The 57,262-nt window shown below is 65.0% G+C and carries 49 protein-coding genes and 3 pseudogenes (1 of these 52 cut by a window edge); 20 read left to right on the top strand and 32 right to left on the bottom strand.

Annotated features, from left to right (window positions below; genetic code table 11):
* Positions 1 to 1,124: the 3' portion of a histidinol dehydrogenase gene (hisD, locus tag BACI349Y_RS11600; RefSeq protein ID WP_159632229.1), read on the top strand. The gene continues 250 nt to the left of window position 1, outside the view; 1,124 of the gene's 1,374 nt are visible here — the last part of the coding sequence; the start codon falls outside the window, past its left edge; its stop codon occupies positions 1,122 to 1,124.
* A 137-nt stretch (positions 1,125 to 1,261) separates the two neighbouring features.
* A complete protein-coding gene (gene nrdR, locus BACI349Y_RS11595) occupies positions 1,262 to 1,756 on the top strand; it encodes a transcriptional regulator NrdR (protein ID WP_159632228.1) in 495 nt (164 codons plus the stop codon).
* A gap of 52 nt (positions 1,757 to 1,808) precedes the next feature.
* On the opposite strand, the gene ppgK is transcribed toward nrdR, so the two are convergent.
* Together ppgK and map are read right to left on the bottom strand one after the other, a co-directional pair.
* Positions 1,809 to 2,612, bottom strand: coding sequence for a polyphosphate--glucose phosphotransferase (ppgK, locus tag BACI349Y_RS11590; RefSeq protein WP_159632227.1), 804 nt, complete (start codon positions 2,610 to 2,612; stop codon positions 1,809 to 1,811).
* A gap of 109 nt (positions 2,613 to 2,721) precedes the next feature.
* The gene (map, locus tag BACI349Y_RS11585) at positions 2,722 to 3,600 is read right to left on the bottom strand and encodes a type I methionyl aminopeptidase (protein WP_159632226.1); all 879 of its coding nucleotides are present in this window, start codon (positions 3,598 to 3,600) and stop codon (positions 2,722 to 2,724) included.
* Between the two features lie 120 nt (positions 3,601 to 3,720).
* Between map and BACI349Y_RS11580 the strand changes: the two genes are divergently transcribed.
* Positions 3,721 to 3,885, top strand: a complete 165-nt coding sequence (locus BACI349Y_RS11580) for an SPOR domain-containing protein (RefSeq protein WP_159632225.1) — start codon at positions 3,721 to 3,723, stop codon at positions 3,883 to 3,885.
* Between the two features lie 15 nt (positions 3,886 to 3,900).
* Here BACI349Y_RS11580 and panB read toward each other — a convergent pair whose 3' ends face one another.
* On the bottom strand, positions 3,901 to 4,788 hold the full coding sequence (gene panB, locus BACI349Y_RS11575; RefSeq protein WP_159632224.1) for a 3-methyl-2-oxobutanoate hydroxymethyltransferase: 888 nt from the start codon (positions 4,786 to 4,788) through the stop codon (positions 3,901 to 3,903).
* Positions 4,789 to 5,066: 278 nt separating this feature from the next.
* Here panB and glnA (BACI349Y_RS11570) point away from each other — a divergent pair, with 278 nt between their 5' ends.
* Genes glnA (BACI349Y_RS11570) through BACI349Y_RS11560 form a run of 3 tightly spaced genes read left to right on the top strand, consistent with a single transcriptional unit; the run spans position 5,067 to position 9,954 of the window.
* A complete protein-coding gene (glnA, locus tag BACI349Y_RS11570; RefSeq protein WP_141160830.1) occupies positions 5,067 to 6,407 on the top strand; it encodes a type I glutamate--ammonia ligase in 1,341 nt (446 codons plus the stop codon).
* Between the two features lie 9 nt (positions 6,408 to 6,416).
* Positions 6,417 to 9,428, top strand: coding sequence for a bifunctional [glutamine synthetase] adenylyltransferase/[glutamine synthetase]-adenylyl-L-tyrosine phosphorylase (locus tag BACI349Y_RS11565; protein ID WP_159632223.1), 3,012 nt, complete (start codon positions 6,417 to 6,419; stop codon positions 9,426 to 9,428).
* A complete protein-coding gene (locus tag BACI349Y_RS11560) occupies positions 9,418 to 9,954 on the top strand; it encodes a GNAT family N-acetyltransferase (protein WP_159632222.1) in 537 nt (178 codons plus the stop codon). Before BACI349Y_RS11565 ends, BACI349Y_RS11560 begins: the two co-directional genes overlap by 11 nt.
* A gap of 424 nt (positions 9,955 to 10,378) precedes the next feature.
* Here BACI349Y_RS11560 and BACI349Y_RS20545 read toward each other — a convergent pair whose 3' ends face one another.
* The 6 genes from BACI349Y_RS20545 to BACI349Y_RS11535 form a co-directional block, all read right to left on the bottom strand.
* A complete protein-coding gene (locus BACI349Y_RS20545) occupies positions 10,379 to 10,678 on the bottom strand; it encodes a helix-turn-helix domain-containing protein (protein ID WP_159632221.1) in 300 nt (99 codons plus the stop codon).
* A gap of 9 nt (positions 10,679 to 10,687) precedes the next feature.
* Entirely contained in the window at positions 10,688 to 10,828 is a 141-nt protein-coding gene (locus tag BACI349Y_RS11550) for a hypothetical protein (protein ID WP_159632220.1), read from the bottom strand.
* Between the two features lie 38 nt (positions 10,829 to 10,866).
* Positions 10,867 to 12,129 carry a hypothetical protein gene (locus BACI349Y_RS11545; protein WP_159632219.1) on the bottom strand — a complete coding sequence of 421 codons (1,263 nt, stop codon included), beginning with the start codon at positions 12,127 to 12,129 and terminating at the stop codon, positions 10,867 to 10,869.
* Between the two features lie 148 nt (positions 12,130 to 12,277).
* Positions 12,278 to 15,223, bottom strand: a complete 2,946-nt coding sequence (locus BACI349Y_RS11540) for a phage tail tape measure protein (protein ID WP_159632218.1) — start codon at positions 15,221 to 15,223, stop codon at positions 12,278 to 12,280.
* A gap of 1,015 nt (positions 15,224 to 16,238) precedes the next feature.
* Entirely contained in the window at positions 16,239 to 16,604 is a 366-nt protein-coding gene (locus BACI349Y_RS20540; RefSeq protein ID WP_442858410.1) for a phage terminase small subunit, read from the bottom strand.
* A gap of 173 nt (positions 16,605 to 16,777) precedes the next feature.
* Positions 16,778 to 17,401, bottom strand: coding sequence for a hypothetical protein (locus BACI349Y_RS11535; protein WP_159632217.1), 624 nt, complete (start codon positions 17,399 to 17,401; stop codon positions 16,778 to 16,780).
* 484 nt (positions 17,402 to 17,885) lie between these two features.
* On the opposite strand from BACI349Y_RS11535, the pseudogene BACI349Y_RS20535 reads away from it, so the two are divergent.
* A pseudogene (locus BACI349Y_RS20535) lies at positions 17,886 to 18,074 on the top strand (HNH endonuclease signature motif containing protein); the annotation flags it as partial.
* 33 nt (positions 18,075 to 18,107) lie between these two features.
* Here the strand turns inward: BACI349Y_RS20535 and BACI349Y_RS20270 are convergent.
* Positions 18,108 to 19,223, bottom strand: a complete 1,116-nt coding sequence (locus BACI349Y_RS20270; RefSeq protein WP_236560805.1) for a collagen-like triple helix repeat-containing protein — start codon at positions 19,221 to 19,223, stop codon at positions 18,108 to 18,110.
* Between the two features lie 136 nt (positions 19,224 to 19,359).
* Between BACI349Y_RS20270 and BACI349Y_RS11525 the strand changes: the two genes are divergently transcribed.
* Positions 19,360 to 19,794 carry a hypothetical protein gene (locus BACI349Y_RS11525; protein ID WP_159632215.1) on the top strand — a complete coding sequence of 145 codons (435 nt, stop codon included), beginning with the start codon at positions 19,360 to 19,362 and terminating at the stop codon, positions 19,792 to 19,794.
* Between the two features lie 14 nt (positions 19,795 to 19,808).
* Here the strand turns inward: BACI349Y_RS11525 and BACI349Y_RS11520 are convergent, their stop codons facing one another.
* From BACI349Y_RS11520 to BACI349Y_RS11505, 4 genes are all read right to left on the bottom strand, one after another.
* A complete protein-coding gene (locus BACI349Y_RS11520) occupies positions 19,809 to 20,222 on the bottom strand; it encodes a helix-turn-helix domain-containing protein (protein WP_159632214.1) in 414 nt (137 codons plus the stop codon).
* Entirely contained in the window at positions 20,219 to 20,452 is a 234-nt protein-coding gene (locus BACI349Y_RS11515; RefSeq protein WP_159632213.1) for a hypothetical protein, read from the bottom strand. The genes BACI349Y_RS11520 and BACI349Y_RS11515 overlap by 4 nt, the downstream gene beginning before the upstream one ends.
* Positions 20,449 to 20,652, bottom strand: coding sequence for a hypothetical protein (locus BACI349Y_RS11510; protein ID WP_159632212.1), 204 nt, complete (start codon positions 20,650 to 20,652; stop codon positions 20,449 to 20,451). The genes BACI349Y_RS11515 and BACI349Y_RS11510 overlap by 4 nt, the downstream gene beginning before the upstream one ends.
* A 486-nt stretch (positions 20,653 to 21,138) precedes the next feature.
* Positions 21,139 to 21,372, bottom strand: coding sequence for a hypothetical protein (locus tag BACI349Y_RS11505; RefSeq protein WP_159632211.1), 234 nt, complete (start codon positions 21,370 to 21,372; stop codon positions 21,139 to 21,141).
* Between the two features lie 527 nt (positions 21,373 to 21,899).
* On the opposite strand from BACI349Y_RS11505, the gene BACI349Y_RS11500 reads away from it, so the two are divergent.
* A complete protein-coding gene (locus BACI349Y_RS11500) occupies positions 21,900 to 22,583 on the top strand; it encodes a tyrosine-type recombinase/integrase (protein WP_268891538.1) in 684 nt (227 codons plus the stop codon).
* Positions 22,584 to 22,698: 115 nt separating this feature from the next.
* Here the strand turns inward: BACI349Y_RS11500 and glnA (BACI349Y_RS11495) are convergent, their stop codons facing one another.
* A complete protein-coding gene (glnA, locus tag BACI349Y_RS11495; RefSeq protein ID WP_159632210.1) occupies positions 22,699 to 24,123 on the bottom strand; it encodes a type I glutamate--ammonia ligase in 1,425 nt (474 codons plus the stop codon).
* 284 nt (positions 24,124 to 24,407) lie between these two features.
* On the opposite strand from glnA (BACI349Y_RS11495), the gene BACI349Y_RS11490 reads away from it, so the two are divergent.
* Positions 24,408 to 24,845, top strand: coding sequence for an RDD family protein (locus BACI349Y_RS11490; RefSeq protein ID WP_159632209.1), 438 nt, complete (start codon positions 24,408 to 24,410; stop codon positions 24,843 to 24,845).
* Between the two features lie 81 nt (positions 24,846 to 24,926).
* Here the strand turns inward: BACI349Y_RS11490 and BACI349Y_RS11485 are convergent, their stop codons facing one another.
* From BACI349Y_RS11485 to lipB, 8 genes and pseudogenes are all read right to left on the bottom strand, one after another.
* Positions 24,927 to 25,898, bottom strand: a complete 972-nt coding sequence (locus tag BACI349Y_RS11485) for a DMT family transporter (protein WP_236560803.1) — start codon at positions 25,896 to 25,898, stop codon at positions 24,927 to 24,929.
* Between the two features lie 18 nt (positions 25,899 to 25,916).
* Complete coding sequence (locus BACI349Y_RS11480; RefSeq protein ID WP_159632208.1) at positions 25,917 to 26,267, bottom strand: DUF3817 domain-containing protein; 351 nt, start codon at positions 26,265 to 26,267, stop codon at positions 25,917 to 25,919.
* A 125-nt stretch (positions 26,268 to 26,392) separates the two neighbouring features.
* Positions 26,393 to 27,145, bottom strand: coding sequence for a DUF4191 domain-containing protein (locus BACI349Y_RS11475; RefSeq protein WP_159632207.1), 753 nt, complete (start codon positions 27,143 to 27,145; stop codon positions 26,393 to 26,395).
* An 88-nt stretch (positions 27,146 to 27,233) separates the two neighbouring features.
* A complete protein-coding gene (gene lipA / locus BACI349Y_RS11470) occupies positions 27,234 to 28,253 on the bottom strand; it encodes a lipoyl synthase (RefSeq protein ID WP_159632206.1) in 1,020 nt (339 codons plus the stop codon).
* Between the two features lie 56 nt (positions 28,254 to 28,309).
* Positions 28,310 to 28,504 (bottom strand): annotated as a pseudogene (locus BACI349Y_RS11465) (L-serine ammonia-lyase, iron-sulfur-dependent, subunit alpha); the annotation flags it as partial.
* A pseudogene (gene lipA, locus BACI349Y_RS11460) lies at positions 28,504 to 29,469 on the bottom strand (lipoyl synthase); the annotation flags it as partial. The pseudogenes BACI349Y_RS11465 and lipA (BACI349Y_RS11460), both read right to left, overlap by 1 nt.
* Positions 29,470 to 29,479: 10 nt before the next feature.
* Positions 29,480 to 29,623 carry a hypothetical protein gene (locus BACI349Y_RS11455; protein WP_159632205.1) on the bottom strand — a complete coding sequence of 48 codons (144 nt, stop codon included), beginning with the start codon at positions 29,621 to 29,623 and terminating at the stop codon, positions 29,480 to 29,482.
* The gene (gene lipB / locus BACI349Y_RS11450) at positions 29,620 to 30,297 is read right to left on the bottom strand and encodes a lipoyl(octanoyl) transferase LipB (RefSeq protein WP_263422201.1); all 678 of its coding nucleotides are present in this window, start codon (positions 30,295 to 30,297) and stop codon (positions 29,620 to 29,622) included. Before lipB ends, BACI349Y_RS11455 begins: the two co-directional genes overlap by 4 nt.
* A gap of 128 nt (positions 30,298 to 30,425) precedes the next feature.
* On the opposite strand from lipB, the gene BACI349Y_RS11445 reads away from it, so the two are divergent.
* Entirely contained in the window at positions 30,426 to 32,063 is a 1,638-nt protein-coding gene (locus BACI349Y_RS11445; protein ID WP_159632203.1) for a serine/threonine-protein kinase, read from the top strand.
* Positions 32,064 to 32,095: 32 nt separating this feature from the next.
* Here the strand turns inward: BACI349Y_RS11445 and BACI349Y_RS11440 are convergent, their stop codons facing one another.
* Positions 32,096 to 32,998, bottom strand: a complete 903-nt coding sequence (locus BACI349Y_RS11440; RefSeq protein ID WP_159632202.1) for a TIGR01777 family oxidoreductase — start codon at positions 32,996 to 32,998, stop codon at positions 32,096 to 32,098.
* 73 nt (positions 32,999 to 33,071) lie between these two features.
* Between BACI349Y_RS11440 and BACI349Y_RS11435 the strand changes: the two genes are divergently transcribed.
* Positions 33,072 to 36,593 (top strand): S41 family peptidase, encoded by a 3,522-nt coding sequence (locus BACI349Y_RS11435; protein ID WP_159632201.1) that lies wholly within the window; start codon positions 33,072 to 33,074, stop codon positions 36,591 to 36,593.
* Between the two features lie 81 nt (positions 36,594 to 36,674).
* Here the strand turns inward: BACI349Y_RS11435 and BACI349Y_RS11430 are convergent, their stop codons facing one another.
* The 5 genes from BACI349Y_RS11430 to BACI349Y_RS11410 all read right to left on the bottom strand — a co-directional run bounded on the left by BACI349Y_RS11430 (position 36,675) and on the right by BACI349Y_RS11410 (position 42,641).
* Positions 36,675 to 37,103: an OsmC family protein gene (locus BACI349Y_RS11430; RefSeq protein WP_018761077.1), complete on the bottom strand. Its 429-nt coding sequence runs from the start codon at positions 37,101 to 37,103 to the stop codon at positions 36,675 to 36,677.
* Positions 37,104 to 37,240: 137 nt separating this feature from the next.
* A complete protein-coding gene (locus tag BACI349Y_RS11425; RefSeq protein ID WP_159632200.1) occupies positions 37,241 to 37,594 on the bottom strand; it encodes a hypothetical protein in 354 nt (117 codons plus the stop codon).
* A 147-nt stretch (positions 37,595 to 37,741) separates the two neighbouring features.
* Positions 37,742 to 39,367, bottom strand: a complete 1,626-nt coding sequence (gene sucB, locus BACI349Y_RS11420) for a 2-oxoglutarate dehydrogenase, E2 component, dihydrolipoamide succinyltransferase (RefSeq protein ID WP_159632199.1) — start codon at positions 39,365 to 39,367, stop codon at positions 37,742 to 37,744.
* A gap of 114 nt (positions 39,368 to 39,481) precedes the next feature.
* Entirely contained in the window at positions 39,482 to 40,864 is a 1,383-nt protein-coding gene (lpdA, locus tag BACI349Y_RS11415) for a dihydrolipoyl dehydrogenase (protein ID WP_159632198.1), read from the bottom strand.
* A gap of 253 nt (positions 40,865 to 41,117) precedes the next feature.
* Entirely contained in the window at positions 41,118 to 42,641 is a 1,524-nt protein-coding gene (locus BACI349Y_RS11410) for a leucyl aminopeptidase (RefSeq protein WP_159632197.1), read from the bottom strand.
* 256 nt (positions 42,642 to 42,897) lie between these two features.
* Here BACI349Y_RS11410 and BACI349Y_RS11405 point away from each other — a divergent pair, with 256 nt between their 5' ends.
* From BACI349Y_RS11405 to BACI349Y_RS11390, 4 genes are all read left to right on the top strand, one after another.
* Positions 42,898 to 43,836, top strand: coding sequence for a proteasome assembly chaperone family protein (locus tag BACI349Y_RS11405; RefSeq protein WP_159632196.1), 939 nt, complete (start codon positions 42,898 to 42,900; stop codon positions 43,834 to 43,836).
* A gap of 51 nt (positions 43,837 to 43,887) precedes the next feature.
* Entirely contained in the window at positions 43,888 to 45,234 is a 1,347-nt protein-coding gene (locus tag BACI349Y_RS11400) for an MFS transporter (RefSeq protein ID WP_159632195.1), read from the top strand.
* Between the two features lie 103 nt (positions 45,235 to 45,337).
* Positions 45,338 to 46,681 (top strand): DUF4192 family protein, encoded by a 1,344-nt coding sequence (locus tag BACI349Y_RS11395; protein WP_159632194.1) that lies wholly within the window; start codon positions 45,338 to 45,340, stop codon positions 46,679 to 46,681.
* A gap of 326 nt (positions 46,682 to 47,007) precedes the next feature.
* The gene (locus tag BACI349Y_RS11390) at positions 47,008 to 48,318 is read left to right on the top strand and encodes an RNA polymerase sigma factor (RefSeq protein ID WP_159632193.1); all 1,311 of its coding nucleotides are present in this window, start codon (positions 47,008 to 47,010) and stop codon (positions 48,316 to 48,318) included.
* Positions 48,319 to 48,530: 212 nt separating this feature from the next.
* On the opposite strand, the gene BACI349Y_RS11385 is transcribed toward BACI349Y_RS11390, so the two are convergent.
* On the bottom strand, positions 48,531 to 48,752 hold the full coding sequence (locus BACI349Y_RS11385; RefSeq protein ID WP_013600696.1) for a DUF7455 domain-containing protein: 222 nt from the start codon (positions 48,750 to 48,752) through the stop codon (positions 48,531 to 48,533).
* A gap of 256 nt (positions 48,753 to 49,008) precedes the next feature.
* Here BACI349Y_RS11385 and BACI349Y_RS11380 point away from each other — a divergent pair, with 256 nt between their 5' ends.
* Positions 49,009 to 51,117, top strand: a complete 2,109-nt coding sequence (locus tag BACI349Y_RS11380) for a DNA gyrase/topoisomerase IV subunit B (protein ID WP_159632192.1) — start codon at positions 49,009 to 49,011, stop codon at positions 51,115 to 51,117.
* 47 nt (positions 51,118 to 51,164) lie between these two features.
* Here the strand turns inward: BACI349Y_RS11380 and BACI349Y_RS11375 are convergent, their stop codons facing one another.
* Together BACI349Y_RS11375 and BACI349Y_RS11370 are read right to left on the bottom strand one after the other, a co-directional pair.
* Positions 51,165 to 52,157 carry a M56 family metallopeptidase gene (locus BACI349Y_RS11375; protein ID WP_159632191.1) on the bottom strand — a complete coding sequence of 331 codons (993 nt, stop codon included), beginning with the start codon at positions 52,155 to 52,157 and terminating at the stop codon, positions 51,165 to 51,167.
* Positions 52,158 to 52,163: 6 nt separating this feature from the next.
* Positions 52,164 to 52,547 carry a BlaI/MecI/CopY family transcriptional regulator gene (locus tag BACI349Y_RS11370; RefSeq protein ID WP_018769682.1) on the bottom strand — a complete coding sequence of 128 codons (384 nt, stop codon included), beginning with the start codon at positions 52,545 to 52,547 and terminating at the stop codon, positions 52,164 to 52,166.
* A gap of 261 nt (positions 52,548 to 52,808) precedes the next feature.
* Between BACI349Y_RS11370 and BACI349Y_RS11365 the strand changes: the two genes are divergently transcribed.
* From BACI349Y_RS11365 to cydD, 3 genes are all read left to right on the top strand, one after another.
* Positions 52,809 to 54,413 (top strand): cytochrome ubiquinol oxidase subunit I, encoded by a 1,605-nt coding sequence (locus BACI349Y_RS11365; RefSeq protein WP_159632190.1) that lies wholly within the window; start codon positions 52,809 to 52,811, stop codon positions 54,411 to 54,413.
* Positions 54,414 to 54,452: 39 nt separating this feature from the next.
* A complete protein-coding gene (gene cydB / locus BACI349Y_RS11360) occupies positions 54,453 to 55,502 on the top strand; it encodes a cytochrome d ubiquinol oxidase subunit II (RefSeq protein ID WP_159632189.1) in 1,050 nt (349 codons plus the stop codon).
* A 1-nt stretch (position 55,503) separates the two neighbouring features.
* Positions 55,504 to 57,262, top strand: a 1,759-nt coding sequence (gene cydD, locus BACI349Y_RS11355) for a thiol reductant ABC exporter subunit CydD (RefSeq protein WP_236560799.1), incomplete at its 3' end; no start/stop codon positions are given.

The raw sequence follows: 57,262 nt of genomic DNA, 5'->3' as shown, positions 1-57,262 counted from the left end.
CCGGCGAGGCACTCGCCGCAGCGCTGGACCAGCTGGATCCGGCCGTGCGGGCTGCCTTGGAGGAATCCATCAGCCGGGCCCGGAAGTTCGCGGAGGGGCAGCGCCCGCGCAATGTCGACGTAGAACTGGGCGACGGCGCAGTGGTCAGCCAGAACTGGGTTCCGGTGGCCCGCGTGGGGCTGTACGTTCCCGGCGGCCTTGCCGTGTACCCGTCATCGGTGATCATGAACGTCGTGCCAGCACTGGCGGCGGGTGTGGAGTCCATCGCCCTGGCCTCGCCGCCCCAGAAGGAGTTCGGCGGGCTGCCGCACCCCACCATCCTGGCGGCGGCGGCGCTGCTGGGCATCACTGAGGTCTACGCCATCGGCGGGGCCCAGGCCATTGCCGCCTTCGCTTACGGCGTCGAAGCGACGGAGGCAGGTCCGGCCCTGGAGCCCGTGGACGTGGTCACCGGCCCCGGCAACATCTTCGTTGCCACGGCCAAACGCCTGGTTAAGGGCGTCGTCGGCATTGATTCAGAGGCCGGAACCACGGAGATCGCCATCCTGGCGGACGACTCCGCCCAGCCCGCCCTGGTTGCCGCCGACCTGCTCAGCCAGGCGGAGCACGATCCGAAGGCAGCCTCGGTCCTCATTACCGATTCCGAGGAGCTCGCCGCCGCCGTGCGTGCTGAACTGGCACTGCAGGCCGCCGCCACCAAGCACTCGGCCAGGGTGCAGGAGGCGCTGTCCGGTCCTCAGTCCGGCGTCGTGCTGGTGGACGGCCTCGAGCAGGGAATCGCTGCCTGTGACGCGTACGCAGCGGAGCACCTGGAAATCATGACCCGGGACGCTGCCGCCGTGGCCGCCCGCATCCGGAACGCGGGCGCGATCTTCGTGGGGGACTACAGCCCCGTCAGCCTTGGCGACTACTGCGCCGGCTCCAACCACGTGCTGCCCACCAGCGGTACGGCAGCCTTTTCCTCCGGGTTGAACGTCACCACCTTCCTGCGCGCCATCCAGGTGGTCAACTACAGCCGGGAAGCTCTGGCCGAGGTCAGCGGACACATCGTGAGCCTGTCCCGGGCCGAGGATCTTCCGGCCCACGGGGACGCGGTGACGGCCCGGTTCCCGGGCGATCGGTGATACCACTACATGTAGTAATTACAGGATTGTTATTACCCCACATCTGCCCGTAAACTGGGAACGCCACGGCATCGCCCCCCGGCGGTGCTGGTGGCTTCCAACGCCGTTGCACACCACAACCGAAAAGGGGGAACGCCATGTACTGCCCGTTCTGCCGCAACCCTGATTCCCGCGTGGTGGACAGCCGGATGGCTGATGACGGCTCGGCCATCCGCAGGCGCCGGCAATGCCCGGAATGCGGCCGCCGGTTCACCACGGTGGAAACCACCAGCCTGTCCGTGATCAAACGTTCCGGCGTGGGCGAGCCCTTCAGCCGCAGCAAGGTCATCAACGGCGTGCGCAAGGCGTGCCAGGGGCGCCCCGTGAGCGAGGATGACCTCGCCATGCTGGCCCAGGAAGTCGAAGAGCAGATCCGTGCCTCGGGCGCCGCCGAAATCGATGCGCACGAGGTGGGCCTGGTGATCCTCGGGCCGCTGCAGAAACTCGACGAGGTAGCCTACCTTCGCTTCGCCAGCGTGTACCAGGCCTTTGAGTCCCTCGAGGACTTCGAGACTGCCATTGCCCTGCTCCGCCACGAGGCCGGGGAAGGCGCCAAGGGCGCAGCCAAGAGCTCCGAGAAGACTCCCCTCTAAAACTCCGGTGGCGGCAGCGGAGGGGAAGCCGCAGCCGCCACCGGCACCACTCCTATTTCGCCAGGTTGTGCTGGAGCGCGATTTCCAGCGCCGCACCCACGATGCCTGCCTCGTTGCGGAGGACCGCCGGGACAATCGGGGTGCGGAGTTTGAGGTTGGGAAGGTACTCGTCGGCGCGCTTTGAAATCCCGCCGCCCACGATGAACAGTTCCGGCGAGAACAGGAACTCCACGTGCGAGAAGTAGCGCTGCAGGAGCACGCTGTACTCGTCCCAGGACAGCCCGTCCCGTTCGCGGGCAACGGCGGACGCCTTGGATTCGGCATCGTGGCCGTCAATTTCAAGGTGCCCCAGCTCTGCGTTGGGGACCAGCTTTCCGTCAAAGATGAAGGCTGAACCGATGCCGGTACCGAGCGTGATCACCAGGACAGTGCCGGCGACGCCTTCGCCGGCCCCGTAGCGTGCCTCTGCCAGGCCTGCGGCGTCCGCATCATTGATGACTTCCACCGGCCGGCCGAGCCGGGCCGTGAGGAGGGCGTCGATGTCCGTGTCCAGCCAGCTCTTGTCCACATTGGCTGCGGAGTGGACCACGCCGTGCTGGATGATGCCGGGAAAGGTCACGCCCACGGGGGAGCCGGCTTCCGGGGCTTCGGGGCGTGCCGAGAGTTCGGCCACCACCAGGGCCACGGCCTCGGCTACGGCCTCAGGGGTGGCGGGCTGCGGGGTGGGCACCCGGAAGCGTTCTCCGAGGAGCTTGCCCTTCTTCAGGTCGACAATGCCGCCCTTGATCCCCGTACCACCGATGTCGATGCCGATCAGCGGTGCGTTCTTGTGCGACTTCTCGTCCTTCTTGGCCAATGGGATTCCGTTCTTGACAGGGGCGGGCAGGAAAAGGGGCGGCTTTGGGGGCGGCCCGTAACAGGTGTCCGGTCTGCACCGGCAGCATGCCCAGGGGGCACGGGCAGAGCTACGGCAGGGTAAGGATTTCGGCGCCGGTCTCGGTGACCAGCAGGGTGTGCTCGAATTGGGCGGTTCGCTTGCGGTCCCGTGTGACCACGGTCCAGTCATCGCTCCACATGTCCCACTCCACGGTGCCCAGCGTGAGCATCGGTTCGATGGTGAACACCATTCCCGCTTCGATCACGGTGTTGTAGGCAGGGGCGGCATCGTAGTGCGGGATGATGAGCCCGGTGTGGAAGGCCTCTCCGACGCCATGGCCGGTGAAGTCGCGGACCACGCCGTAGCCAAAGCGCTTGGCATAGGACTGGATGGCCCTGCCAATGACGTTGATTTCACGCCCCGGCGCCACGGCCTTGATGGCCCGGCGCAGCGACTCCTGCGTACGCTCCACGAGGAGCCGGGATTCCTCGTCCACGTCCCCCACCAGGAACGTGTAGTTGGTGTCTCCGTGGACGCCGTTGAGGTAGGCCGTGATGTCGATGTTCAGGATGTCGCCGTCCCGGACCACGGTGCTGTCCGGGATGCCGTGGCAGATGACCTCGTTCAGGGAGGAACACAGCGACTTGGGGAATCCGCGGTAACCGAGCGTGGACGGGTAGGCGTTATGGTCCAGCAGGAATTCGTGGCCCACTTTGTCCAGCTCGTCGGTGGTGACCCCCGGCTGGATGTGTTTGCCCACTTCCACGATGGCCTGCGCCGCGATCTTCCCGGCAATCCGGATCTTCTCGATGGTCTCCGCAGACTTGACTTCGGAGCCGGTGAATTTGGCGGGTGCCGGCTTGCCGACGTATTCCGGACGGGGGATGGACGCCGGGACGGGACGCTGCGGACTCAGGGTACCCGGGGTGAGGGTGCCAATGGGTGCAGTCGAGGCAAGGGAAGGCATAGATTGATCATATAAGGCACCACAGAACGCCTAACAACCGACAAGCTGGGGAGGGGGCGCGTAAGTGTTTGTGTTACGTGGATCACCCCGGTATTCCTGTCGCCGGAACGAGGAGCAACGATGACTGAGTACTGGTTCAACGTCAATACCCACGAAGTGGAAGAGGACCGGCTGTCGGACTGGAGCCAGCTCATTGGGCCCTACAAGACCCGCGAAGAAGCTGAGCACGCCATCGAGAAGGTCCGGGCGCGCAACGAGGCCTGGGAAAAGGGCGACGACGACTGACGGGCTGTTTCCTGCCTAGAACGAGTGTTCCGGGCCGGGGAACGTGCCGGACCGGACGTCGTCCCCGTAGGCGGTGGCGGCGTCGTGCAGTGTGCTGCGCAGGTCCGCGTACTGCTTGACGAATTTGGCCATCCGGCCGCCGCGAAGCCCGGCCATGTCCTGCCAGACAAGGACCTGGCCCGTGGTGGCGTTCCCGGCCCCGATGCCGACAGTGGGCACGCCCACGGCGGCGTCAACCGCTGCGGCAGTCTCGGTCGGCACCATCTCCATCAGCACGCAAAACGCGCCGGCCTCCTCAAGGGCGAGGGCGTCCTCGATCAGCCGTTGGGCGTCGTCGCCGCGGCCCTGCACGCGGTAGCCGCCCAAGGCGTGTTCGCTCTGGGGCGTGAAGCCGATGTGGGCCATCACGGGGATGCCCGCCTGCACCATCGCGCGGACCGTGGGGGCGTAGTACTTCCCGCCCTCGATCTTCACCGCGTGGGCCAGCCCTTCCTTCAGGAACCTGACGCCCGCGCCGACGGCCTGTTCCGCGCTGACCTCGTAGCTGCCGAACGGCAGGTCGGCCACCACCAGGGCACGCTTGGCGGACCTGGCCACCGCCCGGCAGAGGGGGAGCAGTTCGTCAACGGTCACCGGGAGGCTGGTCTCATTGCCAAAGACGTTGTTGGACGCCGAGTCTCCGACCAGGAGCACCTCGATGCCGGCAGCATCGAAGATCTCGGCCGTGTACTGCTCGTACGCCGTGAGCATGGCAAACCTGGTGCCGTCACGCTTGGCCTGCTGCAGGTGGTGGATGCGGACCTTGGCGGGCTTCCGTTCGGCAGGAACCGGCACGCCGGGGCCGTTGCCGTACGGGGCGGGTACTTCTGCGGACGCGCTGGAGTCGGAGCTGTTGGAGGCCATGGGATGAGCGTAGTGCGGTACCGGCCGTCCTAGCTACCGCGGGCATCCCCGCAAAAAGGTGATAAGCGCCATAGCTCCGCGCCGGGACGGGGTGCCGGGTACCGCTGGAAACCGCGCCTGGGGGCATGTTTTGGGGACCGCCAGGTTAATGCTGTGTTACGCACGGCGCAGGCTCAAGCATCGGCGCCGAATGATTAGTACAGTGATGATGAACTGCTGCCGGCTTTCCCCTTTGCGCGGACCCCGGAGCATGGACGTTGACCGGAGAAGAGGCCATCATGGACCGCCAGCAAGAGTTTGTCCTGCGCACAATCGAAGAGCGCGACGTACGTTTCGTGCGCCTGTGGTTCACCGACGTCGTGGGTTCGCTGAAGTCAGTGGCGCTGGCCCCGGCGGAGGTCGAGGGCGCATTCGAGGAAGGCCTGGGGTTCGACGGTTCCTCCATCGAAGGCCTGGCCCGTGTTTTCGAATCCGACATGCTGGCCCAGCCGGATCCCGCCACCTTCCAGATCCTGCCGTGGCGCGGCGAGACCGAGCAGACGTCCAGGATGTTCTGCGACATCCTGACCCCCGACGGCGAGCCCTCCGCCGCCGATCCGCGCAACGTGCTCAAGCGGACCCTCGCCAAGGCCGCGGACATGGGCTTCACCTGCTACACCCACCCCGAGATCGAGTTCTACCTGCTCAAGTCGCACGAGCCGGGTCCGAACGGTGCTCCTGTTCCGGTGGACGAGGGCGGCTACTTTGACCATGTCCCCGGTGGCGTGGCCCAGGACTTCCGGCGCACCGCGGTGACCATGCTGGAATCGGTCGGCATTTCCGTGGAATTCAGCCACCACGAGGCAGGCCCGGGCCAGAACGAGATCGATCTCCGCTACGCCGACGCCCTGCAGACGGCGGACAACATCATGACGTTCCGCACCGTCATCAAGGAAGTGGCGCTCCAGCAGGGCACCTACGCCACGTTCATGCCCAAGCCGTTCACCGACCACCCCGGGTCCGGCATGCACACGCACTTCTCCCTGTTCGAAGGCGACAGCAACGCGTTCTTCGAAGCAGGGGCTGAGTTCCAGCTGTCCAAGACGGCCCGGCAGTTCATCGCCGGCATCCTCAAGCACGCACCGGAATTCACGGCCGTCACCAACCAGTTCGTCAACTCCTACAAGCGCCTGTGGGGCGGCGGCGAAGCACCCAGCTACCTCAGCTGGGGCCACAACAACCGCTCCGCGCTGGTCCGCGTGCCGCTGTATAAGCCCGGCAAGGGCCAGTCCGCCCGGATCGAGTACCGCGGCATCGACTCCGCCGCGAATCCGTACCTTGCCTACGCCGTGCTGCTCGGCGCGGGCCTGAAGGGCATCGAGGAGGGCTACGACCTTCCGGCCGCGGCAGAGGACGATGTCTGGTCGCTGAGCTCCGCGGAACGCCGCGCCATGGGCCATGACCCGCTCCCGGCCAGCCTGCACGATGCCATCCGTTCCATGGAGGATTCGGAGCTGATGCCGCAGATCCTGGGCGAACAGGTTTACGAGCACTTCCTGCGCAACAAGCGCGCCGAATGGCAGGACTACCGGCTTCAGGTGACGCCCTACGAGCTGCAGCGCAACCTCGGCATCCTCTAGGTGCCCGGCGTGAGCCTGGCACGCCGCCTGATCGCGGCCGGATTCAGCGACCTGGAGAAGGGCGAACGGTTCCTTGCCGCGCGCGAACTTGAGGGGCTGGACCAAGACAGGCTCTTTGCCGGGCTGCAGCTGGCCGCGAGCCCGGACACTGCCCTGCAGTCCCTGGTCCGGCTGATTGAAAAGCACCCGCAGCTGCGTGACCTGGCGGCCGCTGACGCGGAGGACAGCGAGCCCATGTACCGGGTCCTGGGCGCTTCCGAGGCCCTGGGGGAGTTCCTCATCAGGCACCCGGAACACCTGGAGGCCTTCCGGGTCCGGGCCAGTCCCGAGCCGCTGCCTGCCGACCCGGGCCGGCTGCGCACCACCCTCCTGCAGGCTGTGGGCGCCGACCCCCGCGCCGCACGTCCCGTGGCCGCCGCCACCGGCGCGGACGCCTACGCTGCCCTGCGCACGGCCTACCGGCGCGGACTGGTGGACCTCGCCGTCAAGGACCTCTGCGCCGCGGACCCGCTGGACTTCCTGCCATCGGTGGGCGGTGAACTGGCGGACCTGGCCGCGGCCGCCATCGAGGCTGCCCTCGCCGTATCCCGCGCTGAAGCGGCGGAGCAGCACAGCGCTGCCGACGTCGCCGACGTCGGCCTGGCAGTCATCGGCATGGGCAAATGCGGTGCCCGGGAACTGAACTACATTTCCGACGTCGACGTCATCTACGTCGTGGACGCCGGCAGCCTGGAGGACGCCCAGGCCAACACCATCGGCACGGCGCTGGCGAGCGGCATCTCCCGGGCGATCTCCTCGGTCGCGAGGGAACCCGGACTGTGGGAGGTGGACGCGAACCTGAGGCCCGAGGGCAAATCGGGGCCGCTGGTCCGCACCCTCGCCTCCCACGAGACGTACTACGCCAGGTGGGCCGAAAGCTGGGAATTCCAGGCGCTGCTCAAGGCCCGTGCCATCGCGGGCGACGCCGCACTGGGCCGGGCGTACGAGGAAGCCGTGGCGCCGCTGATCTGGAGCTCGGCCGGCCGGGAGGGCTTCGTCGAGTCCGTCCAGGCGATGCGGCGCCGGGTCACCGAGAACATTCCGGCCGCCGAGGAGCAGCGCCAGATCAAGCTGGGCCGCGGCGGACTGCGCGACGTTGAATTCACCGTCCAGCTGCTCCAGCTGGTGCATGGCAAGGCGGATGAGACATTACGACGGCGGGACACCACCTCTGCGATCGCTGCCCTGTCAGCGGGCGGTTACATTGGCCGTTCCGACGCGGCGGCCTTTGACAATGCCTACCGCTACCTGCGGCTCCTGGAACACCGGATCCAGCTGTTCCAGCTGCGCCGCACCCACCTCATGCCGGTGGCGGAGCCGGCACTGCGCTCGTTGGCCAAAGCCGTCCTGGGGCCGTTCTCCAACGAACGGCCCAGCCCGGACTCCCTGCTGTCCGCGTGGCAGCGGACCAAGCGCTCGGTCCGTGAACTGCACGAGCGCATCTTCTACCGGCCGCTGCTGAATACGGCAGCCAAACTCAGCAGCGAGGACGCCAGGCTGACCCCCGAGGCGGCGCAGGGACGGCTTGCGGCCCTTGGATACCGGGACCCGCAGGGGGCGATGCGCCACATTGAGGCGCTGACCGCCGGTGTGAGCCGCCGGGCCGCCCTGCAGCGCCAGCTCCTGCCCATCCTGCTCGACTGGCTCGCCGAGGGCGTGGACCCGGACGCAGGCCTTCTGGCCTTCCGCCGCGTCAGCGAAGCCCTGGGCACCACCCACTGGTACCTGGGCCTGCTCCGCGACTCCAACGCCGCCGCTGAACGCCTGTGCCACATGCTGTCCAACTCCCGGCTCATTGCGGACCTGCTCGAGGTCTCGCCGGAATCGGTGGCATGGCTGGGACAGGACAAGGACCTGGTTCCCGTGGGCTTTGAAGCCCAATGGCAGGAGATCACGGCAAAGATGTCGCGGCACGAGGACCCGGAGAGTGCCATGCGCCTGATCCGGCTGATCCGGCGGCGGGAAATCCTGCGCATCGCCATCGCCGATTCGGCCGGCCTCCTCGACCAGGAACAGGTGGGCAGGGCCCTGGCGGACACGGACCGCGCCGCCGTCCTGGGCGCGCTGCGGGTGGCGGAAGGAATAGTCTCTGCCGCCGGCCCGCTCAAAACCACGGTGCTGGTGGTGGCCATGGGCCGGCAGGGCGGCCGGGAGATCGGCTACGGCTCCGACGCCGACGTGATGTACGTCCACAGGGCGCTCCCCGGCTTTACCGAAGCGGAGGCGCAGGAACAGGCGGCCCGCATCGTGGCGAAGGTGTCCAGCCTCCTCACGCAGCCCCTGAAGCCGGCCATCATGGCGGAACGGGTCCTCCAGATGGACGCCGACCTCCGTCCCGAGGGGAAAAACGGGGCCATGGTGCGCTCCCTGGATTCCTTCGCCGAGTACTACCGCCGCTGGTCCCTGATCTGGGAAGCCCAGGCGCTCCTGCGGGCACGGCCCATGGCCGGCGATGATGCCCTGGCCGCTGATTTCCTCTCGCTGATCGACCCCATCCGGTACCCGGAAACCGTGGCGGAGCAGGACGTACGGGAGATCCGGCGCATCAAGGCCAGGGTGGAATCGGAGCGGTTGCCGCGCGGCGCCGACCCAGCACGGCACCTCAAACTCGGCCGCGGCGGCCTCAGCGATGTTGAGTGGCTGGTGCAGCTGCTGCAGCTCCAACATGCCGGGAAACACCCGGAACTCCGGACCACATCCACGCTGGAAGCCCTCACCGCAGCAGCGGAACTTGGACTGCTGGAGGCTGCCGACGCCGGTTTGCTGGCCGAGGCCTGGCGGCTGGCCAGCCGCATCCGGTCCGCCAATGTCATTTGGAACGGTAAGGCTTCCGATCTCCTGCCATCCTCCCGCCGCGACCTTGAAGCCGTGGCGCGCTGGTGCGGCTATGAGCCGGGACACGCAGCCGCGCTGGAGGAAGACTATTTGCGGGTGAGCCGCCGCGCCCGGGCTGTTTTTGAACGTGTCTTCTATGGGCACTGACTGGGTCTGGCTCATCCCGCTCCGGGACCTGGACGCGGATGCCCGCGCCATCCAGTTGGGCGCCATCGCGGACATGTCGCTCCTGGCAGGCCAGGAACGTTTCGTGGGCGACCCCCTGCGCATGGCGCTGGCAGGCCTGGCCGAGGAATCACGGCACCCCTACGTCGTGGAGGCCGGCGGGAACGCATCCGGTGTCCTGACCCTCCAGGCGGGGGCCGCCGGTCTTGCCGGGTGGCCCGACGACAGCTCAGCCTGGCTGCTGCGGGGCTTCCTCATCGACAGCCGGCACCAGGGCAGGGGGCTGGGCACGCTGGCGGCCGCTGCCGCTGTGGAGGCTGCCCGCAAGCTCACCGCCCGGCACCAAAGCGGCGAGTCCGGCGTCGTACTTTCCGTCAATGAGGACAACCATGCGGGCCTCTCCGCGTACCGCCGCGCCGGATTTGTCGACGCAGGGCCGTACCTGGGCGGTTCCGCGGGGCCGCAGCGGACCATGTTCCATAGCTTCGCTGCCGCCGCACCGGCGTAACGCGCCGGACCGGCATTGCGCTTAGCAAGCGTTTGCCCGATTATGTGGTTGGCGGTGTTCTCCAACCTTGTTGGGGGGAAGGCTGGACAGTCTTCGTCTCGGGGGGCATTCGTCAGGGGGTCCGGCTCCCGGTCTCAGCACGTCTGGAGACGGGCCCCCACCTTACGGTCTCCGTCCGCGGCCTTGACGGCCGGGACAACGCAAAAGGCGGCCACCGGATGAACCGGTAGCCGCCTTTGCTGTTTCAGCGCTCCTGCAGGGCAGGCCGCAGACTAGACGCCGTAGTAGAGCTCGAACTAAGCAGGCTTGATTGCGGGGGATTGGGTGAGGTTGAGAACCTTGATTTTCCGCGGTTTAGCATTGGGTGAGATTGGCAGCCGCGGGCATTTTTCGCCTCTCCTGCGGACTTTCTGCGGACTCGGCGCTAGTCCGCTGGAGGCCAAGTAAGACCGTTCCGCCTGTTGAAGTTTTCAGACCGTCGACGGGATTGCTTGGTCCCAATAGTCGTAGGTCGAGCCTTTAGGGATACGTCTAAGCGGTGCATCGCACGGATGGCGTCAACGTCCGACTGCTCAAAGCGGATCCTGGTCCCGTACTTGGAACGCGGCCACCGCTCCTTCACCATGAGCGACCGTATGCTGGCAGCGCTGATTTGAAGCATCTCGGCTAGGTCATCAACGGTGTATAGGCGGTCGCTCGGGGCTGGGGCTTCTTCGGGTTCCACCCCCACATATTAACCGGGCATGTACTCGTAGCCGGGTTCCAGGTCCTCGTACGGCGAGCGCAGCGTGTGCTGTTGCCGTTCCTTCTCCCGTTCTTCCGCTTCTATGCGGGTCATCATCGCCGCGAACCCCTCAGGGTCAAACTTCACCATGCCCAGAACAGTACGGTTCCCCTATGACAGGGCCACTGTCACTTTATGGCCTTCACCAGATCCAGGATGTGCGCGAACGCGGTCACCGGGACTGCTTCATCTTTGGAATCTGACTCACCCGGGGCGTAGCTCTTTCCGAAAGCCCGATCCACTAGCTCAAGTCGAGCACTATCAACAGTTTCCTTATCCTTGACGTTGGCCAGGAACGGTCCAAATGTCTGAAGTTCGAGTGCCATCCGCTTGCTTGCTGTCGCTCCTGTAACAAACCGTGAGCCAAGCCGAATTAACACCGTCGCAGCAGAGGCGCCAAGCACTCCCAGTGAGATACGTATAAGGAAGTGCTGCCAGATACCGTCCCCCTGTTGGCTTACCGGTGGAAAGAACAGCCATAGAACCAAAGGCAGGGCGGCGAGAACTAGAACGCCGAAACCGATCATGTAAAGTCGAAGTCCCAGTTTCTGCGCACTGGAAGCCTCTGTGTTGAATTCTCCAGCTAACTTTGCCCCGCCCGCCGCGGCGCTAATATTCGCATACTCCTTCTCATTCTCCTTAAGCGTTTTCAGCGCACCCGTTGCGCTGTTCAGGGTCTTGTCAATAGCATCCTTTTGGGCATCCGTGTAGTCTTCCAGCTCACCATGGGCCTGCTGTTTCCACTCATCGAAGGCATCAGTGTTCCTAGCTTGCAGATCGGCAACCTTTTCCAATCCTTTTTGCACCACGTCATCAATCCGGCTTTTCTCGTGGTCCACCGCACTCGATACAGCGAGGGCTTCCGTCCGGTACAGCTCGAATTCCCCTTCGACCTGAGCCTTCTTGGCATCAAGGTCGCTAACCAGCTGGGACAGCCTGTCCCGGGTCGCGTCGTATCTGGCTTCGAACTCTGCAATTTGTTGCTCCTGCATTTCCAGCAGGCCCTCGTAAAGGGTGTTGATCTGCTGAATTTGGGCGCCTTTGGCGTACGGGCGCGGCCAATTACCGATTTGAACCAGCAGCGACTCCGCGCTGCCGAGCGCGTTTTCTGTGTAGGGCCGGTAGTTGTAGTTTGCCTGCCGCTGTTGCAAGTAGCTGACGATCTGCGCGGCGATACTCTGGACCGGGCCGAGAAGCTGCTCGTTGAAAAGCGCGCTTGATGTCGCTGCTAGCGACCGGTACGAATCCACATACTTGAGGACGAACTCTATTCTCAGAAGCATTGGAACTTCATCGGCGGGCGGCTGAGTTTCCTGCACCTCTTTCACGCGGTTGAGGGCATCTTCAATCTGAGCCCATATGGCGTGTTGTTCAAATGCTTGCCTGTGCACCCTGTTCTGCTTTCAAGTCCCCTTGCGGGTGACCAGCTCACCCCCAAACAGTCCGTATCATAACGGCGAAATAGGTCCACGGGTGGCCGTGAACTGGAAGAAAGCCCCGGCCCACTTGAATTGAATGGGCCGTGGGCCTTCCGATGTTCTAGCGAATCCTCCCGCTAGCTACCGACGCGACACGGTCCATGCCGGATCCGACGCGGCCATCCACATATGCGGTGAACTCGTGTCCGTGCACTACCAGGCGTAGTGAGGATGGGAACGCCGGCGCCGCGACACTGAACGTCGGCTGCGACCATCCAACCCGGCCGCCCTCCGCGTAACCACGGAACGTACCGGCATTGATAGCAGCTAACACCCCGTCATACTTCCGGGACGACTTCTCGTTGATGATCCACTCACCAGAACGAACCTTCAACGGCTGACCATTCACCATCGCCAACACATTGTCCTGCGTCGGATCAGACGGTGCAGTCCCAGGAACAATGCCACCCTCAGCAAACCCGACCACATCACGCACGCGGCCACCCCTGAAAAGACCAGGCCGGCCACTACCCGAAGCATCACCATTCAAATCAGGCAGCGTCGAACGCTGAATAATCTCGTTGATTCGCTTGTTGTACGTCTCGTTGATTTCGACGTTCTTAGGGATGTTATTGATTGCACCCGTAGTCTGCTCAGCCATCGTCTTAGCCTGAGACGACATCCAAGAATCGACACTCACACCTTCCGGGATATGCAGGATAGAGCGAGTCAGCGTATTAGCCGCCGCATCACTAAGACCGAACCCCTTAGCAGTCGTAACCATCGCATCGTAGGTTTTATTCAGCTTCCTCTGGATTGCGTCCTGAGACTCACCGTTGGCAGCCGTAGCCTTCGCAGCGTTCAAGCCACGGGTCGTCATGTCCGTGAGAACATCATTCGCCGCACGGCCAGCCTCAGACATCAGATCCAAGTCAGTCTTCGTCTCGTTTAGGACACCGCCGTGAGCCTGCTCCGTAGCCATGATCGTGTCGATTTTGCCTTTGAGTGAGTCCAGGCCCTCATCGAACTTCGCCGTAGCATCACGAGCAGACAAAGTCAGCAACCCAGCATTGATCAGAGCGACCGTGAAGTTCGTCAGGTTGGTAACCGTGCCGTCAGCAGACACACCAATGTCTTCGAGGGCTTTAGTAACTTCCTCAGTCAGCGGGACAGCGCCAGATGCCGCAGCACCAAGCCCGCTCACACCGTCTGCTGCCCCCTTACTGGCAGCAGCGGCAGCCTGCATCGAAGCCGGCACCTTGCCCATAGCGAGGTCAAGTAGTTCCTGGCTCGTCAGAGTTACGTTGGCCTTATTAGCAAGGCCCTGCAACGCTTCCTTGTACCCAGGAAGAACGTCAAGAGCTACCTTCGCGCCCTTACCGTTCTTCTCAAACTCCTTAGTAAGCGTCTGGAAAGACTTTGCCGCTACATCAGCAGCGCCGTTCTTAGCGAGACTCCCCATCTGCTCACCAAGCCCAGCGAACTTATCTCGCACCTGACCAAGATCATTCTTAGCAGTGCCGGTCCAGTTAGATATGACATCAAGCGTGTCCTGGAGTCCGGAAGGAATATGGGGGTTCACTACTTCCTTGACGGCTCCCGCAAGGTCCCTAATATCCAGGCCCTTTGACGCCGCGGCATCATTGGATGCCTTAGCAACACCCCGAATTGCCTGCCCGAATTCTCCTGCCGATGTCGTATGGCTTTCGTTGAACACAGCACCAACAGCTTGGAGTGCAAGCAGACCTGCCGTTGCCGTTCCAGCAGCCTTGCCAACACCAGCCAGAGCTCCGCGAGCGCGACTTCCAGAGGGTGCGAGCTTTTTAAACGCCTGCATCGAATCAAGGATCTTCGGCGTCAGCGTAAGGAATGCGCCACCTACGAGAGCCGCTATGCCGGCAACGCCCGTAATGGCCGCGCCGGCATTGAGGATCGGCGTCGGAACGTTACCGATGGCATCAACAAGGTCTTCAGCGCCCTGCACCAGGCCGCGCAAGAAATCATTGGCACCAGAACCGGACTTCAGGAAGACGGTATCCATGGACCCGCCTAGCTTCTCAATGTCGCCGGCAAGGTTGTTCTGCATTCGGGCGGCAGTCTCAGCCGCAAAGCCAGCGTCATCAACAGCGTCTTCCCACTTACTAACGCCGGCAGCGCCCTCTTGGTACAGGATGTTTGCGGCGCGCACAGCATCCGAGCCGAAGAGTGTTTTGAGGGTAGCGTTGCGCTGCTCATCAGTCAGGCCCTTCAAAGCGTTCTGAAGGATCCCCGCGTACTCCGACATGCCCACGAACTTGCCCTGAGCGTCATAAGCGTGGATCCCGAGCTGATCCATCAACTGGGCAGCCTGCTTGGAGTTCGGATTCAGGGACATCAGCATCGTCTTGAACGACGGACCAGCATCCGAACCCGTCAAGCCGGCAGAAGCGAACGAAGCCAGGGCTCCAGTGGTTTCCTCAATGGTCAAGCCCGTAGACGCAGCAACCAGGCCGGACTGGTTCAGCGCAGCACCAAGGTCCTGCAAGGAACCCTGCGCCTTACCCGCGCCGGCAGCCAGAAGGTCAGCGATATGCGGGACCTTATCCCCGGACAACTTAAACTGCGTAAGAGCCGAGCTGGCGATTTCAGCAGCTTGACCAACACCCAGAGCACCCGCAGCAGCCAACGACAACGCCCCAGACAGGCCACCGCTCAGAATGTCCTTGGTAGCGACACCCGCCTTAGCTAGTTCCTCAATGCCCTGCGCTGCTTCCTGGGCAGAGAAAGACGTGTCGGCGCCCGCCTCGACGGCAGCGTTACGCAGCAACTGCATATTGCCGGCCGTCTCATGAGTTGCGGCGTCCACACTGGACATTGACTTGTCGAAATCCGCGTACGTCTTCACAGCTAGGCCCACGGCGGCAACTGCCGCCGCACCAAAGCCAAGCAGTCCCGCGCCGGTCTGCTCCCAAGCGTCTCGGTTCTTCGTCGCTGACTGAACAAGCTTCCCCATATGGGTGTCAGCAGCCTTGCCAGCGTCCTCAGTCGCTTTCTTGGTTTTCTCGGTAGCCGCCGCAGCTTCCGCCATTGAGGCTTTGAAGCCCTGGATTTCGGCTTTAAAAGCGCACGGCGACTGTCCTGGTTTGGGCCATATGCCCACCTCCTGTATTGGGTACAAAAAAGCCCGCCATGGGCGGGCTGCTAGATGTCTTGCTATTTAGTTATGGGCCACTGTGATACGAGTTCGATCCGCAGCGTCTTGCGAAGATTCCCGCAATTTAGACTCAAGCCCCAGTTAGGACGTGCGGAATTTGCTTACACTGGCATCTGCGTCTAGAAATCGCAAAATTGGGGGAAGCATGAAACTAAACAAGGCCGCGCTCGGAAGTTCCGGCATTCTCGCGGTACTCGCACTGTCTGCCTGCGGGTTGCAAACGGCGCCGGCAACGAGTGCAACGCAAACCCCCACTCCGTCTGACAGCTACATCAAACAAACACTCAGATCCTGCGGCGTGGTAAGCAGCAAGTATGCAACCCTGGGGGACAAGGACCGAACGGTGACCCTGCAAGGCCAGCCAAAGAGCAGCACTCGGGGTATGACCATGAAGGAGATTGGCTGCGTGCTTACGGGAGTTGATACCCCGGACAGTGTCATTTCTCGCATGGACGGAACTAGGGCCCTGGACGGCATGCAGAATGCTTCGTGGAAAGGCTACGAGGCCTCTTGGACCTTCCACCCGGACAATGGGGTAAGGATCATACTCACGGAGTCAAAGTAGCTCCGTGAAATCCCCCCAAGCGTACAAAGCAAAATCACCCTCCCGAGCCGTCCGGAGTTGCCGGGGCGGGTAGGGGGATGTGCCCCAGGGCGTTAGCGAGGCCCTCGCGGTCTGAAAGTCCGGTTGAGAACTGATGCCCACACACCGGGCGCGTCCTCCCAGCCGTACATGCGCCCATCCTGAGCCCTAACACGGCGACACACGCCGCCCTTGAACCAGCCGCGGAACTCGCCCCAGGGTGACTCGATGAGCTGCTGCGTCACACGGTTTGGGTCCTCCGAGCCTTTGAATACAGGTGCCACCACCGCACGTCTCGCCTGCCTCCTACTGCTCATGACGGACAACCCAGCCGAGGGGCAGCATGCCAGCTGGCGTAAGCCCTAGCTGCCCGCCTAGGTGCCTCATTTCTTGCGCCTGCCATGCTGATGCTGAACCGTCGTAAACGGCCACAGCGTGGCAGATGTAAGCCGCTACAGCAGGTATAAACGAGTCGTCCCACTCGTTAGCCTGCGGGCTTTTCCACAAATTCCGCCACAATTTCTTCTCTTCCGGGGCCCAATCGCGCGTTTTTGGCAATGAAGGGACGGGAAAAGAACACCCTTCAGCGGGAAGTTCAATCAGCCCGGAACGCACGCCAGGGCTGCGATGCCGGGAATTTGGCTTAACGGGATTTGCCTTCGGACCAGGCATAAATGGTCCTTTCTGTTGGGTCTATCTGCTTGCAAAACATCCTTTTCACCTCACCGGCGGTCTGGGCGGGGGTGAGCCTTTGGTCCCCTCCCCTGGGGTTATGGCAACGCCGTGTCCACCTTCCACTAAACCTCAGGTGGGACACGGCGTGCCGGTCTATGGGCAGAGCAGGGTTATACGTCTGCTGCTGCGATCTGTTCGATCTGGCTGTCATAGCTGAACCGTGTGAGTTCGGTAGGGGTGTCGAGGGCGAAGGCGCCTGCTTCCACGATGATCTCTTTGAGGCCGCTGATGTGGTCGTCTGTGGGTGGCTGCATCTCCCAGAGTTCTTCGAGCTTCTGGTCTTCGTAGGGGTGGGCTTCGATGTATGTGTTGGCGACGTTGACCCAGCCTGCTTCGACTGCGCGGCTGATGAGGGCTTTGACGAGGATCTGGTCGCCTGAGCGTTCGGCCCGGTCAAGGAGTGCGAGGGCTTTGCTTTCGTCGCGTAGGCCGAGGTTGGAGACTCGTTCGTGTGCGTCTCGGTAGGAGATGGCGTGCTGCGGCTCTGTGGCTGTGTTGCCGAAGAGTTGCCGGCGGAGGTCGTTGGTGCGGGTGGTGCGTGCCTGGAGTTCAGCGGCTTTGAGGTCGTTGATCGCCTTCTTGGTGTCCAGGTAGGTTCGGGCGATCTTGGAGAGCTTGCCTTCGGGGGTGAGCTTGCGGTCGTTGCGGACGGCTTCGGTGGTTTCGCGGAGGCGCTGGCGGAGGGTTGCTGCCTGGTTCGCGAGGTCTGTGTTGGCGGCGTTGTATCGTGCCACGGTGGTTCTCCTTTGTCGGGGAAGGTCTATGTGTTGATAGTCCCGCGGCTTTCCGGCATGGGTGCGAGGGTGCTTCCGGTGACGGCAGTCGAGCAGGGAGTGGAACGGGCGTGTCGTCTTCGGTACCGAACCTTGGTTCAGGGGAACACTGGGAACTGACCACATACAGTGGCACTCTTCGAAAGGAACCACGATGAAACAGCACCCGCGGTACAAGCAGGGCGAGACCTTCAAATGCAGCGAATGCGGATCTTTCACGACTGACGAATCACTCCCGGTCGAGACGTTTACCGGCTTGTCGTATACCGACTACGTCCCCAGCCGGTGCAGCAACGAATGGTGCAAGAACATGCGGCCCGAATTTCCAAGGGGCTGGTGGGAGAGCGCCGGGTGAAGGCTCAGTGCCCCTACCGTCGTTGCTGGCCCGGTGGGGGCACTTAAGGCCCCTACATCACCAGTTTTCATCTGCCCGTAAAATGGCGCCATGCCTCAGAATCGCCCAGCTGTTCCACGCCCGCTCGAACGTCGCCTCAAGGAGGAGGCCGGGTACAGGTGCGCCATCCCTCGGTGTGGTGGCACGATCAGGCTGGAGATGGCACACATTGAACCTTGGACCAAGGTGCAGAAACACGAGTTTGAGAACATGATCTGTCTTTGCGGTGAGTGCCATTGGCGCTACGACAAGATGGGTGAAATCCCGAAGCTTTCAATCCAAAACTTCAAGAGGAACCTGAGCCTGTTGTCTCACCGCTACAGCCAAGTCGAGAATCAGATACTCCGTCATTATGCGAAGATCCCCGACGGGGCAATCCTTACGAATTATCGGCTCCCGATCCATCCAGGGATGACAGTTCTCGTGTCGAACTTGGTGGGAGACGGGTTGTTCTCCGTCGAGCACGGGCAGGTGCGTCAGATCGTGATGGGGATCGATATGAACCTTGACTTGGTTCCAACTGAGGCCGGCGCAGCATTCATAGCGCAGATGGTTGAAGCGGGCGATCTTGATGCTGATGCCGAGGATGGTGAATGATCGGCACTGGAGAATTCTGCTCGATGAGGTCCACCCAAACCTTCGAACCACGAACCGCAGGTTAGGTGCGTCCGCTCCACGGGTGCCCTCTGTCCATGAGTCGCCGCACGCGATTACATTGACGCTGTTGTTCTCCAGTGCCGACCGGAACCGCCGTAGCTTGTCGCCCTTCGATTTGGGAGCTGCGTCAAGCTGCGCTGCAGCGGCGGCAGCCGCCGTAGCAGGCGTGGCATAAGTGGCGGTTAGTGAGGTGTCACTGAGCCGTGATGGTAGTGCGGCGTCGGGTACGGTTCCGGTGAGTCCGCCTGCCTGTATGGCGATGGGCCCGAACTTGGATGCGTCGTAACTAGCCCCGCTGGTGTGCGCGGTGGTGACTTTTACGAGGTCGCCGGTCTGGTTGCTGATGACCTGGTTGAGCGGGTAGAACGTGTTGGGCTGCCAAGCTGCGAGGTCGCCCCGGTCACCCTTATCACCCTTCGCCCCGGAGTTGCCGGGGTCGCCTTTAGGGCCGGGCACAGGATCCGTCGTAGTCAGCACGGACGTGAAGCTGGATCCGTTCTGCTTCCACACGACCGAAGTCCTGTTAGCAACCGTTAAGTCCGGGAAGAAGCCGTTCGCGTCGGCGCTCAGGGAGGTAGTGGTGAAGGCGCCGACCACGAGCGTGACGTTAAGCGGCGTGGTGAAAGTGGTGTCACCGATGGCGTAGACACTGCCGGTAGCGGACTTAGCCACCGATGCCGGGGTGGTGTTGAAGTTCAGAGCTGCGACTCTGGAATAGGTGTAATCAACCAAGATGGTTCTCCTTTGTTTTGGGTATGAAAAAACCCGCCAAAAGCGGCTCTAAGGTGTGTTGGCTTGACGCGTAACGGGGGATTTGTGTTTGTGCCTTATTCTGTCGTTCTGTCTTTATTCTCAAATTGGGGGAAACATGCAGTTCAAACCGTCAGCGGGCATCTTCGTCACAGGCCTTCTCTTATCGATCTTTGGCCCCATTGTCGGGGCCATCGGCATTGGTATCGCCAACTCCGCCAGTCGCTCTTACTTCTACGACAGCGGCGCGGCAGCGGGTGGCGGCTTTGTCGCGTTCCTTGGGTTCGCCACCGCCTTGGTCGGCATCATCCTCATCTACATCGGCGCCACTCGTGCCCTGCGCATCATTGACGCTTTACCGCACGTTCTGAACTTTCAGGGCCAGGGGCAGGCACCTCATGTACCCGCCCCTCAGCCTCCCGTCCAGCAACCCCAGCAGAGCTACACGCCGCAGCCACAGCAGCAGCCCCAGCCGCCGACCTACAGCCCGCCCCAGACCCCGCAGCACCTCGTTTACAACGAGACGCGAAACGAGCAGCAGCCGCCCATTTAGTAACTGTTAAGTCCTTATGCGGCTTTCTTCGCCGCGGTGAAGTGGGCTAAGTCTTCGTTGGTGATCCGCCAACGACCATCCACGTTTTCCGCGGGTAGCCGGCGTTCCTGGATCGCGAGGCGCACAGCCCTGTCCGTGATGCCAAGCCGCGTTCCAGCCTGGCTGGTGGTCATCCACTGCCTAGAGGATCCCGTTACTTCCGGCTCTGCTGGCTGCTGACTACCCGTTGCGGCACCACGCCACGCCAGAGCTGCCACCCTGAGGGCAACCAACACAGCGTCAGCTTCCGCATCCAAACCACGGGAACTGACACGGACGCTATTCAGGTCAGCGTGACGCTCCAACCATGCAGCGATACGACCAGGAACAATCACCACAGGCCCAGCCATGCCGTGCACGTAATGGGTGGGCGTGCGTTCGGCCGTCACAGACCACCGTCCTTAGCCGCCTGCAAAGCGTCTGCGATGTCGTTGGCAAGCCTGAGGGCCTGTTCCGTGGTGAGGACCATTCGGCAGCCGTGGCGGTTGAAGATCGCTACACCGGGCCAGAGCTTATCGGTGTGGTCATAACTCGCCTCGGAAATGACCCGCAGTGAGAGCACGTCGGCCTGGTTTTCCTTCCACCGAGTTCCGCTCGCGACAAACGTTCTGTGAGTCATTTTGCGGGCCTCGGTTCGTAAGTGGCGCGGACGCCCGTCTCGTGTTCTTCCACGGCGTCCACGAGTTCATTAGACAGCCGAGGGGCATCCGTCAGGGTCACTACTCCGCGAAGGTAGCGTTGCTGGAAGATGGCGACAGCCGGGACGAGCACACCGTCTGGAGCGCCGGAGATGTAGACGGGCCGGGCATGGTTGCACATCGAGTTGTCTAGGTTCTCGGTACTTGTAGGGGCGGGAGATGAAAGCAGTCTTAGGGGAAACCAATTAGAGGATTTCCTTTCTGATGTCCGCGTAGTTGGTGGCTATAGCTTCGTGGATGATGAGGGCCTTGATCGTGTCGCCGCCGGCTGCTACCCAAGGAGTGACGCCGTGATACGGACCAGGGCCCGGGTGATGTCTATCTGATGCTGTAGCGGATCCTCAGAACCCATCGCCGCGGTCATGAGGGTTATGTCGGTGATCGATTCCCGGTCGCTTATGGCTTGGCGGATCAGGGCAAGGGCTGTTTCTTCAGGAGGCAAGGGGCGCCTGCTTAGGTTCGGCCTTTGCCAGCCTTGCCTCGGCGGTCAGGGCTCTGGCTTGCCAGAACACAGCCCTGCGCTGCTCATGCTCGAATTTCTGGCGGTAGGCCTCGCCTTGGTCGGGCCAGTCCCACTGTTGTAGGACCCTAGGGCTGTAGTCGTATGTCATGGTTGACCTTTCGAATTTCTGCGTTCTTTTTCAACGGCATTCACCGCAGCTGTCCCCGTCGGGTCGCGATGCAGGGTGGTCTTTACGTAGTGCCGTTCCGGCTTGTTCTTCAGCGCCAGGAGCTGCTGCAAGTAGTTGTTTGCAAGATTCCGGTAATGGATGGTCTGGTGCTTCCAGTACTCGGCCAGTTCGGCGTCGGTCCGCGCAGTTGTCTGCTGCTCCTGGCTCATGCGGCTGATTCTGCGTATTCTGCGTATTCTGCGACGGGCAGGACACTTTCAAACATGCTCCGGTGAGGTACATACATCTGTGATGGCGGGCGCCCAGGTCCTCGGGATTCTGGCATCTGGACCCTAAACACCCATTCATGCTCTAGGAGGATGGCAAGCGCTTCTTTGATGGCCGTGGAATCCGGGAACACTGAACGGCTAGCCTTAGTGAGTAGGTCCCGCTCCGTAAAGCTAAAAAGCTTGTTGTCAATGATTATCATTCCCAACTCCTTAGCTTTCTTATGAGGATCAGAGATACTCATAAGGTGAAAAGCAGCTAGAGCAGCTGTGCAAAGTGTTCTGCGATAGCCGCCGCACAATCCGCAGTATCCGCAGAAACCAATTCATCCGTCGTTTTCCCGGACGCCAGGTGAAGTATCGGGCATCGCCCACTGAAGAGAGTCAGGCCGTCAGAAGTAAAGGCCTGGACGGCGAAGCTGAGTGACGAAGGCCTGGCTGACTCCACTGTTTATGCCCTGCATTCGAGGATGGGGCAGCTCTTCAGTGACGCTGTCCATGATGGTTTGCTGCCGAAGTCCCCGCTGAGTCGGCGCACGGCGCCCAAGGCAGGTAAGCAGCGACCATACGTTGCCACCACAGAACAGGTGTGGGCGCTCCATGACGCCATGCCGCCAGGCCAGCAGCCCGTAGTTCTTCTGGCAGCATTCCCAGGCCTCCGAATCGCTGAGGCCGTAGCCCTTCGTGTTTCCGATCTTGATTTCATGCGAGGTCTAATCAAGCCCGCCATCCAATATCCAGGAGTGGAGCTGAAGACGGAAGAGTCAAAGACGCCTATCCCAGTTCCGCAGAACCTTTGCCTTGAACTGTCGGTCAACCACACTAAGTGGGGGAGTGAAACCCTAGTCACCAACGAATGGGGTCGCAGCATTTCACCTCATAGGCTGGAGCACTACTTCCGTGAGGCTCGTGAAGTTGTGGAAGGGCTGCCAGAGGGCTTCCGCTTTCACGACCTTCGGCACTACTTCGCATCGCTCCTAATAGCGCAGGGTCTTGACGTGAAGGTAGTCCAGAAGAGCCTCAGGCATTCGTCGGCGAAGACAACCCTGGACACGTACGGGCACATGTGGCCGGACAAGGAAGAGTCGGCAAGGGCGGCAGTCTCCCGTGTGCTGGATGACAGATTGGACTCGCCGACTGCAAAGCAGGCGTAAGTATCCGGGCAGCAAAAAGGCCGGCCTTCGGGGTGAACCCAAGGGCCGGCCTTTTTTGTTTGAAGATTCTTGCGGACTGCTGGCGGACTATGCCCGCTTCAGTCGCGGGATCTTGCTAGACGCCGTAGTAGAGCTCGAACTCGTAGGGGTTCGGGCGCAGGGACAGCGGACGGATCTCGTTCTCGTACTTGTACTCGATCCAGGTGTCGATCAGGTCCTGGGTGAAGACACCGCCGGCCTGCAGGAACTCGTTGTCCTCGCGCAGGGCCTCCAGGGCTTCCTCGAGGGTGCCCGGAGCCTTGGGGATGTCCTTGGCTTCCTCGGCCGGGAGCTCGTAGAGGTCCTTGTCGATGGGAGCCGGGGGCTCGATGCGGTTGCGGATGCCGTCAATGCCGGCCATCAGCTGGGCAGCGAAGGCCAGGTAAGGGTTGGAGGAGGGGTCCGGAGCGCGGAATTCGATGCGCTTGGCCTTCGGGTTGGAGCCCGTGATGGGGATGCGGATACCGGCGGAGCGGTTGCCCTGCGAGTAGACCATGTTAACCGGAGCCTCGAAGCCCTTGACCAGGCGGCGGTAGGAGTTCACCGTCGGGTTGGTGAAGGCCAGGACGGCGGAGGAGTGCTGGAGCAGGCCGCCGATGTACCAGCGGGCGGTGTCGGACAGGCCGGCGTAGCCCTTCTCGTCGTAGAACAGCGGCTCGCCACCGTTCCACAGCGACTGGTGGCAGTGCATGCCCGAGCCGTTGTCGCCGAAGACAGGCTTCGGCATGAAGGTCACAGACTTGCCCCAGGCGTCAGCGGTGTTCTTGATGACGTACTTGAACTTCTGCAGGTCATCGGCAGCGTGGGTGAGGGTGGTGAACTTGTAGTTGATCTCGGCCTGGCCGGCGGATCCAACTTCGTGGTGGCTGCGCTCGACCTCGAGGCCGGCTTCGTCCAAGGCAACACACATGGCGTCGCGCAGGTCAGCCTGCTTGTCGGTGGGGGAGACCGGGAAGTAACCGCCCTTGACGGGGGTCTTGTAGCCCAGGTTGCCGCCTTCTTCCTCGCGGCCGCTGTTCCAGTGGGCTTCTTCGGAGTCGATCTTGTAGAAGCTGCCCTCGGGGGAGGACTGGTACTGGACGTTGTCGAACACGAAGAACTCGGCTTCGGGAGCGAAGAATGCGGTGTCGGCGATGCCGGTGGAGGCCAGGTAGGCCTCGGCCTTCTCGGCCACGCCGCGGGGGTCGCGGTGGTACGGGTCACCGGTGCGCGGGTTGACGATCGAGAAGTTCAGCGCGAGGGTCTTCTCCATGCGGAAGGTGTCCAGGAACGCGGTGGTGACGTCCGGGATCAGCTGCATGTCAGATTCGGCGATGCCCTGGAATCCGCGGATGGAGGAACCGTCGAAGAGCTGTCCGTTGACGAAGAAATCAGCGTCAACACTCTTCGCGGGGACGTTAAAGTGCTGCTGGACACCCGGAAGGTCGGTGAAGCGGATATCGACGAACTTTACATCTTCGTCCTTGATGAACTTGAGGACTTCGTCCGCAGTCTTGAACATCTATGCTCCTAACGCATATGTAAATATCTGGCATGCACGCCATGTGATCCAGCGCAATCCAAAATCAGGGAGAACGCATGTTGTCCCTGTCGCGTGTACCTGCCGGGGGATTGCTTGAAACTTCTAACAGACTATGGATCCGGCATTTCCCGTCCATGTCCGCATTGTTTCGGGCAGGTTACAGAATGCCCTGCTATGACCACGGTATCGTCCGTCCACAGTGTGGTCGAGTCCCATCCACACTGTGGGCGCGCTGCTGGCCCCGGGGTCGGTAAACTTGGACGGTGGTAAATCGCAAAGACATTGGCTCCTGGCTCACCGGACCTGACACCTCCGGCATCTCAAAGTATCCGGGGGAGCGCCTGGGACTGCCGGAGTCCGGTCCCGGCTCCATTGCCCGGGCAGGGCGCAGGATCGTTGCGATCATGATCGACTGGGGCATCGCACTGCTCATCAGCAACTTTGCCTTTGGCGGCGATTCCTGGGCCACGCTGGCGGTCTTCGCCATCGAACAGACCCTGCTGGTGGGCACCCTCGGGTACAGCATCGGCCACCGCATCATGGGCATCGCGGTGATCAAGCCGGGAGGCGGTACTCCGGGACCGCTGGCCGGCCTGGTCAGGGCAGTGCTCCTCTGCCTGGTTATCCCCGCAGTCATTTTCGACCCGGACCACCGCGGCCTGCACGACAAGGCCATGAACACGCTCCTCATCCGGCGCTGAGGCTCGGGCCTCCCCCGGGCAACGGCACACCAAGGGACAACGGCACACGACGGGCAACGGCGCCCGATGGCCATCGCCGCTCTAAGCGCCCGCCGGGTGCTTCCGCCGGAAGGCCCGCGCATTAGTGACGATCACGCCGCCGACGACGATGGCGCCGCCCACAAACTGCGCGGCTGTGTGGACCTGTCCGGCCAGAATGGTCAGGACTGCGGTGAAGACAGTGATCAGGTTGAGGAACACGCCGGCACCGGCCGCCGGCAGGACCGTCAGAGCGCGGTTCCACAGCACGTAGGACAGTACCGACGGAAAAATCGCTATGAAGAGCAATGACGCCAAGGCACTGCCCGTCCCAGGAAAAGCCAGGCCGCCCGTCGCGAACCGCACCGGGGCCAGCAGGGCCACCGCCACGGCTGCCTGCACTGCCGTAGCTGTGATCGGCGGGATCCTGGGCGCCAGGCGGCCAATGACCGTGTAGGCCGTCCAGACAACCACCGCCCCCACCATCAGCACCTCGCCGGTGCCGAAGCCGGCAGTGGCCAGCCGGCCCACATTCCCTCCGCTGATGACGATGAGGACGCCGGCCAGCGCCATCAGGACGCCGGCCACCGCCATCGGCGTGAGCCGCTCGCGCAGGAACACTGCGGCCGCCAGCGTGATCAGCGCCGGATTGAAGGCGTTGATCAGCGAGGCATTGAACGCATCGGTGTGTTCCAGGGCGAAGTACAGGAGAAGGTTGTAGCCGAGGAGCCCGCACACGCTGAGCGCCAGCAGCCACGGCCACGCAGCTGCAACGGACCGCCAGCAGGGCTTCTCCACAAGCTGGGCTATCAGCAGCAGCGGCACCAGTGCGATCGCCCACCGGAGGAAGACCAGGCTCAGGGGGTCGATGCTGTGGACAGCGCCGGCGCCCACCACGTAGTTGCCGGCCCAGAACAGGGTTGCCCCCAGCAGGGAGAGGAGAGCGGTTACCCGCCTGCGTCCCTGCGCGCGCGTGCCCGGCGTCCCGGCCTCCTGCGGCGGCTGTGACGTCAGTCCCTGCTCAACGGAGTCCACTGCGGCAGGCCTGTCCCGCTAGGCGCGGCTGGACTCGAGGGCCGGGGCGTCCGCTGCGCCGGCAGCGCTGAGGTACCCGCGGCGCCCGGCCCAACGTTCGAACAGGAGGGTGGCGAACGGGAAGATCGCCGAGACACCTGCCAGCACGGCCACCAGGAACGGCCAGCGCTGCACCCGCCACAGCATGAGCGCGGCGACCCCGTAACCGATGAACAGGGCACCGTGGACGGGGCCCGCCACCTGGACGCCGAGCTCCGTGGTGCCGGCAATCCATTTGAAATACATGCCGGCGAGGAGCGCGGCCCAACTGCAGGCTTCGGCCACGGCGAGGATGCGGAAGGCGCGGATCACTGTTGTCCTGAGGGGCATGGTCATGTCCTGTCGTCGGGCGGTGCGCTGGCCGCACATGTGATGGGAGGGCTGGGCGCGGCGGTTCGGGCACAAAGAAAAACGCCCCGGCTGCCGGCAGTGCCGGTACCGGGGCGTTCAACCAGCTAGCGTCCGCGGTTGGGACGGGCCTTGTAGGGGTCGATGCCCTTGGGAATGGGAAGCCTGCTGCCCATGGACGCGATGCGCTTGGATACCGTGCTGACTTCAAGTTTGGTCAGTTCGTTCTTCATCTTGCCCATCTGCTTGGCCACCTGGCTCAGCGGCACCTGGCCTTCGCCGCGGCCGGTCTGGATGGTGTGGACAGGAACGTTGGGCAGGATGCGCGCAAGGCGCTTGCGCTCGGCATCGAGCAGCGGCTTCACCCGGTGGGCGGGGCCCTCGCTGACAAGGACGACGCCGGGACGTCCTACGGCGCGGAACACGGCATCCTGCGTGCGCGGGTTGACGGCCACGGGCTGCTCTTCGGTGATCCAGCCGCGGCGGAGCGTGCCCAGGGCAGCGCCCGAAGCTCCGGGCTGGTTTTCGATCTGCGCGAACGCAGCACGCTCAGCGCGCCGGGACAGAATGAAGGTGGCCGCCAGCAAGCCGAGCGGAATGCCGATGATCAGGCCGGTAATCCAGTTATCCAGCCAGAAACCCACCAGGAAGCTCACGGCCACGACACCGAGGAACACCAGCAGCATGAGCCACGGAACCATGGGGTCGTGGCGGCGGGTCATGGTGAAGACCTCGCCGATCTGCTTGAGCCTGCTGGGCTTCTTGGCCTTAGCTTCCTTGGGCTTGCGCGTGAACAGGCCGCGCTTCACCGCGCTTGAGCCCGCCGGGGTGGAGTTGCTGGAGTCAGGGGATTTCGCCATAGTGCCTCAATTCTACGTGACTTAAACCAAAGGGCCGGACGCTGGAGTCTTCCGGCGTCCGGCCCTCTGCCACTTCACAAAGGAGACGTCACGGGTGTGCAGCGAGGAGGGTGCTGGCTTCCTGGCGGGTGGTGCCGGAGTCCTGGATGCCTTCGGCGATGTGGGCGAGTTCGGCGGGGATGTCGCGGCCTTTTTTGCGCATGGCGGTGGCCCAGAGGCGGCCGGCGCGGTAGGAGGAGCGGACCAGGGGTCCGGACATGACGCCGAGGAAGCCGATTTCTTCGGCTTCGTGCTGGAGGTCCACGAATTCCTGGGGTTTGACCCAGCGGTCCACGGGCAGGTGCCGTTCGGAGGGGCGCAGGTACTGGGTGATGGTGATCAGGTCGCAGCCGGCCTGGTGGAGGTCGCGGAGGGCTTCGCTGATTTCTTCGCGGGTTTCGCCCATGCCCAGGATGAGGTTGGATTTCGTGACCATGCCCAGGTTCCGGCCCTGGGTGATGACGTCCAGGGAGCGTTCGTAGCGGAACGCGGGGCGGATCCTTTTGAAGATCCGGGGCACGGTTTCGACGTTGTGCGCGAAGACTTCGGGGGCGGAGTCGCAGATCGCCTTGATGTGGTCGGGGTTGCCGGAGAAGTCGGGGATGAGCAGTTCCACGCCGGTGCCGGGGTTCAGTTCGTGGATTTTGCGGACGGTTTCGGCGTAGAGCCAGACGCCTTCGTCTTCGAGGTCGTCGCGGGCCACGCCGGTGACGGTGGCGTAGCGCAGCTGCATGGACTGTACGGAGCGGGCCACCTTGGTGGGTTCGAACATGTCCACGGGGGAGGGTTTGCCGGTGTCGATCTGGCAGAAGTCGCAGCGGCGGGTGCATTCGGAGCCGCCGATCAGGAAGGTGGCTTCCTTGTCTTCCCAGCATTCGAAGATGTTGGGGCAGCCGGCCTCTTCGCAGACGGTGTGCAGGCCTTCTTTTTTGACCAGGTTCTTCAGCCCGACGAACTCCGGGCCCATCTGGACCTTGGCCTTGATCCACTCCGGCTTGCGCTCCACCGGGACCGCAGCGTTGCGCTGCTCGATCCGCAGCATCTTCCGGCCTTCAGGTGCCAGGGTCATGATCGTGTTTCCTTTGTCTTCTTGGGGAATCGGAGTGTGCCCGTGTCAGCGGGGTGTCAGCATTCGACGACGTTGACGGCGAGGCCGCCCATGGCGGTTTCCTTGTATTTGTCGCTCATGTCTTTGCCGGTTTCGCGCATGGTGATGATGACTTCGTCGAGGGAGACGCGGTGGGTGCCGTCGCCCCAGAGCGCCATTTTCGCGGCGTTGATGGCTTTCGCGGCGGCGATCGCGTTCCGTTCGATGCAGGGGCTTCCTGGCGGGTGGTGCCGGAGTCCTGGATGCCTTCGGCGATGTGGGCGAGTTCGGCGGGGATGTCGCGGCCTTTTTTGCGCATGGCGGTGGCCCAGAGGCGGCCGGCGCGGTAGGAGGAGCGGACCAGGGGTCCGGACATGACGCCGAGGAAGCCGATTTCTTCGGCTTCGTGCTGGAGGTCCACGAATTCCTGGGGTTTGACCCAGCGGTCCACGGGCAGGTGCCGTTCGGAGGGGCGCAGGTACTGGGTGATGGTGATCAGGTCGCAGCCGGCCTGGTGGAGGTCGCGGAGGGCTTCGCTGATTTCTTCGCGGGTTTCGCCCATGCCCAGGATGAGGTTGGATTTCGTGACCATGCCCAGGTTCCGGCCCTGGGTGATGACGTCCAGGGAGCGTTCGTAGCGGAACGCGGGGCGGATCCTTTTGAAGATCCGGGGCACGGTTTCGACGTTGTGCGCGAAGACTTCGGGGGCGGAGTCGCAGATCGCCTTGATGTGGTCGGGGTTGCCGGAGAAGTCGGGGATGAGCAGTTCCACGCCGGTGCCGGGGTTCAGTTCGTGGATTTTGCGGACGGTTTCGGCGTAGAGCCAGACGCCTTCGTCTTCGAGGTCGTCGCGGGCCACGCCGGTGACGGTGGCGTAGCGCAGCTGCATGGACTGTACGGAGCGGGCCACCTTGGTGGGTTCGAACATGTCCACGGGGGAGGGTTTGCCGGTGTCGATCTGGCAGAAGTCGCAGCGGCGGGTGCATTCGGAGCCGCCGATCAGGAAGGTGGCTTCCTTGTCTTCCCAGCATTCGAAGATGTTGGGGCAGCCGGCCTCTTCGCAGACGGTGTGCAGGCCTTCTTTTTTGACCAGGTTCTTCAGCCCGACGAACTCCGGGCCCATCTGGACCTTGGCCTTGATCCACTCCGGCTTGCGCTCCACCGGGACCGCAGCGTTGCGCTGCTCGATCCGCAGCATCTTCCGGCCTTCAGGTGCCAAGGTTCTTCAGCCCGACGAACTCCGGGCCCATCTGGACCTTGGCCTTGATCCACTCCGGCTTGCGCTCCACCGGGACCGCAGCGTTGCGCTGCTCGATCCGCAGCATCTTCCGGCCTTCAGGTGCCAATGTCACAGTAGAGCTCCTTCAGGGCTCGAAACCAATGCTTCTTCGTGCTTGCGGAATTCCTCCACGAACCGCTCCGCGATGTCCGCGGGATGGATCTCCCTGCCCGTTTCAAGGGACATGGTGGTGACTCCGGCGTCGGTGATGCCGCAGGCGATGATCTGGCCGTAGGGCGCCAGGTCATTGCTGCAGTTGATGGCGACGCCGTGCATGGTGACGCCGTTCAGGACGCGGATGCCGATGGCCGCGATCTTGCGGTCGGGGCCCTTGGAATCGGCCTTGATCCATACGCCTGCGCGGCCTTTGATGCGTTCAGCCTTGATGCCGTAGTCCGCCATGACGGTGATCATGATTTCTTCCAGCCGCTCCACGTAGTCCCTGATCCCGGAGCGGTTCTTCAGCTTCAGGATGGGGTAGGCAACCAGCTGGCCGGGACCGTGCCAGGTCAGTTTGCCGCCGCGGTCCACTGCGACGACCGGCGTACCGTCAAAGGGCCGCTCGTGGTCCTCGGTAAGCTTGCCGGCCGTATATACAGCGGCGTGCTCCAAAAGAAGGACTGTGCTGGGCGCACTTCCGGCGACAACTTTGTCATGGAGTTCGCGCTGGGCATCCCAGCCTTCCATGTAATCAACGAAGTCGGGGGCAAGACCCAGCTGTGAAAACTCAAGAGTCATGGCATCCAGCTTAGACCCCGCAGCCGCACCGGCCCGGTTTAGTGTCCAAGCTCACCGGCCCTGCCCTTTGTGACTGCAACCGCCGGGGGCTGTGGATAACTTCTGCAGGCCGGACGGAACTCGGCTAGACATGGACCATGGACGATGCACAGGCACCCGACGTACCCGGCTACGACGTCGGCAGGCTGCTGGGCCGCGGCGGCAGCGCGGACGTGTGGCTGGCCAGGGAACAACGGACGGGACAGGAATACGCCCTCAAGTGCTTCCGGGCCGCCGGGAGCGGGACGCGCAGCAGCCCGGGCATCACCGAGGAGGAGGTGCGGCGGGAGATCCGCATCCTGTCAGTCCTGGACCACCAGCACCTGATCCGGGCCCACGACGCGGTGCAGGGGACGGAGCCGGGCAGTGGTACGGCTCTGACCATGGATTATGCTGCCGGCGGTTCCCTGGCCCAATTGGTGTCCGCCCGCGGCAGGCTCAGCGTGGGGGAGACGGTCACGGTATTGACGCCGATCGCCCAGGCCCTGGCGTACCTGCACGGCAAAGGCTTCACGCATTCCGACGTCTCGCCCGGAAACGTGCTCTTCACCGGGCAGGGAAAACCGATGCTGTCCGATCTCGGCGTCGCCCGGATGCTCGGGGACCCGGGCGGCGCCGGCACCGCGGGAACGGGCGGATTCCTTGATCCCGCACCGGTGGACGCGGTCCGTGCCGGCCTGCAGCCTGAACGCGATGTGTACTCGGTGGCTGCCCTTGGGTGGTACTGCCTCACAGGTGAAGCGCCGGGACGCACGGCCGACCGTCCGCCGTTGTCCCTGTTGGTTCCCGGGGTTCCCAAAGACCTCGCGGCTGCCCTGGAAGCAGGCCTGAACGATGAGCGGCGCCTGCGCCCGGACGCGCTGGCGCTGGCCACGGCCGTCTACCGCAGCGCCGAACCGCAGCCCGTGGATCTTTCCGACGCGGTCCACCCCACTGTCCTGCCTGAGCTGTTGACGCGACGGCACGTTCCCGCCGGGTCAAAGCGCAGCGCACTGCGAACGAAAGCCCAGGGCCTGCGACGCCGGGCGGCCACATCCCGCTGGTCCGCACGGCCGGGAGCGGCAACAACGACAACCACGCCGGCCAGGGGAAAGCACATGGACGGGCCCGTTGGCGGGCAGGCGCGGCGGGTGCTGCTGCGCTCCGCCATGCCGCTGATTGCCGCGGTGGCGGCAGTGGCGTGGTGGCTGTCGGCGACCGCAGGGGATGGCACGTGGCTTAAAGGTGCCGCACAGGGGCTGCCACCAACATCTGCGCCGTCAGCAAGTGCAGGTGCGGGTGCGGATGCCGATTCAGGCGGCGGTAATGGGCTTCCCTTGCCCGTGGACGCCGCACGGCGGCGGGCCGGAGCAGCTGATCCGGTGGAAGCCGTGCAGGGGCTGGCGGCGCTTCGCGACTATGCCTTCAGCAGCGGGGGCGTGGAACTGCTGGCCGAGGTGAATGCCCCCGGGTCGGCCGCCGCCGCGGCTGACCAGCGCGTCGCCGGCCAGTTTGCCGGATCCGGCCAGCGCCTCACCGGGTTCACCACCACGCTTTCCGAGATCGCCGCCGAAGATGGGGGCACCGAAGCCCATGCCGTGGTGCGGGCTGTGTCCGCTGCCTCCGGGTACCGGATGGTGGACGCCGGAGACACAGTAGTCGCCACGGGGGCACCCACCAGGCCGCAGCTGCTTCGGCTGGTGCTGGTCTCCGTGGAGGGGCGGTGGCTGGTAGCCGACATCCTTCCGGGCCCATGAACGGGCACTCCGGGCCGGAGTCCCCGGCAGGGCTAGTGGGGGCTGGTCTTTCCAGCCACCCAGCGGGCAGCATCTGCCAGGTGCCCGTGCTGCCACGTGAACCCTGCGGCGGTCAAGACCGCCGGCTCCATCCGCTGGCTGGACAGCAGCAGCTCGTCGGCCAGGCCTGGCATCACGGTGCGCAGCACAGGCGCAGGCACGCGCAGCACGGCGGGGCGGTGCAGGGCGTGGGCCAATGCCGCCACGATGGTATTGACATCCGCTTGCCCAGGGGCGGCCAGGTTGACCGGGCCGGAGACCGGGGAGCCCAGAAGGAACAGGAAAGCGGCCGAGACATCGGGCAGTGTCACCCAGGGCCAGAACTGGCGGCCGTTTCCGAAGGGGCCGCCCAGTCCCAGGCGCAGGAGCGGGAGCAGCTTGCCCAATGCGCCGCCTGAGGGGCTGAAGACCACCCCCGTCCGTGGTGTCACCACACGTACGCCTGCCGGCGCCGCAAGGGCTGCCTGCTCCCACTCCATGCAGATCTGCGCCAGGGTGCCAGAGCCGGCCGGTGCGTCCTCCCGAAGTACTGTGTTGCCCGCGTCGCCGTAGTAGTTCGAGCCTGATTGGCTGATGAAGGTGGCCGGTGGCGTATCAGCCCGTGCCATGGCCTGCACCAGGGTCCTGGTTGGTCCCAGGCGGGAACTGAAAAGTTCCTCCACCCGCCTGCGCGTCCATGGCCTGTCGCCGATTCCCGCTCCGGAGAGGTTGACGACGGCGTCAGCGCCCGAGAGTGCGCCCGGATCCAGGACGCCGGCCGCAGGGTCCCAGCGGACTTCGGCGGCGCTGGCAGGGGGCCGGCGGACCAGCGTCACCACCGAATGGCCGGCATTGCGGAATGCCGCGGACATGGAAGTGCCGATGAGCCCCGAGGCGCCGGCCATGACGATGTGCATGGTCCATCTCACCACGGCGGCGCGGGTTGTGTATCTCCCGCGGGGCGGGTGGGGGGTTGACTATGATCGAACGATGACCTCTTCGAGCTACTTCCGTTTCCCGCATTTGCACGGCGATCTGGTCACTTTCGTGGCCGAGGATGACGTGTGGATCGCGCCCCTGGACGGCGGCCGTGCCTGGCGTGTTTCCTCGCTCCAGCTTCCTGCCCGCAACCCGCGTTTCACCCCGGACGGCAAGCGCCTGGTGTGGACCGTGGTCCAGGGAACGGCGCCGGAGGTTGTGTCCGCACAGGTGGACGGCGGCGGGTACCGGCAGCTCACCTACTTTGGCCACAGCACCACCAAGGTCAAGGGATTCACCACCGGTGGTTCCGTGGTGGTCACCAGTGCCTTCCGCCAGGCTGAAAGCCGGCACACCCACGCCTACAGCGTTCCGCTCGAGGGCGGCTGGGCCCAGGAGCTCCCTTACGGGCCGGTGGAGTCCGTTGCCTTCGGTCCCGAGGTAGGCGACGAACGCCCTGTGGTGCTGGCCAGCGTGCTCTCCCGTGAGCCGGCGTGGTGGAAGCGCTACCGCGGCGGAACGGCCGGAAAGTTGTGGATCGACCGCGACGGCAACGGCGAGTTCGAACGCCTGCTGCCGGACCTCGACGGCAACCTCGCTGATCCGCTGTGGGTGGAGGGCCGGATCGCCTTCCTGTCAGACCACGAGGGCTACGGCAACATGTATTCGGTGCTTCCCAGCGGCAAGGACCTGCGCCGGCACACCGACCACCAGGACTTCTATGTCCGGCATGCAGCCACGGACGGCAAGCGGGTGATCTTCGAATCCGCAGGCGAACTCTGGGTCCTCCACGACCTTGCCGCAGACGCGGTCAAGCTCGACATCACCCTCGGCTCCGCCTCACAGACCCGCCGCCCCGCATTGCTCGACGCCGTCAAGCACCTGGGCGCGGTGGCGCCGGACATGGCGGGTGCCGCCAGTGCGGTGGAGTCCCACGGCACCATCCACTGGCTGCGGCACAAGGACGGTCCGTCCCGAATCATCGAGGCCACCCCGGGCGTCCGGGGACGGCTGCCCAGGCCGCTGGGGGACGGCCGCATTGCCTACATCGCCGACCACGACGGTGTGGAAGCACTGCAGATCAAGGACATCGCTGCACCCGTCCCGTACACTGCCGGGAAGGTGGACGCGCAGAACAACACCCCGACTGCTGCGGCCAACGCTTCCGCGGAGGCGGCAGCAACCGGCGGGGAGGACGCGGAAGCGGTCAGCCTTCCCCAGCCTGTTCCGGCGTCCGGCGCCAAGGCGCCGGCGGCCGCCACGGTCCACGTTCCCTCTGACGACGAGCAGCAGGCGGATGTGGCGCCACAGGCCGCAGCACCCGTGGCTGACGCCCAGGCAACCACGGCGGAGCCAGGCATCACCGTCCCGACGCCGTCCCGGGCCAGTTCCCTGGAGGCAAGCCCCAACGGCCACTGGGTTGCCCTCGGGACCTCCTTTGGTGACGTGTTCGTCGTGGACACCCGCAGCGGAGACCTCACACAGGTCGCCAGCATCGGGGAAGGCAGTATCTCGGAACTGGCCTGGTCCGCCGATTCCCGCTGGCTGGCATGGTCGGAGCCTGTCACCTCTTTCGGTTCGCGCAGCCGGCTGCGCCTGGCCACCGTGGACCGGCTCGACGCCGAACCCGTGGATGTCACCGACGGCCGCTTCCGCGACGCCTCCCCGGCCTTCACGCCGGACGGCAAATTCCTTGCCTTCCTGTCCAACCGCAGCTTCGACCCCGTGTACGACGGGCATTCGTTCGACCTTTCCTTCCCCAGCCCCATCAAGCCGTACCTGGTGGCACTGACGGCTGAGACGCCGTCGCCCTTTGGCCCTTCGGTTGATCCCGCGGGCGGGGAACTGGACGCCGGCGCGGACGCAAAATCCACGGACGCAGACGAGGCCGGGGACAATGCCGTGCCTGCCGTCACGGTGGACGCGGAGGGCCTGGCCCACCGCGTGATCGGCGTTCCCGTGCCGCAGGGCAACTACAGCTCGCTGAAGGCCGTTGACGGTGCACTCCTCTGGCTCGACTCCGTCCTGGCGGGCGTCACCGGCGACGGAAAGGCCAGCCAGGAGGACAAGGACGCCCGTCCCAGCCTTGTCCGGTACGACATCGCCCGGCGCAAGCAGGCAACCCTGGTGGACTCCGTGGACAGCTACCGCCTCTCCGGCGACCGCAGCAAAGTGGTGATCGTTGCCGACAAGCAGGTGACCGTGGTTCCGTCGGATGCCAAGGCGGATGAGGAATCCGGCAAGGTGGTCAAGGTGGACCTGGGCCGGATCCGTGTCCTGATGGATCCGCTGAGCGTCTGGGGACAGGCGTTCGACGAGGCCTGGCGCCTGCAGCGCGACTTCTTCTGGACCGAGGACATGGCCGGCCAGGACTGGGAGTCCATCCACACCCGGTACCGGCCCCTGGTGGAACGGCTGGGGTCCCACGACGACCTGGTGGACCTGCTGTGGGAACTGCACGGCGAACTGGGAACCTCCCACGCTTACGTGCGCCCCGCCGCCGTCACCGAACGCGGCAGCCGCGGACAAGGCAGGCTCGGCGCCGACCTCACGCACACCGCCCGCGGCTGGGAGATCACCCGCATCCTGGCGGGCGAGTCCTCTGACCCGCTGGCCACCTCCCCGCTTACCAGGCCGGGCGTCGGCGCCCAGGCGGGGGACATCCTGCTGGCCGTCGACGGCGTCCCGCTGTCCGAAAACGTCACACCCGCCATGCAGCTGGTCGGGGCTGCCGGCCGCGCCGTGGAGCTTACCCTCCTCAACGGGCCCGGGCATGGCGGTGCTGAAGGCACCCAGCGCCGGGTCGCCGTCGTGCCTGTCAAGGATGAGGAGCGCCTGCGGTACCAGGAATGGGTGGCGGGCAACCGGCGGACCGTCCGGGAGGCGTCGAACGGAACCTTCGGCTACCTGCACATTCCGGACATGATGGCCAACGGCTGGGCCCAACTGCACCGGGACCTGGACACGGAAACCGCGTTCGATGGCCTGATCGTCGACGTGCGCCGCAACCGTGGGGGACACACCTCGCAGCTTGTCGCTGAACTCATCGGCCGCAAGGTGACGGGATGGAGCATGCCGCGCGGGGAGAAGCCGCGCACCTACCCGCACCACGCGCCGAGGGGGCCCGTGATCATCCTTGCGGACGAATTTGCCGGGTCCGACGGCGACATCATCACCCAGGTCTCGAAACTGCGCGGCATCGGCCCGGTGATCGGAACGCGCACCTGGGGCGGTGTTGTTGGAATCGACAACCGCTTCACGCTGGCGGACGGCACTGGCGTCACCCAGCCCCGCTACGCCAACTGGTTCAGCGGCGGCGTGGGCTGGAGCGTGGAAAACTACGGCGTTGATCCGGACATCGAGGTGACCTACCCGCCGCACGCGTACGCTGCCGGACGGGATCCCCAGCTGGAGTACGGCATCGGTGCGCTGAAGGAAATGATCCAGGAACTGCCCACTGACCGGCCTCCGGCCCGCTCGGGCTACCGGAAACTGTTGCCTGCTCCGCTGCCGGCGCGCCGGCAGGACGGCTGACCTCACCGGCAGCAACAAAGGCCCTGCCCTTCCGGAATCCCGGAAGGGCAGGGCCTTTGGTGTTGTGCGGGGCCGTGCGGCCTAGGCCTGCAGCGTGGCGTCGAGGGTGATTTCGATGCCGGCCAGGGCCTGGGACACCGGGCAGCCCTTCTTGGCGGCCTCGGCAATGCGCTGGAAGTCTTCTTCCGAGATGCCGGGGATACGGGCGTTGAGGGTCAGGTGGCTGCCGGTGATGCCGGTTCCGGGCTGGAAGCCAACTTCCGACTTGGTGTTGACCTCTTCCGGCGTGAAGCCCGCCTGGCTGAGTTCGTGGCTGAAGGCCATGGAGAAGCAAGCCGAGTGGGCGGCTGCGATCAGCTCTTCCGGGCTGGTCTTTCCGCCGGCAGCCTCCGTGCGGGCCTTCCAGGTGACATCGAAGGTTCCCAGGCCCGAGCTGTCCAGGGTGGTGTTCCCCGAGCCCTCGGTCAGGCTTCCGGTCCATACGGTGTGGGCGTTGCGTGTTGTAGCCATGTCTCTCCTCAACGTCGATTCGGTCCGGGTCCGGCAGCATGGCCGGGCCCACCGTTTCCCATCCTAGGGATCCGGCACCTGCCATGCACGGATAATCCGCTCTCAGAGGATTATGACCGGCGGTCCGGACGGGGCCGTTACTGCCAGATCGTGGCGATGGCGATGTTGACCAGGGCCAGGCCGCCGACGCCGTGCGCGAGTCCGGTGGAGACCGGCTCACCCTTCTTGACCTTGCGGGATCCGATCACAGCCAGGACGGCAACCACAATGGCGATAACGAACTTGATGCCCAGCTTGGCGTAGTTGGGGTCCTTGTCCGGCAGGAACGGAAGGATGCCCATCATGGCGATGCCGGTGAGCAGCTGCAGGAAAGCGCCATCACGCTGGCGCGGGTGCACGGTGGGGGTCCGCATCGTGGCGATCCAGTAGCCCACGATCATGGCCGCGCCCACCACATGGAGGAAAACCAGGATGTTAAAGAGGATAATCATTGCTCCAGCTTAGCCAGTCAGTTCTACAGCCCGTAGCAAAGCCACGCTGTCCACCCGTGCCGGGTGCCTGTTAAACAACGACGGCGGCGCGCGCCGCCGGTGGTTATCCCACCGTTGGCACCCGCCGCCGTCGTTCGTGGCTGGCTGTTACAGCCCCAGGTCCGCTTCGAAGGCGCCTTCTTCGAGGCGTGCCTTCAGGGTCTGGAGGAACCGGCCCGCGTCCGCGCCGTCCACCAGGCGGTGGTCGTACGTCAGGGACAGGTACATCATGGAGCGGATGGCGATCGAGTCGTCACCGTTTTCGTCGGCAACCACAACGGGGCGCTTGACGATCGCGCCGGTGCCCAGGATGCCAACCTGCGGCTGGTTGATGATCGGGGTGTCGAACAGTGCGCCCACCGAACCGATGTTGGTGATGCTGAACGTGCCGCCGGACAGTTCGTCCGGACCGATCTTGCCGTCGCGGGTGCGCGAAGCAACATCGGCAATCTTGCCTGCCAGTCCGGCGAGGTTCAGGTTGCCGGCGTCGGAGATGACCGGGACCAGCAGGCCTTTATCGGTGTCGACGGCAATCGCCAGGTGCTCGGCGTTGTGATAGGTGATTTCCTGCTTGTCCTCGTCGTATGCAGCGTTGAGCTTGGGGTGCTGCTTGAGGGCCTCGGCCACTGCCTTGGCGATGAACGGCAGGAAGGTCAGCTTGGTGCCGTTCTGTGCCTGGAACGAGTTCTTGGCACGGGCGCGCAGCTTGGCGACCTTGGTCATGTCCACTTCGTGCACCTGCGTGAGCTGCGTGGAGACCTCGAGGGACTCGCGCATGCGGCGGGCGATGACCTGGCGGATGCGGGGAGCCTTCTGGGTGGTTCCACGCAGCGACGAGGCTGCTGCACCCGACGCGGCCGGGGCGGAAGCGGCAGGGGCTGCTGCCGGAGCCGCCGCCGGGGCAGCCTTGGCTTCGGCGGCGGCAATGACATCCTGCTTGCGGATGCGGCCGCCAACGCCGGTGCCTGACAGTGAGGAGATGTCCACGCCGTGCTGGTTTGCCAGCTTGCGGACCAGGGGAGTGACGTAGCCGGATTCAGAACCTGCAGCCGGCGCGGCTTCCTGGGCTGCCGGGGCAGCCTGCGGCTGCGGAGCCGCGGCAGCGGGGGCGCCGGAGCCGATAACGGCGAGTACGGAACCAACCTCGGCGGTCTCGTCCTCGTTGACCCGGATTTCCTGCAGCGTGCCGGCAACGGGGGAGGGGATCTCGGTGTCAACCTTGTCGGTGGAAACCTCGAGCAGGGGCTCGTCGACCTCGACGGAGTCGCCTACGGCCTTGAGCCAGCGGGTGACGGTGCCTTCGGTGACGCTCTCACCCAGTGCGGGGAGGGTTACTTCGTGGCTTTCGCCGCCGGCAGCCGGAGCTTCCTGGGCGGGCGCTTCCTGGGCAGGTGCTTCCTGTGCGGGCGCTGCTTCAGCGGGGGCTTCCTGTGCGGGAGCCTCCTGTGCCGGAGCGGCCGCGGGAGCTTCTTCGGCCGGGGCGGAACCGCCGCCGGAGCCGTCACCGATGCGGACCAGCGGTGCGCCTACCTCGGCGGTCTCATCTTCAGCGACCAGGATTTCTTCAATCACGCCAGCCACAGGAGAGGGGATTTCAGTGTCTACTTTGTCGGTGGAGACTTCGAGCAGCGGCTCGTCCACCTCTACCCGGTCACCTACCTGCTTAAGCCAGCGGGTGACGGTTCCTTCGGTGACACTCTCACCGAGGGCGGGCAAGTTAACGGATTCAGACATGTCGTCCCCGTTCTCCTTATTGATCTTTAGTGCGAATGATTGCTGCCTTGTTGGAAGCCTAGTGCACCCGGTCTGCGCGACCGGGTGCACCAGGCCTGGTAATGCTGGTGGGAACTAGCCGTGCAGCGGCTTGCCGGCCAGCGCCAGGTGCGCTTCGCCGAGGGCTTCGTTCTGGGTGGGGTGGGCGTGCAGCAACTGCGCCACATCCTCGGGGTATGCTTCCCAGTTCACGATCAGCTGGGCCTCGCCCACCTGCTCGCCCATGCGGGCGCCGATCATGTGGACGCCCACCACGGGGCCGTCCTTCTGGCGGACCAGCTTGACCAGGCCGGAGGTGCCCAGGATGGAGCTCTTGCCGTTGCCGGCCAGGTTGTATTCCTGGGTCTGGACCTGGTCGTCGCCGAACTTTTCCTTGGCAGCCTTCTCGGTGTAGCCAACGGTGGCGATTTCGGGCTCGGAGTAGGTGACCTTGGGGATGTTGATGTCCTCGACCACAACAGGCTTCAGGCCGGCGATTTCCTCGGCCACGAAGATGCCCTGCTGGTAGCCGCGGTGGGCCAGCTGCACGCCGGGGACGATGTCGCCGACGGCGTAGATGTTGCCGACGCCGGTGTGGAGGCGCTCGTTGGTAATGACGAAGCCGCGGTCGATGGTGACGCCGGCTTCCTCGTAGCCCAGGTTGGCCGTGACGGGGCCGCGGCCGACGGCGACGAGCAGCAGGTCTGCTTCGAACGTCTTGCCGTCCACCAGGGTGACCTTGACGCCGTCGTCGTTCTGCTCCACGCCCTGGAAGAAGACGCCGGTGGAGAACTTGATGCCGCGCTTCTTGAAGGCACGCTCGAAGTTCTTGATGATGGTGGCGTCCTCGTTGGGAACGAGGGAGGGCAGGCCTTCAACGATGGTGACGTCCACGCCGAACGACTTCCAGACCGAGGCGAATTCGACGCCGATGACGCCGCCGCCCAGGATGATGGCGCTCTTGGGGATGTAGTCCATGGTCAGCGCCTGGTCGGAGGTGATGACCTTGCCGCCGATTTCGAGGCCCGGGAGGGTGCGCGAGTAGGAGCCGGTGGCCAGGACGATGTTCTTGCCCTTGTAGGCGGTGCCGTTCACCACGACGGTGTCGGTGCCCTGGAGCTTGCCTTCACCCTCGATGACGGTGATGCCCTTGGACTTGATGAGGCCCTGCAGGCCCTTGTACTTGCCGGCGATGATGCCGTCCTTGTACGCGTTGACGGCGTTGATGTCGATGCCGTCGAGGGTGACGTTCACGCCGTACTTGGCGGAATCACGGGCGTGGTCGGCCAGCTCTGCGGAGTGCAGCAGGGCCTTGGTGGGGATGCAGCCGTTGTGGAGGCAGGTGCCGCCCAGCTTGCCCTTCTCCACGAGGCCGACGGTGAGGCCGAGCTGTACCGCACGCAGCGCTGCAGCGTATCCGCCGCTGCCGCCACCGAGTACCAGGATGTCGAATTCTTGCGCAGTTGCCTGATCGGCCACTAAAACGCTCCCTCGCGTGAACGATGACGCGATCAGCGCGCATCATCTGGTCTTGGAACTTGCACTGCCGTGATTATGTCAGCAGGGCAACTCTCTTGCATTTGTGACTACCGTGGTTCACCTTAGCGAACCACCTATCCATGCTCCACCTTGGCACTGCGTTTGTGGAGCGCTTGTGTCCAGTGTCACGCGGCTCTGTGGCACAGGGATCACCTGGCCGCAGAGCCGCGTGGCACCGGGGCTGCAGCCGTTCTCAGGCGGCGGCCAGGATGTCCTCCACGTAGGCCACCAGGGTACGGACGGTGCATCCGGTGCCCTGCTTGTGCGTGTAGCCGTACGGGCTGCCGTTGTTAAACGACGGTCCTGCGATGTCGATGTGCGCCCAGGGGATCTGTTCGCCTGCCTTGTCCTTACCCACGAATTCGCGCAGGAACACGGCTGCGGTCATCATGCCGCCATGCCGTTCGCCGATGTTGGCCAGGTCTGCCACCTGGGAATCGAGGGTGGGGCGCAGTTCCTCCGGCAGGGGCATGGGCCACACCAGTTCACCGGCACGGTCAGCCGCTGCCTTGAGCGCCCCCGTGACGCTGTCCGAGCCCATGACTCCCGCGGTGCGGTTCCCCAGCGCGATCAGCTGCGCGCCGGTGAGGGTGGCGACGTCGATGATCGCGTCAGGGTATTCGCGGCTCGCAGCGACGATGCCGTCCGCCATGACCAGCCGGCCTTCGGCGTCGGTATTGAGCACTTCCACGGTCTTGCCGCCGAACATGGTTAGGACGTCGGCAGGGCGTGAGGCGCCGCCGCCGGGCATGTTCTCGGCGATGCACAGCCAGGCGGTCGCCTTGACCGGCAGGCCCAGGCCGGCCAGGGCCAGGACAGTGTTAAGGACGACGGCGGCGCCCGCCATGTCGCTCTTCATGTCACCCATGTTCAGGGCAGGCTTGAGCGAGATTCCGCCGGTGTCGAACGTGATGCCCTTGCCGACGAGGGCGATCTTGGCGGTGGCCTTGGCGGGGGCGTACTCGACCTTGACCAGGCGGGGCTGGCGCGTGGAGCCCTTGCCCACGCCCATGATTCCGCCGAAGCCTTCCTTCTCAAGGCGCTTCTCATCCCAGACCGTCACCTTGACGGGCAGGCCCTTGGCCAGTTCCTTGGCGGCCTCCGCGAAAGATTCCGGGTAGAGGTGGCTGGGCGGCGTGTTGACGAGGGATCGGGTGTTGTTCACGGCCTTGGCAACGTGCCCGGCACGCTTGAGGGCCGCGTCCAGGTCCGCGCTGGCCGCCAGTTCGGTGAAAATCACGGCGTTGCGGACAGGATCCTTCAGCCCGTCAGTCGAGGAACGGAACTCGGTGAAGGAATAGGCGCCCAGTGCGGCACCTTCCGCGACCGCCGCGATGTCCTGCACCCCGGCGGTGGGGAATGCCAGGGTAACCGTGGCCAGGCCGGCCAGCTGCCGGACGGCGGACCCCGCTGCCCGGCGGAGCGACTCGCCCGTGAGCGTTCCGGCGGCGGGAACCTTGCCGACGCCGGCGAGGACCAGGATGCCTGCCCCGGTTTCGGGCAGGCCCGGCAGGCGGACCAGCTGGTCGGCAGCACCGGTCACCCCAAGTGCCTTGAGCGAGTCCGCGAGTGCCTCCGCGGACTTCGCCGTCAACGGGTTGTCCAGAAGAACCGGGCCATCGGCTCCCTGCCCCACCCCGATGACCACTGCGTCGCTGGGGCTCTTCTTAAGGTCCCGCGAGACGGTACTAAGGTTGACTTCAGTATTCTTGACCACAGGGATGAGTCCTCAATTCTCGAAATGTTCGGGCAGGGATGCATGTTGGGCGCTCTGCCATGGTGGCCCGGATCCGGCCGTTCCGGACGGTCCCGGGGTGGATGCAAGCCCGCCTGGCAGGCCAGTTCCGATCGTAGCCCTTACGCGGTGCCGCCGGAGAATTTCCTGAGAGGTGCGCCACACCTGCCGGCGGAATGCCCGGTGCGCCTGCCGCGTTATGAATGATGTCCACCCGCACCCCTGAAAGGAACATGCCGTGCTTGAACGGATTTCCGGCTCCCTGCTGGACCCCGACGCGCTCTATGCCAGCAACATTGAGCTGTTCCACAGCCCTGAACTCCAGGGGCTGAACATGGTCATGGGTTTCACCGGGTTTGCCGACGCCGGCCACGTGGTGAAGCAGATCAACGCCGAACTGCTGGACTCCCTCGACGCGCAGCCCGTTGCGGTCTTCGACGCGGACCAGCTGATCGACTACCGGTCCCGGCGGCCGCACCTGAGCTTCGTCGAAGACCACATCCAGGACTACCAGGAGCCCCGGCTGGCCCTCTACCGGCTGGTGGATGGCCTGGGGAAGCCCTTCCTCCTCCTGGCCGGCTTCGAACCCGACCTGCAGTGGGAACGGTTCGCCCGCGCCGTCGTGAACATCGTGGAGAGGCTCGACGTCAACCTGGTCACCTGGATCCACTCCATTCCCATGCCCGTGCCGCACACCCGCCCGGTAGGCGTGACCGTGCACGGAAACCGGCCCGAGCTGATCGAAGGCATCTCCGTCTGGAAGCCCACCGTTGAAGTTCCTGCCGCTGTGGGCCACATCCTGGAACTCCGCCTTGTTGAGGCGGGACGCAATGTTGCCGGATACGTCATCCATGTCCCGCACTACCTGGCCGAAGCCGAGTACCCCACCGCCGCCGTCGCCGGCCTCGAATACCTGGGCGCTGCGACGTCCCTCATGCTGCCCACTGACCGGCTCCGCGAATCGGGCCGCGAGGTCAGCCGCCAGATCGCCGAACAGATCGAGGCGTCCGAGGAAGTCCAGCAGGTGGTTTCCCGCCTCGAAACCCGGTACGACGAGAAGGCGGACGGCATGGTGCGCCGGTCGCTGCTGGCCAACGAGAACGACGAGCTTCCCGACGCCGACGACCTCGGTGCCGCCGTGGAGGCCTACCTGGCCAGGGAGAACCCCGGGCAGTAGCGCGGCGTCACAGCATCCGGGGTGCACGCACGCGCCGGGCATAATGAAGTGGTGACTGCACCCCGCGCCTGGCTTATCTGGACCATTGGAATTTTCGGGTACCTGGTGGCCGTGGCGCAGCGGACCTCATTCGGCGTGGTGGGACTCGAGGCCACGGAGCGGTTCCACGCCAGCGCGTCCGCCATCTCCTTCTTTACCGTCCTGCAGCTGCTGGTCTACGCCGGTCTCCAGATCCCCGTAGGCCTGCTGGTGGACAGATTCGGATCGCGGGCCATGATCGCCGGCGGCGCGGTCCTGATGGGACTCGGGCAGCTGCAGCTGGCCTTTGCCGACAGCATTCCGGGGGGCGTCCTGGGCCGCGTCCTGGTGGGAGCCGGAGATGCCATGACCTTCATTTCGGTGATCCGGCTGATTCCGCTGTGGTTCGCTCCCGCCCGCGTTCCCCTGGTCACCCAGCTGACCGGCATGTCCGGCCAGTTGGGGCAGCTGTTCAGTGTCCTGCCCTTCGCGCTGGTCCTGCATCTCTCCGGCTGGACCCCCGCGTTCCTGATGCTGGCGGGGATGTCCGCCCTCGCCGTCGTACTGGTCGTCCTGCTGCTGCAGGACGCTCCACCGGGCACCGAAAGGCCGCACGCGCGGCAGGGCCTCCGGGCGACCGGAGCGTCGCTGGCCCGAGCGTGGCGCCAGCCCGGCACCCGCCTGGGCATGTGGAGCCACTTCACCATCCAGTTTTCCGGCACCGTGTTTGCCATGACCTGGGGCTATCCGTTCCTGATCTCCGGCCAGGGCCTGGACGCCGGAACCGTCGCCGCCCTCATGGCGCTCTACGTCGCTGCCGCCATGGCGGTGGGCCCTTTCATTGGGCGCTTCGTTTCGCGGCACCCCCTGCGGCGTTCCACCATGGTCCTGCTGATCGCCGGCGGGACCGCCGCAGCCTGGGCCGCCGTGCTGCTGTTGCCCGGCCGCGCTCCGCTGTGGCTGTTGGCCGGCCTGGTGGTGGTGCTGGCAATCGGCGGCCCGGGATCGATGATCGGCTTCGACTTCGCCCGGACCTTCAACCCGGCGCACCGGATCGGCACCGCCACCGGGATCGTCAACGTTGGCGGCTTCATCGCGGCACTGGTGTCCATATTCCTGATCGGCCTGGTGCTCGACGTCCTCTACGCCTCCGGCTTCTCGCAGGGGGTGCTGTACGGACTGGATCCCTTCCGGTTGGCATTGAGCGTCCAGTTCCTGCTCCTGGCTTTTGGTGCCGCCGCCATCCTGGCCTGCCGGCGGAAGGTACGGCGGCAGATGGCCGACCAGGGGATTGTGGTGCCGCCACTGCGCAGCGCCCTGGCCCGGCAGCGCCGGGAAAGCCTGGCGCGCCGCCGCCAGACAACGCCTACGGACGACTGACTGCTCCTGCACAGGCCGGGTTTTGACCGCCCGGGGGCAGACTTGTCCACTTACGCGGGGAATCGCCTTACGGAAGGCCGGAGTCCGGGCGAAAGCTGGAGCCATGACAGCTTCAGAACGATTAACAGTCCGCGGTCCGGAAGACATCCTTGGCTTCATCCCACACTCACTGGGATATTGGCCCGTCTCCAGCCTGGTAGCCATGACGCTGCACGGCACCAGGCTCGGCGCCACGCTGCGGCTCGACCTTCCCGGACGGGACATCCAGGCAGCCCCGGCCGGTTTCGCCCGCGCCGTCCGCCGCTACCTCGAGGCAGACCGGGACGCTGACGGCTCGTTGCTGGCCGTTTTCACCAGCGACGCCGGGATGGTTCGGCCGTCCGCCTACGAGCACCTGATCTCTGCGGTCCAGTCAGCCCTTGCCGACGGTGGAATGCCCGTGCGCGATGCCTGGTTTGTGGGAGACCGCTACTGGCGCGACGCGTCATGCACCGATCCTTCGTGCTGCCCGGTTCCGGGGCGCCCCGTACAGCAGATCAGGGACAGCCTGCTGAACGCTGAGATGGTGTACCGGGGCAGCAGCGTTGGCCCGGCTCCCCGGACAGGCCGCGGCCCGGCGACGGCGGTCCCCGCCATGCATCTGGCCGCCGTCCTTGAGGCACAGGCCACCTGGGAGGAGGAGCTTGGCGGCAGGTCCGGATGCAGGGCACAGTTCAATGCCGTGCTCGACTTCTGGGAACTGCTGCTGGACCGGTCCCAGGCGGGGCCATGGATGCCCGACGTTGAGCGCGACGCTTTCCTGCGTGCCACGCTGCTCTGTCCCACCTGGCGCGATGCTGTGCTGGTCATGGCAGCGGCCGGCCGCAGCGCTGCGGAAGCCGGAGCCGAACAGTTTGGAGTCCTTCAGGATGCGGGTGCGGACGGCGGCGCAGCCGCAGTGGTGCCGCTGCCTCTGTTGCCTCCGGTGAACTTCCCGGGCCGCCGGGCACCGGGGAACGGCATGCGGGACGAACCTGCCGGCACGCCTGACCCGGCTGCCGTACCCCGGCGGTTGCGCCTGGTGCATGGCGCCCGGGGAACTTCCGGCCCCACGCCCGTCGGATATGGCGAGGTCCTGATGGGCCTGGCGCCGGACGTTCCCGACTGGGAGTGCCTGGACGCGCTGGACCGGGTCCTTGGGCAATTGGCTGTGCTGGGCGGCCGCCCGGCCGTTGCCGCGCTGACCCTTCAGGGCTGGGTTTCATGGTGCCGGGGCCGCGGATCCTATTCGGCCGCCTATCTGGGCCAGGCCCTTGAACTTGAACCGGGCTACCGGCTTGCTGAGCTGTTGCTGGACCTCGTGGGCAGGGGAACACTGTGCGGCTGGGCTGCGCGGAAGGATGCTGCATGGCAGAAGTTCCGGGAGGAAAGCCCGGAGGAAGGTGCGGGGGAGCAGGCTGGTGGGTAGGAGGCCCTGGACGCGGAGGGCAGGCGCAGGCGGAGGTCTGCACACAGGCCAGGCTTTGGCGGCCCATGGCGTCTCAGCGGGAACGGATAACGGCCGGGGAGGCCCGATCCGGGCAAATCATGAGACAATGGATGCCGAGACCCGGTTGGGTCCGTGTATCGAGTGCTTGTAACCGTCCCCGCGAGGGAACATTACAGCCGCTTCGGGAGTTGTCTTAAGTGACTCTGCCGGCCGTGGTGGCGCTTGGTTTTCATCACGGACTTGACAGGGTCATAGTGGTGTTGCCCGTATGGTGATTCCACAGACCACCGCTAGAAAGGTTTTCTGTGACCCCGTCTTCCACGAAGAAGGATTCCGCCGCCCAGGACGTCTTGTCCCCTGAGGAGAAGCAGGCCGCGACCAACGCCAAGCGGGCAGCCACGCGGGCTGCCAACAAGGCTTCGGCCGGCGAGGCTGGAGCGGACGGCAAGCGCGAGCCCAAGAAGCGTGGGCCCAAGCCCGGCGCCAAGGCTGCAGCAGCGGCCGCTGGAAAGTCCGGTGACGTCGACACGGACGAGGTCGAAGAAGTCGAGGAAGACCTCGACGACATCGTCCTCGAAGGTGCGGACGCAGTTGAGGATGCCGACGCTGAACCCGTCAAGGGTGCCGCCGGCAGCGGCAAGGGCTTCGTCTACTCCGACGCCGACGACGATGACGCCCCGGTGCAGCAGGTCATGTCTGCCGGTGCCACCGCTGACCCCGTCAAGGACTACCTGAAGCAGATCGGCAAGGTGGCACTGCTCAACGCGGAGCAGGAAGTGGACCTGGCGCTGCGGATCGAAGCCGGGCTGTTTGCCGAGGAGAAGATCGCCGCTGACGACGGATCCATGGATCCCAAGTACAAGCGGGAGCTCGAGTTCATCATCCACGACGGCAAGCGCGCCAAGAACCACCTGCTGGAGGCCAACCTGCGCCTGGTGGTCTCGCTGGCCAAGCGCTACACCGGCCGCGGCATGCTCTTCCTGGACCTGATCCAGGAAGGCAACCTTGGCCTGATCCGCGCCGTGGAGAAGTTCGACTACACCAAGGGCTTCAAGTTCTCCACCTACGCCACCTGGTGGATCCGCCAGGCAATTACCCGCGCCATGGCCGACCAGGCCCGCACCATCCGTATCCCGGTGCACATGGTTGAGGTCATCAACAAGCTGGCACGTGTCCAGCGCCAGATGCTGCAGGACCTGGGCCGCGAACCCACGCCCGAGGAGCTGGCACTGGAACTGGACATGACCCCGGAAAAGGTTGTCGAAGTCCAGAAGTACGGCCGCGAACCGATTTCGCTCCACACCCCCCTCGGTGAGGACGGCGATTCCGAGTTCGGTGACCTGATCGAGGACTCTGAGGCCGTTGTCCCGGCCGATGCCGTGAGCTTCACGCTCCTGCAGGAGCAGCTGCACTCGGTGCTGGATACCCTTTCCGAGCGCGAGGCCGGCGTCGTCGCCATGCGGTTCGGCCTGACGGATGGACAGCCGAAGACTTTAGACGAAATCGGAAAGGTCTATGGCGTCACCCGCGAGCGGATCCGCCAGATCGAATCGAAGACCATGTCCAAGCTCCGCCACCCGTCCAGGTCGCAGGTGCTGCGGGACTACCTGGACTAAACCCCTTCGCAGGGCCGAACAGGGGCCGTCCCGGATCCACTGAAAAGTGGGTCCGGGACGGCCCCTGTTAGTTTTAGGTTCTGTCGTCTCCGGGCTGGCACGCGGTCCTGTTGCGCTATGGGCCGGCCCAGTCCGGCTCTGCGTCCTTAAACGCCTGCGGGACCCTTCCGTGTGGAAGAGTCCCGCAGGGTTCGTTGTTACCGATGCCTCATCTAGTCGATTTCAACGGCAGCTTTCTCGTGAAGCTTTCCCGTCTCGTCGTGCCAGTCGGAGCTCAACGGCTTGAGCGTCGCCTCGACTGCACGGGCGTGGTGGCCGCAGAACAACAGCTCACCGCCGGAGGACTCGAGTACAACCCGGACATATGCCTGAGCTCCGCAACGGTCGCACCGGTCCAGTGCATTCAGCGTGCGGTCTGCCACTGCTGTTGTCATATCGGCCTCCTTAGTAGATCAGTACATCTATATAACCAGCATTCGTATCCAAACCATCGCAAGGATGGGGCAAGTTCGCTGTGCGCGTATCCGCAAGGTTCCGTCAAGAACTGCCCAGTTCCGCCCGTCACCAAGGCCCGTGGCGTGCCGCACACCCGCCCGCGGGTGTGGCAGACGGCTGTGGCCGCTGCCGCCGACTATTCTGGAAGGTGCGGTCCCAGCGCCGCGTCGACGTCCCTGAAGGAGTTCATCACCAGTGGCACCCAGCTCTGAGTACACCGCCCGGCACCTCTCCGTCCTGGAAGGCCTTGAAGCCGTCCGCAAGCGCCCGGGCATGTACATCGGTTCGACCGACTCGCGCGGCCTCATGCACTGCCTCTGGGAAATCATCGACAACTCCGTGGACGAGGCCCTGGCCGGATTCGGCCACGACATCCGCATCATCCTTCACGCGGACAACTCCGTGGAAATCCACGACGACGGCCGCGGCATCCCCATCGACAAGGAGCCCAAGACGGGCCTCACCGGCGTCGAAGTGGTGTTCACCAAGCTCCACGCCGGCGGCAAGTTCGGCGGCGGCTCCTACACCGCGTCCGGCGGCCTGCACGGCGTGGGCGCCTCAGTGGTCAACGCCCTGTCCTCGCGGCTGGACGTCGAGGTGGACCGGGGTGGCAAGACGTACCGCATGTCCTTTCGCCGCGGCGAACCCGGCCGCTTCAAGGACACCGGTTCCCGCCTCGACCCGGCAGCACCGTTCACGCCGTTCGTCAACGACTCCGTCCTGGACGTGGTGGGGAAGGCCAAGCGCGGCGTCACCGGGACCAGGATCCGCTACTGGGCGGACCGGCAGATCTTCACCCCAGACGCCAAGTTCTCCTACGAGGACCTCGTTGCCCGTGCCCGCCAGACCTCCTTCCTGGTGCCCGGCCTCAAGCTCACCGTGCGGGACGAGCGCAAGGTCCCCGGAACCCCGGGCGAGGCCGGCCCCCACGAAGAGGTCTTCCACCACGACGGCGGCATTTCCGAATTCGTCGAGTTCCTCGCCGCGGACCCGGCCGTCACCGACGTCTGGCGGCTGCACGGCGCAGGAAAGTTCAAGGAAACGGTCCCGGTCCTTGACGAACGCGGCCACAGCCAGCTGGCCGAGGTGGAGCGCGACTGCGAGGTGGACGTGGCGCTCCGCTGGGGGATCGGCTACGACAGCACCGTGCGGAGCTTCGTTAACATCATCGCCACCCCGAAGGGCGGAACGCACCAGTCAGGGTTCGAACAGGCCCTGATCAAGACCTTCCGCAAAGCCGTGGAGGCCAATGCCCGCAAGCTCAAGGCCGGCAACGACAAGATCGAAAAAGACGACATCTTCGCCGGCCTGACCGCCGTGCTGACCGTCCGGCTCGCCGAACCCCAGTTCGAGGGCCAGACCAAGGAGATCCTGGGCACCAGCGCCGTACGCGCCATCGTGGCCAAGGTGGTGGAGCGCGAAATCTCCGCCAAACTGTCCTCCAGCAACCGGAACGACAAGGCCCAGTCGGCACTGCTGCTGGAAAAGATCGTCAACGAGATGAAGTCCCGCATCTCGGCCCGCGTGCACAAGGAGACCCAACGGCGCAAGAACGCGCTGGAAACCTCCTCGATGCCCACCAAGCTCGCTGACTGCCGGACGGACGACGTCGAACGTTCCGAACTCTTCATCGTGGAAGGTGACTCCGCGCTGGGCACGGCCAAGCTGGCGCGCTCCTCCGACTTCCAGGCCCTGCTGCCCATCCGCGGCAAGATCCTCAACGTCCAAAAGGCATCGGTGGGGGACATGCTCTCCAACGCGGAGTGTGCAGCCCTGATCCAGGTGGTCGGGGCAGGCTCCGGCCGCAGCTTCGACATCAGCGCAGCGCGCTACGGCAAGGTCATCCTCATGACCGACGCCGACGTGGACGGTGCCCACATCCGGACGCTGCTGCTGACCCTCTTCTTCCGGTACATGCGGCCCATGATCCTTGAAGGCAGGGTGTTCGCCGCGGTCCCTCCGCTGCACCGGGTGGAAGTCATCAACGCCGGGCAGAAGGCCAACGAGATGATCTACACCTACTCCGAGGCCGAGCTCCACGTGCTCCTGGCCCGCCTGGCCAAGGAAGGCAAGCGGTACAAGGAACCGATCCAGCGCTACAAGGGCCTGGGGGAGATGGACGCCGAGCAGCTGGCCGAGACCACCATGGATCCGCGGCACCGCACCCTGCGCAAGGTGGGAATCGAAAACGCCCAGCAGGCCGAAGAGATCTTCGACCTGCTGATGGGCTCGGACGTTTCCCCGCGCAAGGACTTCATCATTGCCGGCGCATCCAGCCTGGACCGGGAGCGCATCGACGCCTGACCGCCGGCGGCGTCAGTTTGTGGCCGGGCAGGTGTGTGCGGCCGGCTTCAGCCGAGCAGCCCGGGGACCACAAGCAGTGCGGTGGGCAGCGCCAGGAGCAGCGCGCAGCCGGCCATGACCGCACTGCGGACGGCCGCCGGAAGCTGGGGCTGCGGCGTCAGGAGGCGGCTGACCCTGGAGGCTGCGGTCCGGACGGCGTCCGAGCCCGGCCCGCCCGATGCTGCCTCGAGTCCGGACAGGGCCAGCGTGGGAGAGGACGGCCGGATGTCCGTGGTGCCCGTATTGCCTGCAGAGCCGCTGGCCACAATGGCGATGGCCTTGATCAGGGTCGCTTTGCTCTCGGTCCGGAGCGCGACGTCGTCGGCCAGCATTTCGATCAGCGAATTCACCGACTCCTGCGCCAGCCTGGTGGTGGGCAGCCATGGAAGCGCCTGCCGCCAGGCTGCGAAGGCCCACAGGAGCAGGTGGTGCCGCTGGCTCAGGTGGGCGTTTTCGTGGATCAGGACGGCACGCAGTTCGGCCGGTTCAAGGGCCGCCATCAGGCCGTCCGACAGGACGGTCACCGAGCGTGCGCCGCCCGGGAGGCAGTAGGCCACAGGGGAATCGTGGTTGATGACGAGCGTTCCGGCGCCCTGGGCCGAGGGCGAGGCGAGGAGGGCGAGCAGTTCCCGGTGCCGGCGCCGCTGCCGCTGGATTTTGTAATACGTCAGCAGCAGCGTGAAGACCAGGTGGGCCGTGAGCAGTGCGGCAGCGGACAGCGCAAAGATATGCCAGAACCCCAGTGCCGTGGTGGGGGCATTGAAAAGCACCATGCCGGCAAGGGCGCGCAGCCCCGCGATGAGGTTGTCACCAACAGGTTCCAGGCCGTAGACCAGCATGGCGCCGATCATGGAAAGCCCACCTGCGAGTGCGATTGCCTGCCACAGCAGCATGGCCGTGAAGGGCGATCTGGCCGGCCACTGGGCCCGTGACAGGAGGATTGGCACCGGCCAGGCCAGGATTATCGCAAGGACCGCCAGCAGGTATGAGGCCCAGAACATGGTGTGTTAGAGGTGACCCAGCAGTTTGCGCAGCGTCTCGGCTTCACCTTCGGAGACAGACCCGATGAAGCGGGCCAGGACGGCCTCGCGGTCCGGGGCTGACCCAAGGACCTCATGCATGAGCTCGGCGGTGTGGTCAGCACGGCTGGACACTGCCTGGTACCGGTGCGGGCGGGTTCCGCGTTCGCGCTCAACCAGCCCTTTCTTCTCCAGGCGGGAAAGTACGGTAAGCACCGTCGTGACGGCCAGTTCCTTGCCTTCGTGGCCCGGACCGCCCTGTGCAGCCGACGTGCGCGCCAGCTGGTCCCTCAGGGTATTGGCCGTAGCCGCTTCCTGGCCCGCCCAGAGCAGGTCCATCACTGCCCGTTCCAGTTCACCAAGACTAGCCATTTCACTTTTCCTTTATTTCCCCGCACCGTGCGCTGTGAGGCGCCCGGTGACGACACGCGGTTGTTCAACTACACAACTAAATTTACCCCGAAACCGCCGAACCTTCTACATCGGGTAGAACATCTGGCGCGCCGCGTCCCGGTGGGCGATCCTTAGGGAGGGTGATCGGTTTTCGCCCGCCGTCGACCGTGTTCTACACTTTGTAGAAGTTACAGTTCTACGAAGCGTAGAAAACTGCATTGGCTAACAGTAGGGACTGCCATGGACGCCTTGGAAATCGCACGCTGGCAATTCGGTATCACCACGGTCTACCACTTCATGATGGTGCCGCTGACCATTGGCCTGGGCCTGGTGGTCGCCGTGATCCAGACGGCCTGGTACCGCACCGGCAAGCCCGAGTACCTGCGCATGACCAAGTTCTGGGGAAAGCTGTTCCTCATCAACTTCATCATGGGCGTTGCCACGGGCATCGTGCAGGAGTTCCAGTTCGGCATGGCCTGGAGCGAGTACAGCCGCTTCGTCGGTGACGTCTTCGGCGCACCGCTGGCCCTCGAGGCACTCCTGGCCTTCTTCGTCGAGTCCACCTTCCTGGGCCTCTGGATCTTCGGCTGGAAGCAGCTCAAGCCCGCCATCCACCTGGCCTGCCTCTGGGTGGCCGTTATAGGATCAGCACTTTCCGCCTACTTCATCATCGTGGCCAACAGCTGGATGCAGCACCCGGTGGGCGTGGAAATGATCAACGGCCGGCCCGTCATGACCGACGCCTGGGCAGTATTCACCAACAACACCGCCCTCGTCGCCGTCCCGCACACCCTGTTCGGCGCCCTCGCCGTGGCAGGCGGATTCCTCCTGGGCATTGCCTGGTACCACCTGTGGCGCAGGCGGCACGACGGCATTGACACCGTGGGCGCCGACGGCCGCGTCATCCCCGGTGAAGACGCCCGCATCCCCGGCCGCGACCGCACCGACCACAGCGTGTGGATCCGGTCCCTGCGCATCGGCGCCGTGGTGGCCATGATCTCCTTCGCCGGCACCGCGGTCACCGGTGACCTGCAGGGCAAGCTCATGTTCCAGCAGCAGCCCATGAAGATGGCCGCCGCGGAGGCCGCCTGCCACGACGGCACCGGGTTCTCCGTCCTGAGCATCGGCAACGTGGGATCCAAGAACTGCGACGACGTGGTGGCCGTGATCGAAGTCCCCGGCATCCTGTCCTTCCTGGCCAAGGGCGACTTCACCACCGAGGTCCAGGGCGTCAACAGCCTGCTGCCCGAGTACAAGGCCAACTACGGAACCCACCTGCCGGACAATCCCATCTACGGCGAACGCGCCGGCCAGGAAATCCAGTACGTCCCCGTCATGGAAGTCACTTACTGGGGCTTCCGGATGATGATCGGCTTCGGCGGACTCGCCGCCCTGGCGGCACTGGTGGCACTCTGGCTCACCCGCAAGGGGACGGTGCCCGAAGCACGGTGGCTCATGCGGCTGGCCGTGTTCGGCATCCTGGCACCCTTCGGCGCCAACGCCGCCGGCTGGATCTTCACCGAGATGGGCCGCCAGCCGTTCGTGGTTGCGCCCAACCCGGATCCCAGCGGCATTGACCAGGTGTTCATGTTCACCGCAGCCGCCGTGTCACCGGGTGTCTCCGCAGGGGAACTGATCGCCTCCCTGGTGGCCCTGACCGCCGTGTACGCCGTCCTGCTGGTGGTGGAAGTGAAACTGCTGGTCAAGTACATCCGCGGCGGCGTGGTCTCCGCGATGCCGGAACTCGCCCATGCACCCGCGGACGAAAACGAGGACCAGACGCCCGGCCCAGGCGGCAACGGGGACACCAAGCCCGCCGACGACGTCCTGGCCTTCGCCTACTAACCGCATCCGGCTCCAAAGACCGAGCAGAGGAAACACACAATGGAACTGCTGCCTACCATCTGGTTCATCGCCATCGCGGTGCTGTGGACCGGCTACCTCTTCCTGGAGGGCTTCGACCTGGGCGTCGGGATGCTGATGAAGCTCTTCGCCCGCAACAACACCGAACGCCGCGTGCTCCTGAACACCATCGGGCCCGTCTGGGACGGCAACGAGGTGTGGCTGCTGACTGCAGGCGGTGCCACCTTCGCCGCCTTCCCGCTCTGGTACGCGTCCTTGTTCTCCGCGCTCTACCTGCCGCTGCTGGTGGTCCTGCTGGCCCTGATCTTCCGTGCCGTGGCGTTCGAATACCGCGGCAAGGTGGACACCGACAGCTGGCGGAACCGTTGGGACTGGGCCATCGCGCTGGGCTCCTTCTTCGCCGCCTTCGGCGTGGGGGCCGCCCTGGCCCTCACCACCACCGGCCTGCCGCTGAACGCCAACGGCGACCGCGAGGGCGGCCCCATGGCCTGGTTCAGCGGCTACGCCCTTCTTGGCGGCGTGGCGGTGGTGGGGTTCTCCCTCCTGCACGCCTTGGCCTTCCTGGCCCTCAAGACCGATGGGGACGTTCGGCACCGGGCCCGCCAGTGGTTCGTGCGGCTCCTGCCGGTCCTGCTCCTGCCCATCGCGGCATGGGCACTCGCCATCCAGTTCATGGACGGCAAGCCCTGGACCTGGGCCGCCGTCGTCCTGGCCGTTGGCGCCGCCGTCGCTGCTTGGCTGCTGGCCCGGAGGGGCTCTGAAGGCAGGGCCTTCCTGGCCCTCGGCGGCTTCCTGGTGCTGGGCACCACCGCCATCTTCGGCGCCGTGTTCCCCGTGGTGCTGCCCTCCACGCTGGACAGCGCCTTCGACCTCACCATCTCCAACGCATCCTCCTCGGACTACACCCTGGGACTGATGAGCATCGTGGCGGCATTCGGCCTTCCCCTGGTGATTGCGTACCAGGCATGGACCTACTGGGTGTTCCGCCGCCGGGTGAGCGCCGCGCACATCCCGGAAGCCCACAGCTTCCTCCCGGCGGTCGCCGCCAGGGCCTTCACCACCAAGGGCTGACGTGCGCCCAACTTTTCCCGCCGGTCCGTCCACCCGCTCAGCGATCTATTGGCTGGGACTCCTGGCCGCGCTCAAGGCGCTGTCCCTGGTCCTCATCGGGCAGGCAGTGGCCTCCGTCCTGGCGGGACTGGTTGCCGGGAACCCGGAGTGGGGGAGCCAGCTGACCGCCGGACTTGCCGGCGTCGTCCTCCGCTCCCTGACCGTGTGGGGCCAGGCCGTCGCTGCACGCCGCGCGGCGCTGGGCGTGAAGGAGGAGCTTCGCGCTGAGCTGCTGGAGCGCGCCCTGCGCACCGGTGTGCGCGGATCCGGCGACGGCGGCCTGGCGGTCCTCGCCACCCGCGGCCTGGACGCCCTGGACAGCTACTACACCCAGTTCCTTCCCGCACTGGTCAACTGCGCGGCCGTTCCGCTGCTGCTGGGGGCCCGGATTCTCTTCGCGGACTGGGTGAGTGCGCTGGTCATCGTGCTGACGGTGCCGCTGATCCCGGTGTTCATGGTGCTGATCGGCCGGTACACCGAGGACAGCGTGCGGCAGGCCCAGGCGTCGCTGGCACGGCTCTCGGCGCACATGCTGGAGCTGGCCAAGGGCCTGCCGGTCCTGGTGGGGCTGGGACGTGCCACCGCCCAACGCAAGGCCCTTGAAGAGATTTCGGAGGAATACCGCTCGCGCACCATGGGCACTTTGCGCACCGCGTTCCTGTCCGCGCTGGCCCTGGAACTTATCGCCACCATTTCGGTGGCAGTGGTGGCCGTCTTCATTGGCGTCCGGCTGGTCCATGGTGACATGCCGCTTGAGGCCGGCCTGCTGGCGCTCATCCTGGCGCCGGACTGCTACCTTCCGCTGCGCGAACTTGGCACCGCCCACCACGCCAGCGACGACGGCAGGGTGGCGCTCGCCGCAACAGCATCCGTGACCGGGGCTCCCGAGGCTGCACCCCTGCCCGCTGCCAAGGCCGGCAGGCCCGGCGCTCCCTTGGAGGTCACCGGACTCACCGTGACGTATGCCAGCCGGTCCGGAGCCGCCGTCGGGCCCCTCACGTTCACCGCACCGCAGGACAGGATTGCCGCCCTGGACGGCCCCAGCGGCGCCGGCAAGAGCACCGTCCTGGGCGTTCTCGCCGGAACGGTCGGCGACGGCGGCGGGACCAGTATTACCGGGTCCATCAGCGGACTGGACCGCCGCGCGGTGGCCTGGGTGCCGCAGCACCCCGTCATGGTGGCCGGAACCGTCCTGGACGAGGTGCTGCTCTACCTCTCACCGGACCCCGGGCATGGCCCGGACAGGTTCACCACGGAAGAGGCTGCGCGCCGCTGCCTGGAACGCGCCGGCGCCGGGCACCTGGCAGCAAAGCACCAGGCGGAACTGAGCCCGGGCGAGCTGCGCCGGGTCGCACTGGCCCGCGGCCTGGCCCGGATCGAGGCCGGCGCCACCCTCCTGCTGCTCGACGAACCCACCGCACACCTCGATGACGCGTCCGCCGTGATCGTCGAGGACGCCATCCGCCGGCTCCGTGGCCAGGTCACCGTGATCCTGGTGGCCCACAACCAGCGCACCCGGCAGCTGGCGGACCTGCTGGTGCCGGTGGCGCCGGCGCCGGGGGCCGACGCCGTAGCCCACCAGGAGGGTGCTGCTGCCGCGTTGCTGCCCGCCACCATGCCGGCCACCCTTCCTGCCGGCCCGGCAGGAGTCCGCGCGGCAGACGAGGGGGCACCGGACGTCGCTTCCACGGACCTCCCCGCCACACGAAACCCGGCCGAGG

It is taken from the genome of Arthrobacter sp. 8AJ (assembly GCF_902506025.1).
Classification (GTDB): domain Bacteria; phylum Actinomycetota; class Actinomycetes; order Actinomycetales; family Micrococcaceae; genus Arthrobacter.
Note: the sequence above shows the minus strand (reverse complement) of the source record. Positions and strands in the feature narration are given on the sequence as shown.

Coding starts and splice junctions, on each gene's coding strand:
- nrdR (WP_159632228.1), top strand. CDS start 1,262: ATGTACTGCCCGTTCTGCCGCAACCCTGATTCCCGCGTGGTGGACAGC.
- map (WP_159632226.1), bottom strand. CDS start 3,600: ATGCCTTCCCTTGCCTCGACTGCACCCATTGGCACCCTCACCCCGGGT.
- BACI349Y_RS11580 (WP_159632225.1), top strand. CDS start 3,721: ATGACTGAGTACTGGTTCAACGTCAATACCCACGAAGTGGAAGAGGAC.
- panB (WP_159632224.1), bottom strand. CDS start 4,788: ATGGCCTCCAACAGCTCCGACTCCAGCGCGTCCGCAGAAGTACCCGCC.
- glnA (WP_141160830.1), top strand. CDS start 5,067: ATGGACCGCCAGCAAGAGTTTGTCCTGCGCACAATCGAAGAGCGCGAC.
- BACI349Y_RS11560 (WP_159632222.1), top strand. CDS start 9,418: ATGGGCACTGACTGGGTCTGGCTCATCCCGCTCCGGGACCTGGACGCG.
- BACI349Y_RS11550 (WP_159632220.1), bottom strand. CDS start 10,828: ATGGTGAAGTTTGACCCTGAGGGGTTCGCGGCGATGATGACCCGCATA.
- BACI349Y_RS11540 (WP_159632218.1), bottom strand. CDS start 15,223: ATGGCGGAAGCTGCGGCGGCTACCGAGAAAACCAAGAAAGCGACTGAG.
- BACI349Y_RS20540 (WP_442858410.1), bottom strand. CDS start 16,604: ATGCCTGGTCCGAAGGCAAATCCCGTTAAGCCAAATTCCCGGCATCGC.
- BACI349Y_RS11525 (WP_159632215.1), top strand. CDS start 19,360: ATGCAGTTCAAACCGTCAGCGGGCATCTTCGTCACAGGCCTTCTCTTA.
- BACI349Y_RS11515 (WP_159632213.1), bottom strand. CDS start 20,452: ATGACTCACAGAACGTTTGTCGCGAGCGGAACTCGGTGGAAGGAAAAC.
- BACI349Y_RS11510 (WP_159632212.1), bottom strand. CDS start 20,652: ATGTGCAACCATGCCCGGCCCGTCTACATCTCCGGCGCTCCAGACGGT.
- BACI349Y_RS11505 (WP_159632211.1), bottom strand. CDS start 21,372: ATGAGCCAGGAGCAGCAGACAACTGCGCGGACCGACGCCGAACTGGCC.
- BACI349Y_RS11500 (WP_268891538.1), top strand. CDS start 21,900: ATGGGGCAGCTCTTCAGTGACGCTGTCCATGATGGTTTGCTGCCGAAG.
- glnA (WP_159632210.1), bottom strand. CDS start 24,123: ATGTTCAAGACTGCGGACGAAGTCCTCAAGTTCATCAAGGACGAAGAT.
- BACI349Y_RS11480 (WP_159632208.1), bottom strand. CDS start 26,267: ATGCCCCTCAGGACAACAGTGATCCGCGCCTTCCGCATCCTCGCCGTG.
- BACI349Y_RS11475 (WP_159632207.1), bottom strand. CDS start 27,145: ATGGCGAAATCCCCTGACTCCAGCAACTCCACCCCGGCGGGCTCAAGC.
- lipA (WP_159632206.1), bottom strand. CDS start 28,253: ATGACCCTGGCACCTGAAGGCCGGAAGATGCTGCGGATCGAGCAGCGC.
- BACI349Y_RS11445 (WP_159632203.1), top strand. CDS start 30,426: ATGGACGATGCACAGGCACCCGACGTACCCGGCTACGACGTCGGCAGG.
- BACI349Y_RS11440 (WP_159632202.1), bottom strand. CDS start 32,998: ATGCACATCGTCATGGCCGGCGCCTCGGGGCTCATCGGCACTTCCATG.
- BACI349Y_RS11435 (WP_159632201.1), top strand. CDS start 33,072: ATGACCTCTTCGAGCTACTTCCGTTTCCCGCATTTGCACGGCGATCTG.
- BACI349Y_RS11430 (WP_018761077.1), bottom strand. CDS start 37,103: ATGGCTACAACACGCAACGCCCACACCGTATGGACCGGAAGCCTGACC.
- BACI349Y_RS11425 (WP_159632200.1), bottom strand. CDS start 37,594: ATGATTATCCTCTTTAACATCCTGGTTTTCCTCCATGTGGTGGGCGCG.
- sucB (WP_159632199.1), bottom strand. CDS start 39,367: ATGTCTGAATCCGTTAACTTGCCCGCCCTCGGTGAGAGTGTCACCGAA.
- BACI349Y_RS11395 (WP_159632194.1), top strand. CDS start 45,338: ATGACAGCTTCAGAACGATTAACAGTCCGCGGTCCGGAAGACATCCTT.
- BACI349Y_RS11385 (WP_013600696.1), bottom strand. CDS start 48,752: ATGACAACAGCAGTGGCAGACCGCACGCTGAATGCACTGGACCGGTGC.
- BACI349Y_RS11375 (WP_159632191.1), bottom strand. CDS start 52,157: ATGTTCTGGGCCTCATACCTGCTGGCGGTCCTTGCGATAATCCTGGCC.
- BACI349Y_RS11370 (WP_018769682.1), bottom strand. CDS start 52,547: ATGGCTAGTCTTGGTGAACTGGAACGGGCAGTGATGGACCTGCTCTGG.
- BACI349Y_RS11365 (WP_159632190.1), top strand. CDS start 52,809: ATGGACGCCTTGGAAATCGCACGCTGGCAATTCGGTATCACCACGGTC.
- cydB (WP_159632189.1), top strand. CDS start 54,453: ATGGAACTGCTGCCTACCATCTGGTTCATCGCCATCGCGGTGCTGTGG.